The following is a 57,671-nucleotide window of genomic DNA, read 5'->3' as shown; positions in this document are numbered from 1 at the left end:
ATGTGTTCTTGCTCCATGCTATGGGCGTGCTCGACTATCTGAGCTGGAACGGCCCGAGCTGGAGCATCAGCGCTGAATTCTACACCTACATCGTATTCGCCGGCGTCGTCGTCCTGGCGCAACGCCTCGGCTACATCAGGCTCGTCTATGTTCTCAGTGCCGTGCTGGCCGTCCTGGGCGCGGCGCTCATCATCTTCGTGCTCAAGAATGAAACGCTTGATTTCCAGACCAACGGTTTCACCCGATGCTTTCTGGGCTTCTTCATCGGCGTGCTCACGCTTCGCTTCGTCACCGGGAGAGGCCGCGCGGTGAGTCCTCTCGTTCAGTCGGCTTGCCAGATTGGACTGGCCGTCGTTGCCGTCGTGCTGGTTTGTGTCGTCGGCTTCGATGAACGGCTCAGCTTCGTCGCGCCGATCGTGTTCGCCGCTCTGCTGGGCTCGCTGATGGCGTTTCCCGAGCGGCTGCTGCCGAAGCTGTTGTCGGTTAGCCCTCTGGTGTGGTTGGGCAAGCGCTCCTATTCGATCTACATGGTGCACGCCCTCGTCCTCGTTCTCATACAATACTTCGCGCGGGGCGTGGGGACGGCGCGTTGGCAGCTGGTCGACAATCTTCTTCCCGGACTGGCGGCGTCGCTGCTGCTGGCCGTCTTCGTCGTGGCCGTGCTTGCGCTTTCCAACTTCACCTATCTCCGGGTCGAGATGCCGGGGTCGCGGTTCGTGCTTCGGCTGTTCAGTCGCCGTGCCGTTCCCTCTGTTGCCGCGGCGGAGTGAGGCGCGATGTCTAGCAGCTCTTCGGCTCTCCCGAGTTCGGACTGGCGCATCGTCGATCCGGTGCGGATGCCTCTGCATCATCAACAGGAAGGCAGTGCATTCTTCAGTCTCGAGGCGATCGCACTCCTGCTTTATTTCTACCGCGACGCGCTCGCAGGCGCGCTGCGCTATTATCTGGCGGTCCTCAAGATCAGTCCGTTGTGGTTCCTGCCCGACATCTTTGCCCTGGTCTGCATTTTCGCCTTCGTGCAGCGCTACATCCTGATGGGACGGAACCTCGTCGCCATCCTCACGCTGTTCTACATCTGCTTTGCGCTCTACCTCGGATATGTGTTCCTGGGTTATTTCAGCGGTATGATGTCGTCGTTCAAGATGATCGCGCCGGTGTTCGTCGGCTTCTGCTTCTGCGGGCGTAATTTCGGCGATTACGAGCGACTACAGCGCTGGCTTCACCCGATCTTCTACCTGACGATCATCGGGATCGTATTGTCGTCCCGCTTCCAGTTGCCGTGGGTGGGCTATGCCTACGAGACTTTCGGCACGACGCGGCAGGCGACGCGGTTGTGGTGGTCGGCTTCCGAGACACGCCTGGCGGGACTGGCTGCCGACAGCACGATGGCTGCGTTCTTCGTGTTCATTTCCTTCGTGATCATCTCGGTGCGCCGAAGCCTGCCGTGGTGCCTGTTCTGGACGCCCATCAGTCTCTACGCCATCAAATTGACCACAAACAAGACGTCGCTCGGCGTGATGGTGATCTACGTTCTTTGCCTGATCATCGTTCGTCTCGTTCCCGAGCGCGAGAAGTTTCCCATGCTGCGGCGGATGGCGCTTCTTTCGTTCCTGTCGATCCTGGTGCCGGCGGTGCTGATCGCCTTGTTCTCCGGCAACGGCCTCGTCAGCATGTCGCGCGGCCTGTTCAGCCTGCAGGACCGCGTCAACAACAGCTGGCAGCTGCCGTTCGTCTACATGGCCGATCTCATGCCGGTCGGCTTCTTCGTCGGCTGCGGCCTCGGTTGCTTCAACTATCCGCAGCTGCTGTTCTCGAACAAGCTCAGCTATTACGTACCGGTGGATAATTTCTACCTCGGCACCTACCTGATGTTCGGGCCGATCTTCGTGGTGTTCATGATCCTGGTCATCCTCGCGGTCGCAAGGACCAGGGACATCTACAAGCTGTCTTTCGCGGTCGCCATGAATCTCTTCACCATCACTGTCTTGGCCTATGGCCCGGCAAGCGGTCTGATCATGCTGGGCGTGGCCTTCAGCGAAGTCTTTGCGCGAGAGAAGGGTGACAAGACCGCCTCGAGTGCGGTACCGCTCGCGCCTGACGTCGACGATCTGGTTTCGCGGCCGGCATGATTGCCATGTTGCTGCATGCAATGAGCTGCGGCGCGCAGCGCGGGCTCCGGTCCGTCACTTTCTTTCATCTTGATATCGGATCGTGGTGGTGAGCGGAGACAGCAAGAATTTCGTAGAGGCGATACAGGGGCTGCGCGGTGTCGCCGCGCTCAGCGTGCTGATCGTGCACCTCCAGGACATGCCGCTTCTGGCGGGCTTCCTGCCTCCGATCTGGCCGTGGCTCGAAGCGACGGTCAACATGGGAGGGCACGGGGTCGAGCTGTTCTTCATGATCAGCGGCTTCCTGATTCCGGCGAGCCTCATGCGTCACCGCAGCGTCGGGAAGTTCTTTCTCGATCGCGCCCTGCGTATCCTTCCCGTGTTCGTGATCCTGCACCTGATCCTGTTCACGGCAGGGCCCCTGGTTGGCTACAAGTTCTTCAAGGGGATCGATCTGCCGACATATCTCAAGCTGTTCTTCGTCAACCTCGCGTTCCTGCCGGACGCGCTGGGATTGCCTATCGGCCAGCAGAACGCCTGGACCCTGAGCTACGAATGGGCGTTCTACATCCTGTTTGCGGTGGTCTTCGTGACGGTGGTGCGGCGGAGGAACTGGCTTCTGGCGGCGCCCTTTATCCTGCTCGGTCTCGCAGGCATCGCTTTTCGGCCGATCGCCGCGTTCTTCCTTGTCGGATTGCTGTTCAGTCTCATCGACCTGCGGATCCGCGTCGTCGGCTGGCCGGGGTTGCTGGCCGGCATCCTTTGCGGGGCCGCGATGTACGTGTCGATCGAATATGTGCATCCACTGGTCGGGTTGCTCCCGGGGGCGCTGCTGTTTGGAATGGTCCTTGCTCCAGACTCCGGTGTTGCCGTTGCTCTGAGCGGCAAATTCCTCCAGTTCCTTGGAAAGATCAGCTATAGCCTCTATTTGGTCCATCCTTTTGCGCTATTCCCGCTGCAGGTGATCGGAGTGAAGCTGGCCGCGCACGGCGTCAATCTCTGGCTCCTCTGGGCCGGGTTTGCAGGTCTTGGCTTAATTGCCGCACTGATAGCGGGTACGGTCAGTTACGAGCTGATCGAAGTGCGACTGCGCCGTTTGCTGGATCCGGCGCTGCGGGGCCTGTTTTTCGGAGTGCGTCGTGAAGCCCGTTATGTCGCTTGAGCGCGTGCGCTCGCCCTTGTTTCAGCCGGATCACATACGGGTGACGTCATGATCATCAAGAATCTGCTCTCGATGTCGAGCGTGAACGTCGTGAAGTCGGCGGTTCAGTTCCTCATCACGCTGCTGATCACCTATTTCGTGACGCCGACGGAATTCGGGCTCGTGGCGTTTTCGCTGCCGTTCATCGCCTTCATCTCCATGCTGACCGACCTCGGACTGTCGAGCGCGATGATCCAGAGGACGTCGCTCACGAAGGAGGAGGCCGGCGCGGCGACGACGCTGATGGTCGCGATCGGGATCGGCTGTGCATTGGTGCTGGCCGCCGCATCGAAGCCTCTCGGAGCCGCCGTCGACATGCAGGGACTGCCGGCCGTGCTGGCCGCTCTCTCCGGTTCGGTCGTCTTGTCCATTTCCGCGATGGGACCGCGTGCGGTTCTGGAGCGCTCGCTGCAATATCAAACGATCGCCCTGATCGAAGCTGGGGCAGCCATGGCTTCCGCGACGGTGGGCGTGGTCGGAGCCCTGCTCGGATGGGGGATCTGGGCGCTGATCGCGTACTATGTCCTGATGCAGGCGGTGCGCGCCGTTGCGTTCTATGTGAACACCAGGCGCCACATCCATCTGTGCTTCAAATGGCGCGGCGTCGCCCTGATGCTGTCGTTCGGCGGCTGGGTGCTGGCCTCGAACGTCCTCAACTTCACTGCGAGAAACGTCGGCAATCTCCTGATCGGCGCCAAGTTGGGCGCGGCGGCGGTCGGCCTGTTCGGTCTCGCTTTCCAGTTCATGACGCTTCCGCTGATGATTCTCTCCTGGCCGGGCGGGGGCGTTCTCATGGCCACCTTGAGCCGGATGAACGGCGAGCAGGAGCAGGAGCGGCGCAAGGCGGCGATTTGCGCGGTGCTCGGCATGACCGCGATGATCACGTTCCCGGCGATGATCTATCTGACATTCGGGCTGAAATATCCCGTTGCGACATTCCTTTCGTCGCATTGGCAGGAGGTGCTGCCGCTGATCGCCATTCTCGCACCCGCGGGTGCCGCGCAATCGATTGCGGCCTATGCCGGCCCGGTCCTGCTGGCACACAATCAGGCGCGGCTCCAGTTCTGGGTGAGCAGCGCCAATAGCGCCAGCATGATTCTTGCTTTTGTCGTCGCACTCCCGTTCGGACTCACGGCCGTCGCCGTGGTGTACCTCGTCGTGTCGATCCTGGTTTGCGCTTTCATGCTGATGATCGGAGCCCGCAACTGCGGGGTTCCCTATGCGTCGTTGTTCGGTTCCCTGATGCCCGCCACCGTGGCGACGTCCCTGGGGACGCTGAGCGCCCTCGTGGCGACGAAGGGCGAGGTCGCAAGTCTGTCGCATTGGCTGATTGCGACGACCGTTTATGCGGTCGTCGTGCTTTGCAGCTACGTGATATTCAGGCGTCGTATCTGGAACAGCATGCAGTCGCTGCTCGGCGGGTCGGTTCCGCCCATGCAGGCAAATCTTCCCTCGGCAGGTTAGTTAGTAGAGATCGGTTGATGTCTTCAGGAGAGGGAATGGGCGACACGTCCCAGCCGGGAATTCCGTGGCGCGAGGACCTGATGGCAAACACCGGCAGGTCCGGCGTTGCAGCCGCTATCGTCGCCTTGCTGACGAGCCCGGGCTTCGCCGTGATCACGACGTGGCGGATCGCCAAGATGCTGCGCTTCCGGACGCGCTGGGGTCATCAGATCACCTGGCTGCTCGTGAGGGCGCTGATGCGGCGAGGCTGCTACATCTCGGTTCTCGCAGAGATCGGTCCGGGACTGATCCTGCCGCATCCGACCGGAGTCGTGATCGGCGAGGGGGCGCGGATCGGCCGTTCCGTGATGCTGTATCACAACGTCACGCTTGGCCGGCGCGCCTGGGATGAGCCCGGTTGTCCGACCATCGGGGACGATGCCGTCATCTATACCGGTGCCGTCATCGTCGGCCCCATTTCGATTGGCGCAGGAGCAAACGTCGCCGCCAACGCGGTTGTGACGCGTGACGTTCCGCCCCATTCCGTTGCTGCGGGAGCACCCGCGCGTGTCGTACGCTCGGGAGCACCCGATCGGATGCGCGCTTAGAGCAGCAAGGCCGGCGCAGGCGCCCTGTCGATCATCGGGTCATTGCGCTCGAAGAGGCTCTTTCACAACGCCTATTTTTTCGGGCGGCTCGATGTTGTTCGGAACCAACACCGGTTCCGCGCTGCTCGTTTGCTCGCGGACTTGGGGCGAACCGTCCTACGGACGAGGCTGAGCAGGTTCCATTCGTTCGACCGATGTCGTGCCGGCCATGACGCGACGAGCGGCAATTGCATAGATTTCGGCCGTCACCGTGACGTCTTTCTAATCGGTTCTTGGCAGCAAAGCGGTCACAATTCTGATTGCTGGCTATGTATAGTTGTGTCGGGAAACGTCTAATCATGTAACCGAGGGCCAGCCGATGTCGTCGATCATTACCGATTTTTCGCAAGTCTATCCCTATCTCGACGGCTCGAAGTTCAAAGACACCATCGTCGTGCAGTACCGGGGCGAGGGCGACGTCAGATACAGATGTGACGTCCTGGTGGACATTTGTCGGGGCAAGCGGGTCTTGCATGTCGGGTGTTGTGACCATCTGCCGCTCATCAAGCGTAAGATCGACAATCGGGATTGGCTGCACGGCTTGATAACGGAATGTTCCGAATACACGGTCGGCGTCGATATCGATGCGGGCGCGGTGCAGGAAGCGTCACGAGTTTCCGGCCTCGACAACATGGTCGCAGGAGACGTGACGTCGGGTCAAAAGATCGAAGCAATATCCGGCCGGAAGTTCGACATCGCCGTGTTCGGCGAAGTCGTCGAGCACATTTCGAACCCGGTCTCGTTCCTGTCGCGCTTCAGGGAGAACTACGGCGACGTCGTCGACCAGATCGTGATCACCGTTCCGAACGCCTTCAGGGGCGGCAACATCAAGGGCATCTTGAAGAACGTCGAGACGATCAACAGCGATCACCGGTTCTTCTTCACGCCCTATACGATCGCCAAGGTCGCAATCGACGCCGGTTATGCGCCGGTCGAGGTGAAGATGGCGACCTTCATGCGCGCGGGAATGCTGAAATCGATGCTGCTGCGGCAGCTTCCGCTGCTCGCCGAGGACATCATCTTCATCGGCGCGGCCATGCGGCCGCACTGACGCCGTTTGTGTCCCGTCATCCGGGCCGGCAGGCGCGCCTGCCGGCCCGGTGTTCGTCAGACGAACAGGAAGTTGCCGTGATCGAGCGTCGCCGAGTTCACATTCTTCAGCAGGATCGAATCGGACGAGGTGAGCTGGACCAGCGTGTCCGAGCCCGATTGCGAAATCTGGAGGTGGCTGTAGTCCGCCACCAGTGATTTCAGGATCTCGACCGTGTCGTGGTTGGACGCGGTTCCGGCGTGGAAGCTCTTGATCTGGTCGTTGCCGCCGTCGAACATGACGGTGGTCGTGCCAGGAGCCGTGGAGAAGACGTCGTTGCCGCTGCCGCCGGTCAGCGTCAGTCCCGCGGTCACGGCCGTGACCGCGTGGGTGCCGTCGGTGTTGAGGACGTCGATCGAGAGCAGCGAGCCGCTGCTGTTGTAGCTGTCGTGTTCGACGGCGCCTGGCAGGCCGGAAACCGCGAACTTGAAGACATCCGTCGTTCCGTCGGTATTGTTGAGGGTCTCGGTCGTCTTGACTCCGGTAGAGTCGTAGACATCGGTGACCTTGCTGCCGTCCGACTTGATGACTTGCGTGTAGTCGAGCGTGCCATCCGCGTGCGAACGGATGAGCGACGTCATCTTGCCCGCAGCGTCGATGTGCTGCTGCTCCGTGACGTAGCTCTTGCCGGTGATGTTGTAGATCGTGTTGTCGTGCGAGCCGTCGGTGTTGTTGGCGTAGACCGCGGTTTTGACGCCCGACGAATACACGGTCGTCGAGTTCGAGCCGTCCTTGTTCAGCACGTAGTCGCTGGTCAGGCTGCCGCTGCTGTCGAACAGTTTCGTCTCCTTGGTGCCGTCGGCATTGACGACATAGATCGACGAGTTCAAGCCGTTCACGTAGTTCGTCGTCGTCACGTCGCCGCCGGCGGTCTTGAGGACATGCTGGGTGACGTCACCGGACGAATTGTAGATGTCCGTCGTGGTCGACCCGTCGGTGCCGTTGAGCACCTCGCTCGTCTTGTGGCCGGTGCTGTCATAGAGGTCGGTGACCTTGCTGCCGTCGCTGTTGATCACCTGCTTGTAGGCAAGCGTATCATCGGCATGAAGGCGGGTCAGGGTCGTAAGCGTGCCGGCCGCGGTGAGGTGCTGGATCTCGGTCGTGTAGCTCTGGCCCGTGATGTTGTAGAAGGAGTTGTCGTGGCTGCCGTCGGCATTGGTGACGTAGAGCTTCGTCTTGACGCCGGCCGAATAGACCGTGTTCGAGGACGAGCCATCCGTGTTCTGGACCAGGTCGCTGGCGATCTTTCCGCTGGAATCGTACAGCTTGGTGTCCTTCGATCCATCGGTGTTGACCACGTAGATCGACGCCAGCAGCGTGCCATTGTAATTCGTCGTGGTGGTGCCGGAGCTCGTCTGGACGATCTCCTGCTTCAGCGCGCCGGATGACGGGTCGTAAGTGTCGGTCGTCGTGCTTGACGACGTGACGGTGACGACCGAGGTCTTGTGGCCGGTGGAGTCGTACTGGGTCGTGACCTTGCTGCCGTCGCTGTTCAGCACCTGGCTATAGGCCATCGTGCCGTCGGCATGGGTGCGGCTGACCAGCAGCAGCTTTCCGCTGGGATCGATATGGTCGTGCTCGGTCGTGTAGGACTGGCCGGTGATGTTGTAATAGTAGTTGTCGTGGCTGCCGTCGGCGTTGGTGACATAGACCTTGGTCTTGACGCCGGCCGTGTACAGCGTGTTCGAGGACGAGCCGTCCTTGTTCTGAGCGAGGTCGCTCGCGATGACGCCGTTGGAGTCGTAGAGCTTCGAGTCCTTTGAGCCGTCGGCGTTCACCACGTAGACCGACACAAGCAGCGCGCCGTTGTAGTTGGTCGTCGTCACGTCGCCGGAGGTCGTCTGCACGACCGTCTGCTTGAGTACGCCGGCGGTGGTGTAGAAATCGGTCGTGGTGGCCGTCGACGTCGTGGTGACGACCGAGGTCTTGTGACCCGTGGAGTCGTATTGGGTCGTGACCTTGCTGCCGTCGCTGTTGAACACCTGGCTGTAGGCCATGGTGCCGTCGGCATGAGTCCGGCTGACCGACAGCAGCTTGCCGCTCGCGTCGAGATGATCGTGCTCGCTGGTGTAGGACTGGCCGGTGATGTTGAAATAATAGTTGTCGAGGCTGCCGTCGGCGTTGGTGACGTAGGTCTTGGTCTTGACACCGGCCGTGTACAGTGTGTTCGAGGACGAGCCGTCGGCATTCTGGATCAGGTCGCTCGCGATGATGCCTTTGGCATCGTACAATTTCGACTCTTTTGACCCGTCGGCGTTGACGACGTAGACCGACACCAGCAACGAGCCGTTGTAGTTCGTCGTGGTGACGTTGCCGGAGGTCGTCTGCTCGACCGTCTGCTTGAGCACGCCGGCCGTGGTGTAGAAATTGGTCGTGGTCGCCGACGCCGTGACGGTGATCATCGTGGTCTTGTGGCCCGTGGAGTCGTACAGGGTCGTGACCTTGCTGCCGTCGCTGTTGTAGACTTGGCTGTAGGCCATGGAGCCGTCGGCATGCGTGCGGACGACGGACAACAGCCTTCCGCTCGCGTCGAGCTGGTCGTGCTCGCTGGTGTAGGACTGGCCGGTGATGTTGTAATAGTAGTTGTCGTGCGTGCGGTCGGCATTGGTGACATAGACCTTGGTCTTGACGCCGGCCGTGTAGAGCGTGTTCGAGGACGATCCGTCCTTGTTCTGGACGAGGTCCGCGATCAGATTGCCGCTCGTATCGTAGGTCTTGGTGTCCTTGTCGCCGATTGGCGACACGGTGACGTCACGCACCATCTTGCCGTCGGTGTAAGCGATGTTCTCCGACGAGCCGTCGGTATTGAGCGTGACCTTGCTCGTGATGACGCCGTTCGTGAAGTTGGACGTGCTGGTCGATACAAGCCTTGCGGAAGAGTCGTAGACCCTGGTCACGCTCCAGGTATCGGTCGAATTGGTGACGGAGAACTGGTAGCCGCCCTGGATCGCAGCCAGCGCGTTGGTGTAGTGCGAGATCATGTACTCCATGGTCGCGATCGAGGCGACCGGAAGCACGTGCGTGTCGGTGAGCGTGATGGTCTGAAGCGAAGCCGAGGCGTTCAGCTCGGACATCTGCGACACGATGTCCTCAGCGGTTCCGCTGACATCGGTCACGGCGGGCGGTGTCGTGCCGCCGCCTGCCGGAGCGTCGATCTCGATGATCAGGGGGTGATCCGTGATCGGAACCACGATCTGGCTGACGTCGGTGTAGGTGGCAATCGGCGAGCTGCCCTTCAGCGGGTCGTAAACGCTGATCAGGTGGTGGACGCTGCCGAGGTTCACCGTGACGGAACTGGTCGGGTTCGAGATCTCGGTGTCGGTCGCGTCGTTCCAGACCTTGGGTTCCGCCCAGACCACCAGCTCATAGGCGCCGTTGCTCTTGCCGAGAACCATGCTGTTCCCGCTCGCAGGCAGACCGTCGAGCGTGTAGTTCAGCGAAGCGGTCGGCGTATGGCCGCCCGTGCCGTCGTCGGCAAGGATCGTCGTCAGGTTGTGGACCGCGGTCGCTGCGAGCTTCGGGGTTCCGTCGCTGTTGAACAGGCCCCAGTGCGATTCGGAATCCGTGGGGTCGTTGCTCCCCGAGGCGTCGAGCAGCTGATAGAGATAGGTGGTGCTGACGCCGTCCTTGTAAGCGTCGACCAGCGTGTTCAGGATCGATTTCGCCTGCACGTTCTCGCTGGCGCCGACATAGGGCGTGTCGCTCTTCGTCGTGTAGCCGGTCTCCGTGATCACGACCGGTTTGCCGGCGGTGACCGACGTGGCGTTGCCGAGCAATTGCTCGAGGGCGGCTTCGGGCGTCAGGCTGGTGCTGATATAGGCGTGGGAGTTGGCAAAGTCGGTCGATCCCGACATGTCGCCAAGATTGGCGTAGTCGGCCAGGTCGTTGTAGCCGATCGACAGATTGTAGACGGGAATGTCCTTGAGCGCGGCATCGGCCTTGATGGCCGCGTAATAGACACCCTGGAACTGGGCTGCGGCTGCAATGCTGGAACTCCCGTTATAGGAGAACTCCTGGATGTTGACCTCGTTCAGGCCTTCCAGTGCGATGACGCTGCCCGGGTGGTCGGCCGCGAACTCCTTTACCGCGTCGAGATAGTCCTGAAGCGCGGCTGCGCCACCGGCCGGAACGCCTGATGGAACAACGAGATCGAACTTGTATCCATCGTGAGCGAGACCCTCGACGATCGGCTGCGCCTCGGGACTCGTTGCGAGTCCGCCGCGCAGTTTGGTCACCCCGAGATATTTGAGGTCGTCCTCTACGAGGGCGAGGTTGTCGTAGGCGCCCCACGAATAACCAACATGAACATTGACGCCGATGGAACTGATGAAGGTGCTCGCCGAGAGGATCGTTTGATCCGGTGATGCTGTGGTCATCGGTATTTCAGAGCCTTTTCTGGAACGCGAGAGTTCATTGCCGCCTGTGTCCGTCGTATCGGCCAATCTCTGTTTTTCGAGTTGGTGAGATCGGTAAAAATGGAAGCACCCCGGAGATTCTCTCGCCGAGACTTTCCTGCGCGACGCTCACAGCGCACGAATCTGCTTAGACTGAGCTTCATCTGTGAAGACCACGCTAATGTGCTTGCAGCATGACGTCGCGATGGCGATGCAACGACGATGTTCGAGCGATGTTGTGCCGCTGCCTAATCGCAACGCATTTGCTTCTCGCACAGGCAAATTAGTTTCCAATGTATTGCGTTAGGCGCCGTTAGGATTTTGCCAGCGTTGATCGAATCGCCTCAAGAACAAAGATCGTAGAAACACGGACCGAGCGTCGAATGCGACACTTGTTTTCGTGCCGGAGGTCGACGGGAGTCTTCCGGATCTCCCCGCTAGCAATTGAAAGTCGGCACATGCCGCGGAACTTTTTCCGCGAGCATTGTTCTTCTCTCCTGGGCGGTCGCGTCGACGTCGATGAGAAACGTCCGTCTGTCTTCCCAACGATGAGGAGACGAAACGTCGCGGCGTTGTTGGTCGAACGAACGACGCCAGCTCAAGAGCGTCTCGTGAGGAATGGACGAACGCCGGCGATATGCAATCGGGAGTTGCGTGCACAATCTGATGGCAGGCTCACGCGACCGAAGCGGCCGGGCCCTGGGAAGCGCAGTTTCTGGAGGTGCCTGCCGTGCCGGACGGAGCGTCGCAGATCCGCAACGTCAATATGTTAGGGGCGCAACGCTATAGCGGGCAAACTGCTGGCACGGCACGGAATTTGCCGCTAAGCACTGGTTAAAGTCTCGTTGATTGAACGGAGTAAGGCCATTCCCATGAAGGATCCCGCGTCGGGCGCCCCGAATGTCATGTTTCTGGTTGAGGTCGTGAATTGCAATGACGGGATTGCATCCTATTGCGAGACCTTGGCCACGGGGCTGCACGCCCGCGGCGTGCAGATCCACCTTGTCTCCGGCATCGTGCGGTCGGACGAGAAGTCCGAATACAAGCGCCAGAAGCTGGCGGCGGCGGTCAAGCAGTGGCACGTCGTTCCCGGACTTCGCAAGCTGCCCTCGCTGTCGATCTTCATGCAGCTCTTGAAGGTGATCCGGGAGAACGACATCACCGTGATCAACGTCCATGGGCTCGGCATGCTGATGTGGGGCAGGCTGCTCTCGCTGCTCACCGGCGCGCGCTGTGTCGCGACCTATCATCCCTCGGTGCTGGGGAACATCGAGAAGGTGCAGAATGCGCCGCAATCGACTTTCAGCCCGGTCCAGATCCTGTTCTTCAACCTGTTCTTTCCGCACACCCTCATCCTGATGTCGGAGGAATCGCTCCGGCATCTCAGACGCTACGTCTTGTTCGGCAAGAACCGGATCGCCAAGGTGTATGGCGGCGTCGATACGGTGCATTTTCGGCCGCCGTCGGATGCCGAGCGCCGCGATGCGCGCGCGAAATTCGGGGTTGCCGAGGGTGAGTTCATGTGCCTGCTGGCGGCCCGTCTCGCCTGGGTGAAGGGCCACGACTTGCTCATCAAGGCGGCGCGCAAGATCCGCGACAGCGCCAGTCCTTCGCCCATCGACATCAAATGCTACTTCGTCGGCAGCGGCGGCGCCGAGCGCGAGAAGGAAATCAAGTCGTTTGCCTTCGCCGACGAGAAGGACAAGGACACGTTCAAGTTCCTCGGGTTCATGGGCGACGTGCGCGAAATTCTCTGGGCCGCCGATGTGTTCGCGCTGCCGAGCCGATTCGAAGGATTCCCGCTCGGCGTCGCCGAGGCCATGGCGACCGGGCTGGTCCCGGTGCGGACCCCGGCAGGAGGCGCTACTGACCAGATCATCGACGGCCAGACCGGCTTCATCGTGCCGTTCGAGGACGTCGACGCGCTCGTGGGTGCGCTCGAAAAGTTGGCCGATCCGGCGGCGCGCGCCGCGCTGTCGCGCAATGCCCTTGCCCGCGCCCAGCAATATTTCGGTGTCGGGCCGATGGTTGACCAGACCCTCAGGATCTACGGTTTGACCGGCGACGCCAGCGGGAATCCGCTGGCCCAGCCGATGCAGGCCTAGTTCGAACTGCGTGCCGAGGCCAGCAGATCGCCTCGCCACGTCACCAGGACGACGGCGAGCCCGGCGAAGGCGATCTTTCCCGCAAGCCAGAGCAGAGAGGCCGACGGAGCTGCCGCGAGCATGGCGATCGCGGCGGCCGCGACGGTCGCTTCCACGATTAACAGCGCCCGCGGCGCAGCGCGGAACCGGATCAGCGGGCCGCTGGCGAAGAGGATGATGAGTGCGGTGGCCAATGCCGCACTCGCGATTTGTCCGGCGACCGATATGTGCAGCAAGGCGCCGATCGACGCCGCCGCCGACACCAGCACCAGCTGGCACGCCGCGACGACCACCAGTCTGGTGGCCGATTTGGTCAGATGCGGCACCACTGCGAGCGTGGCCTGAAGGTGGATGTGGAGGAAGTAGAACACCGCCGCGACCGGCGCTGCGTTGAGAAAATCGACCAGCAGATCGGCCGGGACGAACAGATGCGCCGCATCGGGCAGGAGGCCGATCAGCCCTCCCAGCATCACGATCGTCGCGCAGAGGATGAAGTCGAGCATGCGGGCGGTTGTTCTGCGCGCCTCTTCGTCGACGCCGCGCTCGAACTGGACGACGACATTGGGGTAGCTGACGGTGTGAATGGCGGTCACCAGCACGGAGAACGGGCGCTGCAGAAGGTCGATCGCCATCGAAAAACCGGCGGCTCCCGTCGACGTCCGCCCGAGCGTGGCGATCACGATCAGGCGCAACGTGACGGGGACAGAGAGGTGGATGACGGAGGCGGCCGCGGCCATGATGCCGTATCGGCAGAAATTGCCCCAATCCGTCAGCAGGGCGCGTCGCGACGCCCGCTGTAGCGAGGTGCGATGTACGATCAGGCTCAGCAGAAACACCGCGCCGTAACCCGCGGCGATGCCGCACAGCGTCGCCGCCGCGGTGCCGTAGAGCAGCGCAGCCGCGACGGCGCCGGCCAGCAGCACGCTGGCGCGCAGGATCAGGAGGGCGGATGCGGTCGCCAGCCGGTCGGACACGCGCACGATCATGAAGTACAGGTCGGTGGCGCCCTGTAGCACGGCCATCGCGAGCGCGAGGGCGACGACCCTTGTCTCGAGCGTGCCCACCAGCCCCGCCACGCTGCCGACGAGCAGCAGAACCAGCGCGCTGAGCAGTCCCGCGGCGAACAGCGAGAATCGCAGACGCGCCGCCTCTTCGCCGGAAGCGGCGGCAAGGAAGCGAACGCCGGCCAGTTGCAGCCATTCGAACACGAAGACGCAGAACAACTGGCTCGCCGCCAGCGCCAGCGAAAACGAGGTGTATTGGGCCGGCGAGAGGATATGGCTGACGGCGAAGATCAGAATGATCGCGGACGCACTCTGGTAGATGTAGCTGCCGAATGCGAGCAGGCTGATCATTTCTGGCTACGCGTGAAAGAAAACATGGCGGGATGATTGAAGGCCGTCGGCGGCATCTGCGTCCGGCCCCATTACGCGCGAGGCATGCTGCGGCTGCGCATGAGCTGGTCGTAGACGTTGCGATAGCCGGTGACCACGTCGTCAAAGGCCCATTTGTTGATGCCGGATTTCAATCGTCCGCTCATCTCCACGATTTGCTGGGGAGCCTCGACGATCGCCGAAATGCTCTTGGCGATCGAGTTCGGATCGGGAGACGTCAGCCAGCCGGTCATGCCCGGCTTGATCGCCTCCTGGATGCCGCCGAAGGGCGTGCCGAGCAGGGGCTTGCAGGCGGCCTGGGCATCGGCGACGACGAGCGGGCTTGGATCTTCCCAGACCGAGGGGACGACCACGACGTTCACCTGCTCGTAAAACTGCTTCGGCTGCACGAAGCCGAGAAACTCGATCCGCGCATTCGGGGCGAGCCCCTTGATCTGCTTGCGCTGGCTCTCGGAGGCATGACCCGCGATGACGAGCCGGATCCGCTCAGGCGGGATCGTCGCGATGGCGCGAACGAGATTGTAGATGCCTTTCTCTTCGGTCAGCCGCCCGATGAATCCGAATGTGACGGTGCCGTCGACCATCGCCGTCTCTTCGCTGCCGACGTCGGCCGTCGAGGCGTTTCGAATGACGATCTTCAGCGGTGTCTGCGTGAAGAGACCGAGCCCGGTATGGATGTCGAGAATGCGCTGGCTGACACCGACGACGGCGTCCAGATGTCGCGTCGCCCCGCGGCGGCGAAAGGTCAGGAGCTGGCAGCTCATGCAGCTCGCCTCGCAGGCATGTCCGTCCGAAAAGCGCGAGCAGCGGGGGCAGGTGAGATAGTAGTCGTGAAGCGTGTGCAGGACCGGAATGCCCAGTTCCGCCGCGGTTCGCCACACCGCCGTCGTCAGGCCGGAGAGATTGTTGGAATGCAGGATGTCCGGTTTGAATGCCTTGATCCTGGCCGCGACGAGCTCCGACATCTGCTGCCAGTCCTCGATCGCGTGCCAGATGCCGCGCACGGGCGCGCTGTGCTGCTTGGCGAAGGGGAAGTAGATGTTGTGCACGGGCGCCGAGTATACGTCGATGCCGTTGCAGGTCTCCATCTGCTGGTTCGATACGGACGCGGCACGTATCACTTCCACGCTGTCGTTCTGCCCGACCAGGGTCTCGGCGAGGCGACGGACGAAAGTTTCCGCGCCACCGACCACCTTCGGAGCCAACGGCGTCGGATAGAGTGATGACGTGATAAGGATCTTCATCGAAAAGGTCTGTCCAGCTATCCTGCCAAATGGCTTCTTGAAATCTCCGTTCGGCCTATTGCCGGTTGGTTCGACTGTTATCCAAATAGACGTCCAAATATTGACCTGTCACTGAATCGGCCGAGAACCTCTCGGCAAATCCGGGCTGCGGAGGCCGGGCGAGCTTCCAGCGTGATCTCTCGTTGACGGCCGTCAGCATCAATTCTCCCAGTCGCTTATGATCGTTGGGCTCGTAGGACCCAACCATGTTGGAAAACCCCGCGATCTCGGGAATCCCACCCGCTGTGGAGCAAATAGTTGCCCGGCCCGCGTTGATGCTTTCGATCAACGTCCGGGGCAGCGGCTCCGGCCAGACCGAACTCACCAGGCACACGTCGATGCTGGCATAGAATTCGGCTGCCTTTGCAAAGCCAAGCCATTCGACGTTCCTCCCGCTACGGCTTTTTAGCCCCCGCACGTAATCCTCAAGGCCCTTTCCGGCAATTTTCAGTTGCCATCCCTCGCCGGGGAGCTGCTCGGCGGCTTTTAGTACCACTTCGATACCTTTTTCCGCCTCGATCCGGCCGATGAACCCGAATATCAGGTCATCCGAGCTCGAGGGAGGTGAGGGCACCACGGAGCTTGGATCGGCGATGTTGAAGATGACCCGGCCATCGGTGCCCGGGAAGTATTTCAGCTTGGTGTGCTGGTCGAGCACGAACTGACTGTTCGAGACCACCGCATCGACCATGCGCGAGGCCAGCAGATAGGGAGACGTCATGGCCGCGCAGAGGGTGCAGCGCTGCGCACAGGTCGTGTCCCCGCGAAACAACGTCGAGCGTTTGCAGAGCAGGGAATAATCGCGCAAGGTGTGCACGATCCGGATGTTGCGCCGCCTGGCTTCCGACCACAACGAGACGGAAAATCCGGTGAGGTTGTTGGTGTGGACGACCTCGGGCTTCTCGAGATCGAGAATTTCGGCGAAACGCGCCGCGGACCTGCGATTCCAGGTGTCCTGGAGATGCCACTTCAGGCGCTGGACCGAGGAGGGCTTCCTGTCGTTGCCGAACGGCCAGTAGTCGTTGTCCAGCGGCACCCGGTAGACGCGGACGCCCCTGAGCTCGTCGATGGTGCGATCCTGCTTGTTCTGAAGGCAGACCACGGCAACCTGGTGGCCGCGCTGAACCAGCGCCTCCGCGAGCAGCGACACAGAGACTTCGGCGCCGCCGATGATTTCGGGCGGATAGAGCGTGTTAACGATCAGTATCTTCAAGGATAGCCCCGGATTGCGCAGTACGCCGCAGCGTCATTTCGATGGCCGAATCTCGAAATCCGGCACGGCCGTGCCCTTGACGCTGACAAGCAGGGGCGTCGTCGATAACGCCGTCCAGGCACCAGCGGCAGGGCCCGGTGCTTGCTGACATACATAGCTGATCTCGGCATTCGGTTCCGCATTTTTTAATCGAACCTCGAAGCGCTTCGACGGATTCTCCGACCAAAGCGCCACTTTCGTTTCGGATCCGCTGTCGCTGCGGATCTGCACGACGCCCGGCATCGGCGTGGTTCGCGCCGCCTTCAGGCTCGTGCGGATGAAGGCCCAGCTCTCGCGAATGGAACACACCGCGGGCTTCGGCGAATTGTCGAAATGATAGATGCCGAAATTGTCCTCGAGTTCGCCGGGCTTCGTCCCGCTGTCCTTGAGCTCGTAGAGCCATAACCCCTTGAGCCAGGGACCCGCGGTCGATGCCCAGAGGATGATCTGCGCCATGTTGTCGGCCGAAAGCTGCTCGTTCACACCGCATTTCGCGCTCGGCGTCGGCCAGCCCGTTTCGGTCAGATAGATCGGATAGTCGGGATTGCCGGTCGCCTGTGCGACGCGCTGATGAAAATTTTCCAACCGCTCGATTGCTTCAGTCGCGGTGCGACCGACCGGCGGCAGGCAATGGTTGTAGATGTGGATCGACATGCCGTCCGCGATGCGGGCCACGTCAGTCTTCAAGAGGGCGTCGGTCCATTTCCAGCCCGGATCGTCGCCGAGCGCACCAATCACGAAGGGCGCGGAAGGGGCTGCCTGCTTGACCGCGGGCTGCACCAAATGGGCAAGCGTCACGTAATTTTCGACCGTGAATTGCGGCTCTGCGCGCGCTCTGAGATTGTACTCGTTCCACAATTCGAAGATCGGCTGCCGCGCTGCGACCGCTTGCGCGGCCGCAGCAGCATAGGTGACGAATCTCTGGCGCGCTTCGTCGGTCGTCGGCGGATCGGAGTTCGGGACGAGGTGATGGCCGGCTCCGAGAATGAGCAGCGGGACGCCGCCGCTGGTCCTGATCTGGGTCTCGAGGCGGCCGTTCAGGGCATTGAAGCCGAGCCGCTTGCCGGGCAGCTCGAAATCCGACCAGGGGAAATCGTCCCGGAACGAGGTGACCCCGAGTTCCTTCATCTGCTTGATGGCGGTCGCGGGCACGTAGCCGCGGGCGCTGGTGACGCCACCGAGGCCTTGGTGCGTGCCGACGCCCAGCAGGAAGCGTTGGTCGAGCGGTTGCGCGTTCTGCGCGTTCGCAGGATATGAGAGGCTGGCCGCGGCGCAGAGACCGCACATCAGCATCCGGAAACGACGCAAGGCTCGTTTCCTCTTTTGCTCCGTCACGCTCGTATCCACTCCTGCTCGCGTCAACTCGACAAGGCTAATCCTCTTCTGTGGCCCCAATTGGGTGAGGCGACCTTGTCCGCGCGCCCTCACGGAGCGCGCCGAGTTGGGCTATTTGGAGTTCACGATCACCGTGCTGATGTTGTCCGCATTCGTGGTCGCCGCGTTCAGCGGGTTCATCAGCTTGACGAATTCGGTCGACGGCGATTCCGCCACCGAAATCACGTCATGATCGCGCATCCTGAACGTATCCGCCTGGAACCAGCCGTCGGGCTTGCTCATGTCGAACTTGTAGACGGCGGGGACCGTCTTGGTCGGAAACTGGGATACGTCGACCCCGATACGCTCCAGGAGCGGCTTCGGCTCGAAACGGTAGACGTAGATGGACTTGGAATCCGCACGATTGCCGTCGAGGCCGCCCGCCTTCGCGATAGCTTCAGCCAGCGACATGTTGTCGTTCTCGAACGAGAAGCGGCGATTGTTGGTGCCGCCGATCGAGCCCGGCGACGGCGTCGAGCCGAAAGCCATGTAGACGCGCGGAATGCGGGTCAGGAAGACGACGTCGCCCGGCGCGAGCAGGATGTCCTCGCCGGGGTGGTGCACCACGGTCGACATCGACTCGTTGTAGGTGCGGCCCTCGCGCTTGATCGTGATCGTGCTCTCGTAGGAGGGATATTTCGGGCCGCCGGCGCGCGCGATCGCGCCCATCAGGCGAATGCCGCCGGGGTCGACCGGAAAGCGGAGCGGCGAGTTGACCTCGCCGAGCACGCTGATCTGGTTGCCGCGCTGCTCGGCGACGCTCACGACGGCTTGCGGGTCGATGGCGCGGTCCTTGAGCCGTTCACGGATGATGTTCGAAACGGCGCGCGGTGTCAGCCCGGCCACCTTGATCGATCCGGCGTAGGGAATGTTGATGTTGCCGGACTGGTCGACCTGCTGCCGCGGAATGTCGACGAAGTTGCCCGGCCTCACGCCAGCTTCGCGCGGAATGAACAGGCCGCCCGCCTGCGCCTCGTAGACGGTCACGGTGACGATGTCGCCGATGCCGATCGTGACGTCGCGATAATTGCCGCCGGGAAGACGCGAGAACACCATTCCGGAGGAGTCGGTGAACGCGTTGGTCGCCTGAAGGATCGCCGGATTGACCGGCATCAGGGCATAGGCCAGCGGCGCGCTCTGCTCGGTGACGAGCGCAGCGTTCGTCTGCGTGGCGACGGCATCCGGAGCATCCAAGGGGATGAAGCCCGCGCAACCCGCCAGCGAGATGCCGACTGCAGCCAGCGCCAGGATTCGACTAATCCCGAAATCAAAAGAAAAACGTTCGGTCTTAGCCACCGCTATTCCCTCGCACTCATTAAAATCGGAATCACCGTACCAACCATCGTGCGGGTGAGTCACTGCTGCGTCTTCGCCTTTATGGTAAAGCACTTATGGCTGTGACCTTATTGCAACTTGTGAACCGGGATACACGTCAGAATCGCTGTGCAAAATTTGTGCGCATGGTCCTCTTTTATATGCAGCTCGCAAAATAGACTCGCACATGTCAGATCGATGTCATGATTGAGGCTATGGGCGTTCATTGGAACAGCGTACGGCAGGGATCGCACGCGCGACAATATCGTCGCGAGGCGACGGCACGGTTGAACTTCAAGTGTTGGCGTCAAAGCTGCGATTACCCTGCGTTGTGCTCGTTCTGAATATCGCGGAGGCGCAGAGCGCCGGAGCAGACGTCCCGCGCGGTCCTCTCGCACCGTCCTGGATCGATATTTCTGCGGCAGGATTCCGCCTCCGTTAACGCTCCCACCCGGAAGCCGGCTGCGCGCCGGGATCCGTAAGGTCTTCCTAATCCTGATCCGCCTAGTTGTCGGTCAAACAAGAAGGGAAGGCGAAGACAATGTTGCAAACCGGATCACTGCTGTTCGCAGCCGGGTTTCTCACCTGCGCGATGATGGTTGCCTCCGCAATTGCGTGGTCGTTCTCCGACAACCGTGTGAATGACGGCGAGTTCGCGCAGGGCGATGCCCGCCGGATGGCTTGATCGCGCGGTCGCTAAGACCGCAGATTGTTCGGGAAGTCGGATTGCAGCTTCGCCTGCTGCCCGGATTCGCTTATCCGCACGTGCAGGACGTCGGCATAGACCTGGCTCAGGGTGCGGTGCGTCTGCTCGATGTCGTAGAGGCGGCTGAAGCGCTCATATCCGGCCCGGCCGACCGCAGGCAGGTCCAGCCGGGCTGCGCGTTGAAAACCTTCGACCAGCTTTTCCGCCGAGACCTCGTCGCACAGCACGCCCGTCGTATTGTCTTCGACGATTTCCGGCAGGGCGCCGATGCGGAAGGCGATGATCGGCTTGGCCGCCCGCATGGCCTCGATCGCCACCAGGCCAAACGCCTCCCAGCGTGACGGAATTGCGACCATGTCGGCCTGGTCGAGCTCGGCCTCGATCTGGTTGCGATTCATCCAGCCCAGGAAGGAAACGTTGTCCGGCAGGTCGCTTCGGTGGAATTTGCTGACGACTGAAGCGCCGATCAGGCGCACATCCAGCGTGTCTCCGAGCGCGCGGGCCGCCTCGATGAGGAGGTCATACCCCTTCTGGCGGTCGAGGCGCCCGATGAAGAGGACCTTGATCTTCTCCGACCGCCACGGCGCTGCGCGCGTGTCGAGCACGGGCCGCTGTTTGGAGATCCCGTTATGCACAAGAACGAGGCGGTTCGCCGCGATTCCGACCTGCATCGCATCGGTCCGCTCGCTTTCCGAGATGCACACGATGCGGTGGGTGAATTTCGACAGCACGAGCTCGGTGAACTTCGTGACTTCGCGGCTGAGGCGGCCGGTCTCGCGGCCGAAGGCCCATCCGTGCGGGCAATAGACGATGCGCGAACGCCGATAGGTCAGCCAGAGCACCGGGCGCACCACGAGGCCGGCGAAGGACGAGTGAAGATGAATGACGTCGGGCCGAAACTCCCGGACCGCACGCATCGTCGCAGACAGCATGCGAAACAGGCCGACCGCGTTACGGCCCTCGCGCGGAAACGTGGTGATGGCATCATCCTCGATGTTCACCAGATCGCCACGATGGTCGGACGGAACGACATAGTTGACGTTGCCGCGCCCGAAGCTCGCGCACTGATGCGGATGAAGCTCGTTGAGGTAGGTCGCGATGCCGCCCCTGACCGTTTCGGCGACATGCAGAACTTTCAGGCCGCTGGGCAACGGTCATTCCTTTCTTGGCTTGCAGGCGCCGGATATTGCAGGCGCACGTCTAACGTCTCGAAGCAGCAATATTTGGGCCGCGTCATTGTGCCGGACGGCCGGGTGCGGCGTGGGGGGCGGGTTTGGCGAGGAAATCGAGCATCGCTGCGGCAGACTTGGACCAGGAATATGTCGCCAGACGCTGGCGCTGCTTCTCCTGTTCCGCCGGCGAAATCCTGCCGAGCTCAATTCTTTCGTGCATCCGGGCCGATAGCTCGCCTGCGTTGAGTGGGTCGAAATATACGGCGGCGTCGTCGCAAGTCTCGCGCACGGCAGCGGCGGAACTCGCGATCACCGGACAGGCGAAGTACATAGCCTCCAGGGGAGGTATGCCGAAGCCCTCGTAGAGGCTTGGAAAGACGAACGCGGCAGCTCGAGCGAACAGCGCCGCGATCTCCTCGTCCTTGAGGCGCCCGGCGACGACGACGCCGGTTCTCGATTCCATGGCGCTGCCGCCAAAGACCTTGCTGTTGTCGCCTCCGACCACGACCAGCGGGAAATCGGCGCGGCCAAGCCGCTCGGCGGCGCGAATGGCGGTATCGACATTCTTGTTCTTCGTCATCGAGCCGACGAAGAGGAAGAACCGGTAGGGCGCAAGATGCAGCTTGTCGATGATCGAGAAATCGGGCGCGACGGCGGCGAAGTGCTCTGCGCTGTTGGGAATGACGGGGATCGACGCAGGATCAAGCGACAGCGCCTCGGCAAGTTCGTTGCGTGAAAACGCGGAAACTGTTGCGATCGTTGCTGCGCGTGCCAGCAAATGGCCGAGCGTCCGGTGCAGGGCGAGGTAGCGCCAGCTGAAGAAGTCCGGACGCTTGAAAACTTGCGCATCGTGAATCACGACCAGGTGGTCGCGATGAAGCACGGGACCGGAATTGGCGAGGCTGATGAGGCGCGTGCCGGCGGCCGCGCGGGCCAGATCGATCTGGTCCCACGCGTGCCCCTGCAACGATCCGACTTGCCTGACGTTGATGCGGCGAAGACCGGGAAGCGTCTGCGCGTTCGGCGGCGACAGGACTTGCCACTCTGCGTCCAGGAGTTGTCGCGGCGCCTCTCCGCTCGCCAGCAAACGGTCCATCGCCTTGACGATTTCGGCGGCATAGCGTTGCACGCCGGTTAGCGACTGTGACAGGAACCTGCCGTTGATGGAGAGTTTCAAAGCCGATCTTTTTCTTCGTGGGTGTCTTGTTTTTCGTGGGTGTCTTACGGTCGGTATCTTACGCGAACGTTGCCTCAAGACTGAGCATTCGCGCCGAATATACGATCTATGAGGTGTAACACATGTGGAGCTATCGTCCGAGCATCCTCGCAGGGCGGATAGCATGCGACGATGCATGGCGCCATCATGTTTCCTACACATTTCGATGCGCTTACATGGGGTGCCTGATTTGACGATTGTGGTGATTGTCCAAACCTTGCCTCTCATGTCCTGGTCTGGCATTGCATTCGCGGAATCAACGAGGTGACAAATTTGCGGTCAGTGATCGTTACCGGTGCTGCCGGCTTTATCGGAATGCACGTTTGTGAACGGCTGTTGGCGCGTGGCGAGCAGGTCGTTGGCATCGATGCGCTCACTCCGTATTATGATCCCGCGCTGAAACGTGCGCGCCTCGCAACGCTCGAGCACTGTCCGGGGTTCAGCTTCCACGAGATCGATCTTGCGGACTTCGCCGCGGTGACGCGCGTTTTCGACGAGGTCTCGCCCGATCGCGTCGTGCATCTGGCGGCGCAGCCCGGCGTGCGTGCGTCGATCGACGATCCCATCACCAGCATCCGCGCCAATTGTGACGGCTTTGTCACCGTGCTCGAAGCCGGCCGGCGCCATGGTGTGGCGCATCTCGTCTACGCATCGTCGAGCTCCGTCTACGGCGCCAACCGCACCTTGCCCTATTCGACCGAGCATTCGGTGAACCATCCGGTCAGCCTTTACGCCGCGAGCAAGAAGGCCAACGAACTGATGGCGCACACCTTCGCGCATGTTCACAAGCTGCCGGTGACCGGTCTGCGCTTCTTCACCGTCTACGGTCCGTGGGGCCGGCCCGACATGGCCGCCTGGCTGTTCACGCGCGCGATCTTCGCGAATGAGCCGATCAAGATTTTCAATAATGGCGACATGTGGCGCGACTTCACCTATGTCGACGACATCGTCGAGGGCGTGATCCGCACCCTCGACCGGCCGGCGACACCGAATCCCGCGTGGAACGCGGAAGCGCCGGAAAATTCGTCGAGCTATGCGCCGTATCGCGTCTACAACATCGGCAACAACAGGTCGGTCAAACTGATCGAGTTCGTCGAGACGCTGGAGAAGATCATCGGCAAGCCGGCGATCCGCAAGCTGCTGCCGATGCAGGCGGGCGATGTCCTGGAGACGCGCGCCGACATTTCCGCCCTCCAGCGCGATGTCGGTTTCTCGCCCTCGACATCGATCGCGGACGGCCTTGGCCGCTTCGTCGAATGGTATCGAAAGTACCACGGCGTGTGATCCCGCGATCGTGCCAACGCCGTGTTCCGCACCGGGAGGCCGATGGTTGCGTGCAGCGCACCTGTCGCATATGTCGACTGCATTGCGTGCATGCGGCGCGTTCTAGGAAATGTCCGCCGTTGCCTCGCGCAAAGCGGTGAAGGTTTGTTCGGCAGGTGATGCAGGCTGCCCTAATGTTGGGCGTGCGGTCGGATAGAGAATTGGTCTAGGGTGTTCAGTGGAACATCCGTCGTCAACGGAAAGAGTTTTTCATGCGAATCGCGATGATCGGAACGGGCTATGTGGGACTGGTGTCCGGAGCCTGCTTTGCGGATTTCGGTCACGACGTCACCTGCGTCGACAAGGACGAGAAGAAGATCGCGGCGCTCCATCGCGGCGAGATCCCGATCTACGAGCCCGGGCTCGACGAACTGGTCGCGAGCAACGTCAAGGCCAAGCGGCTCGACTTCACCACCGACCTGTCCAAGCCGGTGGCCGATGCCGATGCCGTCTTCATCGCGGTCGGCACGCCGTCGCGCCGCGGCGACGGGCACGCCGATCTGTCCTATGTCTACGCTGCTGCGCGCGAGATTGCGCAGTCGCTGTCCGGTTTCACCGTCGTGGTGACCAAATCGACCGTTCCGGTCGGCACCGGCGACGAGGTCGAGCGCATCATTCGCGAGACCAATCCGTTAGCCGACGTCGTCGTCGCCTCGAACCCCGAATTCCTGCGCGAGGGCGCGGCGATCCGCGACTTCAAGTTTCCCGATCGCGTCGTGGTCGGCACCTCCGACGAGCGCGGCCGCAAGGTGATGGGCGACATCTATCGCCCGCTGTCGCTGAACCAGGCGCCGCTGATGTTCACGGCGCGCCGCACCGCCGAGATGATCAAATACGCCGCGAACGCGTTCCTCGCGACCAAGATCACCTTCATCAACGAGATCGCGGATCTTTCCGAAAAGGTCGGTGCCAACGTGCAGGAGGTCGCGCGCGGCATTGGCCTGGACAACCGCATCGGCACCAAGTTCCTGCACGCAGGTCCCGGCTTCGGCGGCTCGTGCTTTCCGAAGGACACCAAGGCGTTGATCAAGATCGCGCAGGACTACGACGTGTCCCTGCGCATCGTCGAATCCGTGCTGGCCGTCAACGAGAACCGCAAGCGCGCGATGGCGCGCAAGGTGAGCCAGGTGCTCGGCGGCTCGCTGCGCGGCAAGACCATCGCCGTGCTCGGCCTCACCTTCAAGCCTGACACCGACGACATGCGCGATGCGCCGTCGATCCCGCTGGTGACCGGCCTGATCGACATGGGCGCGAAGGTGAAGGCCTTCGATCCCGTCGGCATGGAGCAGGCCAAGGGCGAGCTGCCCAGCATCACCTATTGCGAGGATGCCTATTCCTGCGCGCAAGGCGCCGATGCGCTCGTCATCGTCACCGAATGGGTCCAGTTCCGCGCGCTGGATCTCGACCGGCTGAAGGCGACCATGGCGCAGCCCATCATCGTCGATCTCCGCAACATCTACCGCCCCGAAGAGATGGAAGCGGCCGGCTTCGTCTATGAGAGCGTCGGGCGGTCGTCTCAGGCCTAGCACGCCGCGGAGAGCTGAGCTTTCGCGACCTTTCGCCCGCCTCGTTCCGAGGCGGGCGAAATAGTCTCCGATGCGATATGATCGGTCACAGAGGCAACGGCGCCCGCCCGTCTGCCTCGCTGCCGCTATGGAGATTGTCATGACCGACGACACGCACACGATCCGCAGCGGTGGGCTGACCGCGACCATCAAGGCGCACGGCGCCGAAATGTGCTCGCTGATGAGCGATGCCGGCATCGAATTCGTCTGGCAGGCCGCACCGGCCTGGCCGCGCCACGCGCCGCTGTTGTTTCCAATCGTCGGGCGTCTTGCCAACGACGAATTACGGCATCGGGGCAAGACATACCGGATGACCCAGCACGGCTTTGCGCGGGATAGCCGCTTCGCGTGGGCGGAGCGCGGCGAGAGCCGCTGTGTGCTGGTGCTCGAAGACAGCGAGACGACGCGTGCGCTCTATCCGTTCGCATTCCGCCTGACGGCCACCTATGCGATCGACGCCGCCGGTCTCGATCTCTCGCTCACGATCGCCAACACCGGCCAGGAGACATTGCCGGCTTCGCTCGGTGGCCATCCCGCGTTCAACTGGCCGCTCCAGCCCGGCGTGCCCAAGGAAGACTATGCGCTGACCTTCGCGGGTGTGGAGCCATTTCCCGTCCGCCGTCTCGACGGCGGCTTGTTGCGCGCGGCAACGGAGCCAAGCCCCGTCAGCGGCACGGTGCTTCCCCTGTCCGAATTCCTGTTCGCCGATGACGCCATCATCTTCGACCGCATCGACAGCCATTCGGTGCGTTATGCGGCCGGGCCGGGCGCATCCAGCGGGCCCTGGCTGAAAATGTCCTGGCGCGGCTTTCGTGAGCTCGGCGTCTGGTCGAAACCATCAGGCGCGCCATTCCTCTGCATCGAGCCATGGCGCGGCTATGCCAGCCCGGCCGGCTTCGACGGCGAGTTCAGCGACAAGCCCGGCCTGATGCATATCGCAGCCGGCGCGGAGGAGCGCTTGTCGTTCCGGATCGAGGTCGCATCGTCCTGAGATCGGTGGCCTTCAGACCTCGATCCGTGTGAGATCCTCGCCGAGCACGACGGGACCCGAATAGTCCTGTCGGACATCCGCGAGCAGCGCGTTCAGCATGGAATCGTCGGTGCGCGGCCGGTGATGGGTCAGCGCGAGTTTCTTCACGCCGGCCTTTGCCGCGACCTTGCCGACCGTGTCGCCGCAGGCGATCGTGAATTTCGCAAGCCGGCGGAGGTGCTCGTTGTTGATCTCCGGCGTCGCGAGAAAGCAGCACTGCACCAGCAGGTCGGCTCCCTCAGCCAGTCGCTCCAGACCGGGGCAGGGGACCGTGTCGCCGGAAATCGCAACGACCTTGCCCTCCGCCTCGAAGCGGTAGCCGAGACACATCCAGCGCGCGAGGAAGGCCGGCGGCATGTCGAGGCCATCGCCATGCGATACGAGCTCGGCGCTGATCTTCCAGCGCCCGGTGTCGAGAACGGGACCCGGCACGATGTCCGTTGCGACGACCGGTTTCCACCCGCCGAAGCTCGGCTCGCCCCGGTCGCGCCAGGTGATGTCCTTGTCGTAGACCTGTGTGACCAGCGTGTTGACCAGCCGTTCGGTATCCGGCGGCCCGTAGATGCGCAGCTCGTCCTTGCGGCCGTGCATCCATGAGTTCAGCATCACATCGTAGAGGTCGCCGATGTGGTCGAAGTGGTGATGGGTGAGAAAGACCGTGTTGATGGCGCCGAGCGGCACGCCGGCCTTGCCGAGCTGCACCACGACGCCGCGGCCTGCGTCGAACAGGATGTTCTCCTCGCCGAGCCTGATCAGCGTGGTCGTCGCCATGCGGCGCGGGTCCGGGCGCGGGCCGCCGGTGCCGAGCAGTATGACTTCCATGGCGCCCACTCCAGCGTCCAGATCCCTTGGTACTTACTTTAGATTTGAAGCCCGCGGCCGGGCAAGCCGCATCGGGTTCCGATGCGCGATCGGCGGTCTTGGGCCGGCTCCCGGGCTCGCGCGAGCCATGGCTGCGCGATGATGCGCGGGATAAGAATTGTGGGCCAATTCATACTTAATGCGTCGAGACTGTGACCAATATTGTTTGGGCAGCACAACACGCCTAGTATTCCAGCAGGCAATTCGGGGGCTCGAACCAGTTGTGAATGTACGTTCACAAGACAGCGCGTTGCGCAACGACTTGAATTTTCAGTCCGGGCCGCAAGCACACAGGATATCCACCATCGTGGCTGATTCCGCACGTCAGGAAGCGCGTCCCGCAGGCCGCGAGCGGCTGATCGTCGTCGAAGACGATCCGGTGACGCGGACGATGCTGGTCGGCTACTTCAGCGAGAACAATTTCGATGTGGTCGGCGCCGGCTCCTGCGCGGAGTGCCGCCAGGCGCTGCGCGGGCGCGCCGACCTCGTCTTCCTCGACGTGCAGTTGCCCGACGGTGACGGCTTCGAGCTCGCCAAGGAAATCCAGGCGACCAGCAACGCGGGCATCATCTTCGTGACCCGCCGCGATACCGACGTCGATCGCATCCTCGGCCTCGAGATCGCCGGCGATCACTACGTCACCAAGCCGATCAATCTGCGCGACCTGCTCGCGCGCGCCCGCAGCGTGCTGCGCCGGCGCTCGATCGACCGCAAGGCGGCGCGCAACCACAATTCGATCGCCTTCGGCGACTGGATCATCGACCTGACGCGGCGCGAGCTGCTCGGCAGCGACGGCAAGCCGGTGTCACTGACGCGCGCCGAGTTCGACCTGCTGGCGGCGCTCGTCGGCGCCGACGGGAGGCCGCTCAGCCGCGACTATCTGATCGAGGTCGTCAGCAACCGCCAGGCCGAGGTCGACATCCGCACGGTTGATGCGCTGGTGGCGCGGCTGCGCCGCAAGCTCGTCGGCAGCGGCACGCCCGTGATCGCGACCGTCACCGGCGTCGGCTACAAGCTCGCGCTCAGCGAACGGCTCTAGCCTCATCCGTCGAATGACTGATCGCCCTCGCGCCTATCGCGCGCGGGCGCTCTGGTCCGTTATTGGTCTTTGCGCAGCTCCAGCCAGCCGGTCATCGACCGCATAGAGCGTGCAGGTGGGGGACCATTTCATGCAAGCCGCGAGCGAATCGCGCTGGGCGTCGTCGGCCGTCGCGCGCCCCGAACGCCAGCCGTAACCGCCCTTGGGCGACACCGCAAAAGCCTTGTGCGGCACGGTGCTGGCGAGATAGCGCGCGAACTCGGCGCGCGCGGCCTCGTTGAGCTGGCCCGGCGGCGGCAGCGGATCGGGCGGGCTCAGGACGTCGTGGCCGAGCCCGCGCTCGCGCAGGAAGGCGTCCACATAGGGCGTCCATTGCGGACGGCCGACCACGGAATAGAGATAATGGCCATCGTTGCCGTAAGGCGCCGCCGCGACGAATTTCACGTTGCCGCCATTGCCGCGAAACCCGTCATAGAGCCGGCGGGCGAGATCGGGCCCGAAGAACAGATCGTTGGTCGCGTAAACCCACAGCATCGGCACGCGGGATGTCTTGCCGAAGCTGGCGAAGGCCTGCACCAAGCCGCCCTCGTTGCAGACATCGTCGTCGTCGCGCGAGCCGCGGCCGCCGGCAAAGCTGATCGCGGCGACGAGACCGGGCGGTGCCTGCGCCGTCAGCGCGATGGTGGCGAGCCCGCCGGCGGAATGGCCGGCCGCGATCATGCCCGATGTGGTGACGTCGGTCCTGCGCCCCATCGCATCGATCGCTGCGCGCAAGTCCGCGACCGCAACCGCCGCCGCCGGCAGGTACGCGGCATTGGCGCAGCCGCCGACGCTGTCGACGCGTCCGCCCGGCGAGGTGCCGTAGCCGCGCCGCATCACGATCAGCGCGGCAAAGCCGCGCCGGGCATATTCGAGCGCGACGCCGTAATATTTGTGCGCGGACATCGTGGCGCGGTCGTCGAAACTACGCGGCGAGCCGTGGCTGAGCAGCGCGAGCGGATAGCGCTTCGTCCCCGCCGGGCGCACCAGGAATGCCTCCAGCCCCTGCGGCCCGGCTTCCGCCATCGGGATGCGCAGATCCTCGGTGTAGAACTCGGCGGCGGTCGCGCGAGCCGCAGCGCCCGCAAGGGCGAGCAAAATAAGCACGGGCAGATGCCAGCGCGCGAGGTCCATGCGTGGATGATTCTCCGTGGCCGCGCGGATCATAACAGAACCGCATGACCTGGCGAACGGGCGTTGTCCGGATCGATCTAGCGTCCGCCCCGATCGTTCATCTCAACGTCTGAAGATAGGCGATGACATTGGCCCGGTCTGCGGGGTTCGGCAGCCCCTTGAAGAACATCTTGACGCCGTGGACGTCGCCGCGGGGGTCGGCGAGATAGGCGTCCAGCGTTGTTGGCGTCCAGGCCTGCTTGTTGGCCTTCATTGCATCAGAATAGGCGAAGTCCGGGACGATTGCGGGCTTGCGGTCGATGACATTCCAGAGACTTGGGCCGACCTTGTTCACCCCGATCACCGCCGCGTGGCAGTTCTCACAGGTGCGCTGGAAGACGGCCTTGCCCCTCGCCGGATCGCCCTCCGCGGCGGAGGCGGACGACGTGGCCAAAGACGACGTGGCCAAGGCCAGCATGAGCACGAAGATCAGACGATCGGTCATCTTAGTCTACTCCCCCACGGAATCAGCCAAGGGATCAGGCGGCTAATCCTGCAAATCCCCGGCTTTCGTTCATCAAACGGAAAGCAGCGTGCCCCACGCGGCGCGGCGGCGTCTTTGTCCTGCATCAACCGATATCCGGGACCAAAGTACGAGGGCGCCATGCGTAATCGCCATGGATCATCCTGTGCGGATTGGCGTTGTTGGTTGATCGTTGACCGGAGCGCGGCATCGGGCCGGCTTGGCGACGGGCTGGCCGATGGTATGGTGTTCTAGTGCGTCGTTCGAAGGGTACAGGGGAGTTGCAGTGGCAGAAGTCGATCCCGCGGCGGGTAAGCCGGTTGCGCCGAGCGCGCTCGCCAATATTCCGCGGCTGGTGACGGCCTATTTCGCCGGCAAGCCGGACGTGGCTGATCCGGCGCAACGGGTGGCGTTCGGCACCTCCGGTCATCGCGGCACCTCGTTCAAGACCACCTTCAACGAGGGCCATATCCTTGCGACCACGCAGGCAATTTGTGACTACAGAAAGGAAAAGGGGCTGACCGGCCCGCTCTTCATCGGCATCGACACCCACGCGCTGGCCGAACCTGCTCTCGTCAGCGCCGTTGAGGTGTTCGCGGCCAACGGCGTCGACGTCATGATCGACAAGGACGGCGGCTACACGCCGACGCCTGTGATCTCGCACGCCATCCTCACCTACAACAAGGGCCGCACGTCGGGTCTGGCGGATGGCGTCGTCGTCACGCCCTCGCACAATCCGCCGGAAGACGGCGGCTACAAATACAATCCGCCGCATGGCGGCCCGGCCGACACCGACGTCACCGGCGTCGTCGAGAAGCGCGCCAACGCCTATCTCGCCGACGGGCTCAAGGGCGTCGCGCGCATGGACTACGCCAAGGCGCGCAAAGCTGCGAGCGTGCATGCTTACGACTTCATCACGCCCTACGTCGCCGATCTCGGCAACGTCGTCGATCTCGATCTCGTCAAATCCGCCGGCATCAATATCGGCATCGATCCGCTCGGCGGCGCCGCCGTGCACTACTGGCATCCGATCATCGAGCGCTACGGCCTGAAGGCCACGGTGGTGAACGAGGCGATCGATCCGACCTTCCGCTTCATGACGGTCGACTGGGACGGCAAGATCCGCATGGATTGCTCCTCGCCTTACGCGATGGCGAGCCTGATCGGGATGCGCGACCGCTTCGACGTCGCCTTTGCCAACGACACCGATGCCGACCGCCATGGCATCGTGACGCGCACCGGCGGCCTGATGAATCCGAACCATTATCTCGCGACGGCGATCTCCTATCTGTTCGCGCACCGCCCGAACTGGGGCAGGGATGCAGCGATCGGCAAGACCGTGGTGTCGAGCTCGATCATCGACCGCGTCGCGAAAAAACTCGGCCGCAAGCTGGTCGAGACTCCGGTCGGCTTCAAATGGTTCGTCGACGGCCTCCTCACGGGCGGCTTCGGCTTCGGCGGCGAGGAGAGTGCAGGGGCCTCGTTCCTGCGCCGCGACGGCACGGTGTGGACCACCGACAAGGACGGCATCATCCTCGGCCTGCTTGCCGCGGAGATCATGGCGAAGACCGGCCGCGATCCCAGCCAGCTCTTTGGCGACCTCACCGCCGAGTTCGGCGTGCCCCATTACGCGCGCATCGACGTCGCGGCGACCACACCGCAGAAGAACATTTTGAAGTCCGTCACGCCCGAGCAACTCGGCCTGAAGGATCTCGCCGGCGATCCCGTTCGCGCCACGCTCAGCAAGGCGCCCGGCAACGGCCAGCCGTTCGGCGGCATCAAGGTCGAGACCGATTTCGGCTGGTTCGCAGCGAGGCCGTCGGGGACGGAGGACGTCTACAAGATCTACGCGGAAAGTTTCCGCAGCACCGAGCACCTGAAGCGGATTCAGGAAGAGGCCCAGGCCGGGCTGGCGAAGGTGTTCGGAGCGTAACTGCCCTGCAGGGCGGGACAATCGCATTTGAGCATGCAAGAGAGGTCGTCATGCCCGGGCTTGTCCCGGGCATCGACGTTCTTAGCGCCGGGTGGTGAGGCGTGGATGGCCGGGGCAAGCCCGGCCATGACGCTGTCGAGGCGCTAGCGCCAAGCTCCCAAGCCGCGTGGTCTTTTCTTGTATACATGATATTGGAATGCGGTATTTACATAAGGTAATTTTAGCCTTGAAGGATCTTTTCCCTCTGGTATTGTATACATAACGTATTCATAAGCCTTGGGAGTGAGACCGGTGACAAAGCCCTTCCCCATGAACGCCTGGTACGCCGCCGCCTGGGACGCCGAGGTGAAGCCGGCGCTGCTGCCGCGGACGATCTGCGGCAAGCACGTTGTGATGTACCGGAAGGCCGACGGCTCGGTGGCTGCGCTGGAGGATGCCTGCTGGCATCGCCTGGTGCCGCTGTCGAAGGGACGGCTCGAGGGCGACACCGTCGTCTGCGGCTATCACGGCCTGAAGTACAACGCGCAGGGGCGCTGCACCTTCATGCCCTCGCAGGAGACCATCAACCCCTCGGCCTGCGTGCGCGCCTATCCCGTGGTCGAGCGCCACCGCTACATCTGGCTCTGGATGGGCGATCCCGCGCTGGCCGATCCCGCGCTCGTGCCCGACATGCACTGGAATCACGATCCGGACTGGGCCGGCGACGGCAAGACCATCCGCGTCAATTGCGACTACCGTCTTGTGCTCGACAACCTCATGGACCTCACGCACGAGACCTTCGTGCACGGCTCCTCGATCGGCAACGACGCGGTCGCCGAAGCGCCGTTCGACGTTACCCATGGCGAGAAGACTGTCACCGTGACGCGCTGGATGCGCGGCATCGAGGCGCCGCCGTTCTGGGCCAAGCAACTCGGCAAGCCCGGCCTCGTCGATCGCTGGCAGATCATCCGTTTCGAGGCGCCATGCACAATCGCCATCGACGTCGGCGTGGCGCCGACAGGCACCGGTGCGCCGGAAGGCGACCGCTCGCAGGGCGTCAACGGCTTCGTGCTCAATACCATCACGCCGGAGACCGAGAAGACCTGTCATTATTTCTGGGCCTTCGTCCGCAACTATCAGATCGGCGAGCAGCGCATCACCACCGAGATCCGCGAAGGCGTCTCCGGTATCTTCCACGAGGACGAGCTGATCCTCGAAGCGCAGCAGCGCGCGATGGACGAGAATCCCGATCGCGTCTTCTACAACCTCAACATCGATGCCGGCGCGATGTGGACGCGCAAGCTGATCGACAAGATGGTGGCGAGGGAAAACGCGCCGCAACACCTCCAGGCCGCGGAGTAGCGATATGGCCGAGCGCGAGGTCGACCGCTCCGTCTCGCAGACCGTGAAGGCGCAGCTCGCGCTGCGCGACCAGATCCTGTCGGGCTCCTTGCGTCCCGGCGAGCGCATCTCCGAGCTTCAGGCGGTGGAGACGACCGGCGTCTCGCGCACGCCGGTGCGCATGGCGCTGGTGCGGCTGGAGGAGGAGGGCCTGCTGGAGGCGATCCCCTCCGGCGGCTTCATGGTGAAGGCGTTCTCCGAGCGCGACATCTCCGACTCCATCGAGCTGCGCGGCACGCTGGAAGGGCTCGCCGCGCGCTTTGCCGCCGAGCGCGGCGTCTCTGCGCGCGAGCTCGAGCCGCTGAAGGAATGTCTCGCCGCGATCGACGAATTGCTGCGCCAGGTGCCGATCTCGGTCGATGCCTTCTCGTCCTATGTCACGCTGAACGCGCGCTTCCACGCGCTGCTCACGGAACTGTCGCGCAGCCCGCCGCTGATCCGGCAGATCGACCGTGCCTCCGCGCTGCCGTTCGCCTCCCCAAGCGGCTTCGTGATGGCGCAGTCGGCGCTGCCCGAGGCCCAGCAGATCCTGATCATCGGCCAGGAGCACCACCGCGTCGTGATCGACGCCATCGAAAACCGCGAGGGCGCGCGCGCCGAGGCCGTGATGCGCGAGCACGCGCGGCTCGCGGTGCGCAACCTGCGGCTCGCGCTGCGCAACCGGACCCATCTCGACCTCTTGCCGGCGCTCGCGCTGATCAAGACCGCAACCGACTAGGGGGAGTGCCATGCGCTTCATCGAAACCTGGACCCCGGCGACGCTCGTCTCGACGCGCGACCTTGCGCCCGGCATCCGCGAATTCCTGATCCTGCCGGACCAGTTTGACGGCGCCGCGTATCCGGTCGGCAGCCACATCAATGTCAGCGTGACCATCGACGGTCTGCCCGAGACGCGATCCTATTCGCTGGTCGGCGAGGCCACCTCGCGTGGCCTGCGGATCGCGGTGCGCCGTGCCGAGGATTCCCGCGGCGGTTCGCGCTATATGTGGCAATTGGCACCGGGCGCGCGGCTCGACATCACGCAGCCGGCCTCGCTGCTCGCGGTCGACTGGGCCCGCGAAAACTATTGCCTGATCGCCGGCGGCATCGGCATCACCCCGATCCTCGGTGCGGCGCAGGCGCTGGCGCGACGTGGCGCCGACGTCACGCTGCATTATGCCGTGCGCTCGCGCGGCGAGGCCGCCTATCTCGACGATCTGGCCGGGATGCTCGGCGACCGCCTGGTCGTCCATGCGAGCGACGAAAGCCGGCGGCTCGATCTCGACGCGCTGTTCGCGTCATTGCCGCAAGGCGCGCTGGCGCTGTTCTGCGGCCCGATGCGGATGCTGGATGCCGCGCGCCACGCCTGGATCGGCGCCGGCCATCCGCTCGCCGATCTTCGCTACGAGACGTTTGGCTCCAGCGGCACGCTGCCGACCGAGACCTTTCGCGTGCGCCTGAAAAACTCCGGTGTCGAACTCGAAATACCCCGCGAGCGCTCGATGCTGGACGTGCTCAATGCCAGCGGGCACGAGGTGATGTACGATTGCAAGCGCGGCGAATGCGGGCTTTGTGCCATCGACGTGGTCGCAGTCGACGGCGAGATCGACCATCGCGACGTCTTCTTCAGCGACCATCAGAAACAGGGCAACCAGAAGATCTGCGCCTGCGTCTCCCGTGCCCGCGGCACCATCACCGTGGACACGTTGCTGCGGGCGGACGCGATCTGACCGGGGCTGGAAGGCGTACTCGGAAAAGCGATTAGCCTGAAGGCATGCGCATCCGCTCCACGCTCGGGAGCAGACGGGTGCGGTTCGTCCTGGCGAGGCAGCGCAGGGCCATTTGCAGGCGGACCAATTCCGTGACGAAGCGGGCTTCGTTTTACCGCGCCAACGAGCCGGTAAGAGCGCTTCGTGCGGTCCACCAATCATGATAGGTTTGCTCTCGGCAGTAAACGTGTTCAGCCGGTCTTGGACAACAAGGGTGGAGGTTCTGCCATGAAATCCAATTCGGTCTCGCTGGCAGTCGACGGGTTCGCCACAGGGAGTGCCGACTCGCTGATTTTGATCGGCCGCGTTCTACTTGCGTGGGTATTCGTCGGAAGCGCGTACGGCGCAATATCCGACTTCAGCGGCTCCGTGGGTTATTTCAGGTCCCTGCACCTTCCAGCACCTGAGCTGTTCACCATGACGAACATCGCACTGGAAGTATTGATATCCGTCGGCTTGATATTGGGCGTCGGCACGCGCTACTGCGCAATTCTGACGTTTGTGTTCGTCGTGGCGGCAACGGCTGTTGCGCACCGCTACTGGGAGTATCCCGCGGGCGCGCAGCAGATTGGCCAATACAACCATTTCCTGAAGAACATCTCGATAATGGGAGGCGCAATGCTGATCTTCGTCACCGGGGCAGGCCGGTTCAGTTTCGATCGGGCATCGTAGCCGACATCACTTCAGGTTGGGCTTGAAAGCTTCCCCGATCACGCGGCGGACGCTGTCTGAGAGCGGTTTCAGGGCCTTGCTCACGAAGGCGAACAGAAGCATCAGCCATGTCGCAAGCGCGGCACACCACAGCAGGACGTCCAATATCTCAGGCATGATGATGCCCCTCAAAAATAACTACTCTGAAATGAGGCAAGTGTTGCTTAACGGAGCCGGCACGGCAAGTCATCTTTAGAGGTAGCGCGCCGAAACCCTCGGAAAGCTCTCTCAGGACAGCGGGCAGCCTTGGGTCAGGGAAGCCTTGGGTCAGGGAAGCAGACCAATCCCATGACTGCGGAGACTTTGCGGGTAAATGCCCTACGCCGCGTAAGTCGCCCGAAGCTTTTTCGTGTCGAGCAGCGCCAGAACCTGCTCAGCCGACACCGGCCGGCTGATCAGATAGCCCTGGATTTCGTCGCAACTGATCTGCCTCAGATATTCGAGCTGGTCGGCAGTCTCGACGCCTTCGGCGACCACGCCGATGCGCAGGTCGCGCGCCAGCGAAATCACCGACTTCACGATCGCGGCACAGTCCGGCTGCACCAGCATGTCGCGGATGAAGGACTGGTCGATCTTGATGCGGCTGAACGGCAGCTTGCGCAAGTAAGTCAGCGACGAGAACCCGGTGCCGAAATCATCCAGCGCCACGGTGACGCCGAGTTGCAGCAGCGCGTTCAGGATCGACGCGGCCGATCCGTATTTCGACAGCAGCATTGATTCCGTGATCTCGATCTCGAGCCGGCTGGGAGAGACCTTCGCGTCGGCCAGCGCCTGCACGATGCTCTGGAGGATGCCGGTGTTGTGAAACTGCGCCGCGGAGAAATTCACGGCGACCCTGATGTCCTCGGGCCAGTCCGCCAGCGTCGCGCAGGCACGCCTGATCACCCATTCGCCGATCGCGTGGATCAACCCGGTTTCCTCGGCGATGGGGATGAATTCGCTCGGCGGCACCAATCCTCGCGAGGGATGCTGCCAGCGCAGCAGCGCCTCGAAGCCGGTGATCCGGTTCTCGCCGAGGTCGAGGAACGGCTGGAAGACGAGAAACAGCTCGTTGCGCGCGATGGCGCCCTCGAGGTCCGATTGCAGCGCCTTGCGATCGCGGGACAGCCTGTCGTCGCTGACCTCGAAGAAGCAGACCGTGCCGGGTCCCGCCTTCTTGGCGCGGTAGAGTGCCGCGTCGGCGTTCTTCATGATGTCGAGCGCCGTGTTGCCGTCGCGCGGCGCCAGCACGATGCCGACGCTGGTCGCGCCCGCGAGCTGGCGGCCCTCGATCGGGAACGGCTCGGTGAAGGCCGCGACGAAGCGCTCGGCGATCTCGAGCGCATCCTCGGGCCGCGCCAGATTGGCCATCACCAGCGCGAACTCGTCGCCGCCGATGCGTGCGACGTGCTCGGCCGCGCGGGTGCAGCGTTGCAGGCGGCTTGCGACCTGGACCAGGAATTCGTCGCCGGCGGGGTGGCCGAACTTGTCGTTGACCTCCTTGAAGCGATCGAGATCGAGCAGCAGCACCGCGAACTCTTCGCCCGACAGGGCGAGGCGTTTGAGCGCAGCATCGAGCGTCTCGTTGAAGGCGAAGCGGTTGGGCAGGAGAGTCAGCGGATCCTGCCGCACCGTGCGCTCGGCGTCGACCTGCCGGATCACGCGCCGTGCGAACCCGATTGAATTCACGAACACCGCGCGCAGCAGCACTGACCCGTAGACCACCACCAGGATGGCCATCAGCACATAGGCCGGATCGCCGTCACGGCCGAGGCAGATGGCGATGCCGACGAAGATGGGGGTCGTGAAGGCGATGGCCGCAATCGGGATGGTGGCGAAAGCCAGCGCGCCGCCGGCCAGCATGCCCGAGCAAAGGCAGGTGATGACAAGCTGGCCGCCGGTTGCGGCGTTTGCGAAGAAGGCGACCGGCACGATGCCCCAGGCGGCCCCGAGGATGAAGGCATTGCGCACCAGCCGATGCATGGCGCGGCGCGAGACGAATTGCGGTTTTGTGATCCGGCGCGAGGCGTGGGACTGCACCCCGAACGCGATCGCGGCACCGGCGACGACGACCGCCCAGATCAGGGCGAAAATCCGGTCCGGCGAATGCCACAGCGCAATGGCGAGCACGGCGGCGTTGCAGGCATTGGCGAGCATGATGCCGACCGAATAGCCGAGCACCAGCGACATCTGTTCCGCGCGGATATGGCCGGCCATGGCTTCGTCGGTTGCGGGACCGCCGAACGCTGACAGATCGCCGGCGAACAGCCGCGCGAAATAGGTGGTCAGTTGAGTCCGCATTCTAGAGCCTAGCAGGATGGGCCGTTCGTCCGGCTCGATCAGGAGAATTCGCTGCAAACCTTTGACGAACTATGAATTATCCCCGCCTGTCACGGTCGCCGCGACCACTTCTGCGTGTTCCATCGACAGTATCGATAACAAATCGATACAAATGCGCGGTGTGGGCGTTATCAGCGCGGTGCTGAGGCACGTTGCTCTCAATGCAAACTCCGCTGTCATGCCCCGCGAAGGCGGGGCATCCAGTACGCCGCGGCCTGTCGATTCAACCACCACCGTCTCGGAGTACTGGATCGCCCGCCTTCGCGGGCGATGACAGCGGTGGAGGTGCGTGGTCACCGCCCCAGCTGCTTCGGATCGTAATAGAACCGTTCTTCGATCAGTTGGTCGCCTCGCCAGGTCTGCCACGCGATCTCATCCAGCGTTCGGATGACGCCTTCCGCATTGGTGAAGCTGAAAACCCAGCGCGTCGCGACAGTGTCGCCCTCGATCAGGCTCGGCCCGATGCGCACGGCCTTGACCTCCTTGGTCGCGGCCAGCACGCCGCGCTCTTTCGCTGCCAGTTTTTCCCGGCCGACGGTCGGCGCGGCGTTGTTTTCATAAGTAGCGGCGTCGGGCGCGTAGAAATGTTCGATCGCGCCGACGAAGTCCCCATCCTCCAGCCGCTTCGCAAAGGCTTCGACGATCTCACGACTCGGCATGGCACACCTCACGAGTAAAACCGACTGATAGTCGGTAAATACCGACCGGTGGTCGAAAAGTCAACTGGTCGTGTCAGCCGAATTGGATTAGACGACACTCATGGCAAAACAGGCGGAGCGGCGGGCGGCGACATCGGAGGCGATCCTGACGGCGGCGCGCCGCCTGTTCGGGACGCAAGGCTTTGCCGCCACCACCATGGACGAGATCGCGGAGGCCGCCGGCGTCGCCAAGGGTGCGGTCTATCATCACTTCAAGACCAAGGAGGCGGTGTTCGAAGCGGTGTTCGACCAGGTCTCGCGCGATCTCGTTGCGGAGATCGACAGCACCGCGCGGGCCGAGCAGGACGTGCTCGCCGCGATGGTCGCGGGCACCCAGCATTACTTTGCTGCGACCGCCAAGGGCCCGACCGGCCAGATCATCCTGCGCGACGGCCCGGCCGTGCTCGGCTGGGAGCGCTGGCGCGAGATCGATGCCGGGCATTTCGGCGGCAAGCTGCCGCGCGCGATCGCAGCCGCCATGGAGGCCGGCCTGATCGCGCGCCAGCCGGTCGAGCCGCTGGCGCGGCTGCTGCTCGGTGCGGTCACGGAGGCCGCGGTCGCCTGCGCCGGACGCGCTGATATCGCAAGGGCGGGCGCGGAATATGCCCGTGCGTTCAAGTCGCTGGTCGAGGCGCTGCGTCTGCGCGCATGATCATGCTAATGCAAGACGAGCCGTGTGCGCGATGCCGACGCCGAACTCGGATCACCTCTCCCGTAGGGAGAGGTCGGATTGCATCGAAGATGCAATCCGGGTGAGGGGTTATGGTCTCGCTTGCCGTTGCGGCCCCTCACCCGGATTGCTACGCAATCCGACCTCTCCCCGTCGGGGAGAGGTGGATGTCGCACTGCCGATCGAATTTGGCATGCTCTAAGTGACGCCACCGGAAACGCCCACACCAACAAGAACACTGGCAAGACATGACCGCAAACTCCTCCCTCGCACCAATCGATCCCGAATTCGACTACATCATCGTCGGCGCCGGCTCCGCCGGATGCGTGCTCGCCAACCGCCTGTCCGCGAACGGCAAGCACAGCGTGCTGCTGCTCGAGGCCGGCCCGAAGGATTCCAACATCTGGATCCACGTGCCGCTCGGCTACGGCAAGCTGTTCAAGGAAAAGACCGTCAACTGGATGTACCAGACCGAGCCGGAGCCCGAGCTGAAGGGGCGCCAGGTGTTCCAGCCGCGCGGCAAGACGCTGGGCGGCTCGAGCTCGATCAACGGCCTGCTCTATGTTCGCGGTCAGCACGAGGACTATGACCGCTGGCGTCAGCTCGGCAACACCGGCTGGGGCTATGACGACGTGCTGCCCTATTTCAAGAAGGCCGAGAACCAGTCGCGCGGCGCCGACCAGTATCACGGCGGTGGCGGCCCGTTGCCGGTCTCCAACATGATCGTGACCGATCCGCTGTCGAAGGCCTTCATCGACGCCGCGGTCGAGACCGGTCTGCCCTACAACCCTGATTTCAACGGCGCCAAACAGGAAGGCGTCGGCCTGTTCCAGACCACGACGCACAACGGCCGCCGCGCCTCGACGTCGGTCGCCTATCTCGGCCCGGCGAAGACGCGCGGCAATCTCAAGATCGAGACCGAGGCGCTCGGCCAGCGCGTGCTGTTCGAGGGGCGCCGCGCCGTCGGCGTCGAATACCGGCAAGGCGCGCAGCTGCGCCGTGCCCGCGCACGCGAGGAGATCGTGCTGTCGAGCGGCGCCTACAATTCGCCGCAGCTGCTCCAGCTTTCCGGCGTCGGTCCTGCCGATCTGCTGCGCAAGCACGGCATCGACGTGGTGCTGGACGCGCCGGGTGTCGGCCACGATCTCCAGGACCACATGCAGGTCCGCATCGTGATGCGCTGCTCGCAGAAGATCACGCTCAACGACACCGTCAATCATCCGCTCCGCCGCACGCTCGCCGGCGCACGCTATGCGCTGTTCCGGAAGGGCTGGCTGACGATCGCGGCGGGCACGGCGGGCGCGTTCTTCAAGACCAGCCCGCGGCTGGCCTCGCCCGACATCCAGGTCCACTTCCTGCCGTTCTCGACCGACAAGATGGGCGAGAAGCTGCACGACTTTTCCGGCTTCACCGCCTCGGTGTGCCAGCTGCGTCCCGAAAGCCGCGGGTCCTTGCGCATCCGGAGCGCCGATCCGACCGTGCCGCCGGAGATCCGCATCAACTACATGTCCACCGAGACCGATCGCTCCACGAACGTTGAAGGTCTGAAGATCCTGCGCAAGATATTGAATGCGCCGGCGCTGAAGCCGTTCGTGGTCAACGAGTACGATCCCGGGGCGAAGGTATCCACGGATGCCGAGCTGCTCGATTACTGCCGCGAGCGCGGCAGCACCATCTACCATCCGACTTCGACCTGTCGTATGGGCAATGACGCGCTCGCGGTGGTGGATCAGCGGCTGAAGGTGAGGGGGCTCGAAGGCCTTCGCGTCGTCGACGGCTCGATCATGCCGGACCTCGTGTCGGGGAACACCAACGCGCCGATCATCATGATCGCCGAAAAGGCCTCCGACATGATATTGGAGGATGCGCGGTAGAGCATGATCCGGACCCGTAGGGCCGCGTTAGCGCAAAGTGGGAACCGGTTTTCCGATAAGATCATGCTAAAAAAACCCGCGCAGTGAAAGGACCAGGACTTGGCTACTCGACTCAAGATCGGCACGCGCAAGAGCGCGATGGCGCTGGCACAGACGGAAGAGATCGCGCGCCGCCTGACCGCCGCCGTGCCCGATCTCGACGTCGAGATCGTCAAGTTCGACACCACCGGCGATCTCGACCAGACCAGCAAGCTGTTGCCGCATGGCGGCAAGGGCGGCGCCTTCGTGGCGCAGATCCGCGCCGCGGTGCTGTCGGGTGAACTCCAGGCGGCGATGCATTCGCTGAAGGACATGCCGGGCAACGAGGACACGCCCGGCCTCGTCATCGGCGCCACGCTGTCGCGCGATCCACCCAATGACGCGCTGGTGCTGCGCGACGGCGTGACGCTGGCGGCGCTGCGCCAGTCGCGCGGCAAGGGTTTCAAGATCGGCACCAACGCGGTACGCCGCGCGGCCTATGCGCGGCGGCTGTTTCCTGACGTCGAGGTCATCCACTTCCGCGGCGCCGCCGACACGCGCGTGCGCAAGCTCGACAACGGCGAAAAGCAGCGCCTGCCGGATGGCGGCGCGGTGGGACCGGCCGATGCGCTGATCATGGCGCGCTCGGGCCTCGATCGTGTCGGTCTGGCCAGCCGCATCGCCTACGAGTTTACTGCGGCGGAGATGCTGCCCGCGGCGGGGCAGGGCATCGTCGCGGTCGAATGCGCGGCGCAGGACTGGCAGACGCGGCAGATCCTGTCGTCGATCGACGATCCCGCCGCCCACGCCTCTGCCGACGCCGAGCGCGAGGTGCTGTGGGTGCTGAACGGCCACTGCAATTCGCCTGTCGCGGGCTTCTCGACCATCGCCGGCGGTCAGATGTCGCTCACCGCGTCCGTGCTCGACCTCTCCGGCAACACCATCATCGAAGCCTCGCGCACAGGCCCCGCCAACCGGCCGCGTGAGCTCGGCCGTGCCGTGGGTCTCGATCTGCTGACGAAGGGCGCTGCCGAGATCATCGAGCGTAGCCGGCCGCGCTGACGCGCTTTCCGCCATCTCCAGCGTCATTGCGAGCGCAGCGAAGCAATCCAGACTGTCACCGCGGAAAGATTCTGGATTGCTTCGCTGCGCTCGCAATGACGGGTGTGGTGAGGAGCCGTCGTCTAACCCGCTTCAGCAAAGCCGGTTGGCACGCTGGCCTTTCTCAAAACGGGTCAGCGGGCAATGATGCCATCCTGCTCCTGTTTTGCCCGACGAGTCAAACCTCGGCGCAGTCTAGTGCGATGACGGCTCATCTGATTTCAGCGCGCGCTAAGTCATTGATCGGGCGTGGTCTCTCTACTGTGCATGGGGTTGTTTTCGCACTTTTTTCTTTCCGCCCCTTGAAAGGCGGAAAAATCAGCCCCGCACGCGCTTGATCATCTGCTCGACATGGGCGATCGGCGTCTCCGGCTGGATGCCGTGGCCGAGATTGAAGATCAGCCGTCCGGCAGCGAAATTGGCCAGCACGTTGTCGACCGCGCGGTCGAGCGCGGCGCCACCGGTAATGAGCACCAGCGGATCGAGATTGCCCTGCACCGCGACGCGCGATTGCACGCGCTCGCGGATGAAGGACGGTTCCGCGGTCCAGTCGATGCTGACGGCGTTGACGCCGGTCGCCTCGACGTAGCCAGGCAATTGCGCGCCGGCGCCGCGGGGAAAGCCGATGATCTTCGCGTCCGGCACCTTCGCGCGTACGCCCTCGACGATGCGCCGCGTCGGCTCGACCGACCAGCGCGCGAACTCGGCGGGCGGCAGCACGCCGGCCCAGGTGTCGAAGATCTGCAAGGCATCGGCACCGGCTGCGAGTTGCGCCAGCAGATATTCGATCGAGTTGTCGACCAGCACGTCGATGATCTTCGCAAACGCGTCCGGATGCCGGTAGGCCATCATCCGCGCCGGGCCCTGGTCGGGCGTGCCGTGGCCCGCGACCATGTAGGTCGCCACCGTCCACGGCGCGCCGCAGAAGCCGATCAGCGCGGTCTTGCGATCGAGCGCGCCGCGGACGATCTTCAGTGCCTCGAACACCGGCGCGAGCTTGCCGAAGTCGGCGCGCGGGGCAAGCGTTCCGACCTTCGCGGGATCATCCAGCGGCTCGAGCCGCGGACCTTCGCCGACCTCGAAGCGCACGGAGCGGCCGAGCGCGTAGGGGATCACCAGGATGTCCGAGAAGATGATCGCCGCGTCGAAGCCGAATCTCCGGATCGGCTGCAGCGTGACCTCGGCGGCAAGTTCCGGGTTGAAGCAGAGATCGAGGAAGCCGCCGGCCTTGGCCCGCACCTCGCGATATTCCGGCAGGTAGCGGCCGGCCTGGCGCATCATCCACATCGGCGGGATGGCTTGGCGCTGGCCGGAGAGCACGTCGATGAAGGGCTTTGTCGCAGACTGGGGCACGAATGGTCCTGAGCAAGGTTACGGCTCCTGATACACCGCCGCGGCCTCCAGCGGAACAGGGGAACAAGCGCAATTGGGTCGCGTTGACCAACCAATGGAGGAGATCATGGCCGAGTCATTCAATCCCGCGCCGCACGACAAGCACGCCGACGATCTGCATGAGGCGCTCGCCGCCGATCGTCATGCCAAGCTCGACACCGGGCTCAAGGACAGCTTCCCGGCGTCCGATCCCGTGAGCGCCGCCCAGCCGACACCCTCGAAGGCCGATGCGGACGCCGACAGTCCCTCGCTCTGGGACAAGGTTAAGGCCATCTTCAGCTAGCGGAAGGGGAGCCGGATTCCGATAGGTTCGCTAATACCCTGTTAGCGATGCGCTGATGCTTGCGTCCGTAGGACTACGGGAAAGCGCAGGTATCGCGGTGTATTTCGGCAGTCATTTCAGAGTTCAATAACAGAAGCAGCAGAGTTTCCGAAACGATCGGAGAATTCTGCCGCATGAGCGCTGCTACCCAACGAACCGGATGGAGCCGCCTGCCGCTACGCGCGGCGGCGTTTGTCGTGCTGACCTGCGCGACCATCCTTGGCGTCAGCGCCTGGCGTGAATGGGCCGCGCGCGACGCGGTGCTCAAGGGCGCCGAGACCGAGATGGCGAACGTTGCGCGCTCGCTGACGCAGCATGCCGAGGACAGCCTCGATCTGCTCGATGCCGGCGTCGTCGGCGTCGTCAGCCGGCTGGAGATGGACGGCACCGATCCCGCCACGATCGCCAAGCTCAGAAACCTCATGGCGGTGCGCCAGAAGGCGACGGAGCGCGTGCACAGCTTCGCCATCATCGACGACCAGGGCAACTGGCTGACCTCGCCCGGCACGATCGGCTCGACGCTCAGCGACGACGCGTTCTTCCGCCATCACCAGCTCTCCCCGAAACGAGAGGCTCATCTCGGCCGTCCCGTGAAGAGCCTGCTCGATGGCGAATGGGTCGTCACCCTGTCGCGCCGCTTCAACAAGCCGGACGGCAGCTTTGGCGGCGTGGTGCTCGCGACCATCAGCTCCGGATATCTGTCGCATTTCTACGAGCAGTTCGAGATCGGCCGCAACAGCTCCGTGGCGCTGACACATGGCGACGGCCTGATCGTCGCGCGCTACCCGAGCAACGAGAAATTCGTCGGACGCAGCGTCGCCGACAAGCCGCTGTTCCGCAACCCGAGCCTGCAACGGCCGAGCGGCGCCTATCACTTCAAGTCGCCGCTGGACGGCGCCGAACGCGTCAGCTTCTTCAAGCGCTCTGGCCGCTATCCGTTCTTCCTGCTCGCCACCGTCGACAAGGACGAACTGCTGGCGCCCTGGCGCGCCGCCGCAGTTTCCCGCATGCTCTATGTCCTCGCGCTGGTCATGTTGATCGCGATCATCGGCGCGGTGCTGGTGCGGCAGTTGCAGCGGGGCCAGCGCATGGCTGCGGCCCTGGTCGAGAAGGAAGCCCATTTCCGCCTGCTCGCCGAAGGCTCCAGCGACATGGTGACCCGCATCGGGCTCGACGAGCGGCTGCGCTACGTCTCTCCCTCCTCGGTCCGCGTCGTCGGCTGGCGGGCCAACCAGTTGATCGGAACGCCCGCGCTCGCGGGCATTCATGCCGACGACCTGCCGCAGGTCCAGGCCCTCGTCGATGCCATGAAGCGCGGCGAGAAGGACGAGGTGCGCGTCACCTATCGCAACTCGCATAGGCAGAAGGGCGAAGTCTGGCTCGAATCGACCATGCGGGTGACACGCAAGGACAACGGCAACGTCGACGGCGTGGTCGCGATCTCGCGCGACATCACCGAGCAGAAGACGCTGGAAACCAGGCTCGAGACGCTCGCGACCGAGGACAGCCTCACCGGGCTTGCGAACCGCCGCTGCTTCGACGACCGGCTGAACGATGAATGGGCGCGTGCCTATCGCGACCGCTCCAGCCTCGCCCTGCTCATGATCGACGTCGATCATTTCAAGGCCTACAACGACGAATACGGCCATCCGGCGGGCGATGCCTGCCTGCGCGTGGTCGCAAAGATCCTCGCGGCCGAGATGCACCGCGCCGGCGATCTGGCGGCGCGCTACGGCGGCGAGGAATTCGCCATGCTGCTCCCCAATACCGATGCGGCCGGCTGCGCCCGGATCGGCGAGCGGATCCGCGAGGCCATTCACCAGGCGGGCCTCGTCCACGCCTCGAGCCCGATTTCGGCATCCGTGACCGTGTCGCTTGGCGGCGCGACCTGCCGGCCGGCGTTCGAGCGCACCGCAGGGTTCGCTTCGCTCGTCGAGGCCGCCGACCGTGCGCTCTACGCCGCCAAGGCTAAGGGCCGTGATCGCCTGATGATGTCGGGCGAGGTCATGAACCTGCTGCCCAAAGCGTCCGGTCAGTAAAGGCCATCCGGCAGTAATATCGCTCAATAATGCGGCGGGCGCTCGTTGGCGGGTCCCGGCGCATTCGTCTCGGCCTCCTGCAGCCGCTCATTGAGCTGCGCGATCTGCCGGGTCAGCGCGTCGATCTGCTTCCACTGCGCGGTGATGGTCTGGTTCAGCGTCTCGATCGTGTCGTCCTGATAGGCGAGGCGCGTCTCCAGCGTGTCGATGCGTTCGCTCAGCGTCTTGATCTCATTCGTCACGTGTCGCGTCCTTGTCCCGTTGCCGCAGGCCGAGTTCTTGCAGACCATGGCCGAGCGCGACGCGCTCGTCGAACACGAAGCATTCGCCGCGCCAGCGGCTCTGCGCCTCCGGCACTTCCTCCAGATATTTCAGGATGCCGCCCTTGAGGTGATAGACCTCGGCAAAGCCGCGCGCGAGCAGGTGCGCGCTCGCCTTCTCGCAGCGGATGCCTCCGGTGCAGAACATCGCGATCCTGCGGTGTTTTGCCGGATCGAGCTGTTCCGCGGCAAAATCCTTGAACTGGCCGAAGCTCTTGATTCCGGGATCGACCGCGCCCTCGAACGTGCCCATCGCCACCTCGAAGGCGTTGCGGGTGTCCAGCACCAGCGTGTCCGGCGCCGCGATCAGCGCGTTCCAGGCGGCGGCATCGACATAGGTGCCGACCTGGCGCGTCGGATCGGCAGCCGCGTCCCCGAGCGTGACGATCTCCTTCTTCAGCCGCACCTTGAGCCGGCCGAACGGCATCGCCTCGGCGGTCGAGAATTTCAGTTCGAGATTGTCCAGCCGGCCGCCGAACAGGGCGCCGCGCGCGAGCTCATGGGCAAGGGCGTCGATCGCCTCCGGCGCTCCCGCAACCGTGCCGTTGATGCCCTCCCGCGCCAGCAGCACGCTACCCTTCAGCGCCAGACCAGCGCAGAACGCGCGCAGCGGCTCGCGCAGCTCGCGGTAATCGGGCAGGGCGGCGAATTGGTAGAAGGCGGCGACCTTGGTGACCATGGTGGCTCGTTTAGCAGGCGGCCGCCGCCCAGAAAACCCGCATGGCCGGAGCTTGCAAAAGGTCCATACGCCCAGCGGATGGCAGCCATTTCCCTGGCATGCCAGCATTGCCCCGGCGGGCCGGAATGTGTCATGTAGGCCCGGTTTTTCCGAGAGGGTGCGCCGTGCGCGGACACGGCCCAAGACAGCTTAACGAGAGCAAGAATTCGCATGAGAAACTTCCATTTCCCCGGCCGGTCCACGGTTCACGCCACCAACGCGATGGTGGCGACCTCGCATCCGCAGGCCTCGCTGGCCGCGATCGAGGTGTTGCGCGAGGGCGGCACGGCGGTGGACGCGGCGGTGGCCGGCTCGGCCGTGCTCGGCGTGATCGAGCCGCAATCGACCGGCATCGGCGGCGACTGCTTCGCGCTGATCCAGCCGCGCGGAGAAGGCAAGATCATCGCCTATAACGGCTCCGGCCGGGCGCCGAAGGCGGCGAATGCCGACTGGTATCTCGAGCGCAAGATGACGTCCGTGCCGCTGACCTCGGCGCACGCGGTCTCGATCCCCGGCGTCATCGACGCCTTCGCGACCGTGCTGCGCGATCACGGCAAGTTCGGCTTCGACCGCCTGCTCCAGCCCGCGATCAAGGCGGCCGAAGAGGGCTACGTCGTCGCCCCGCGCATCGCGTTCGACTGGAAGAACCAGTTCGAGAAGCTGAAGGGTGGCACCAACACCGTGCGTTACCTGCTGCCGGGCGGCAAGCCGCCGGTGGCCGGCGACGTCATCCGCCAGGCCGAGCTCGGCAAGACGCTGCGCGCGATCGCCAAGGACGGCCGCGACGCCTTCTACAAGGGACCGGTCGCGGAAGACATGGTCGAGACCCTGCGCGGCATCGGCGGCCTGCACACGCTCGACGATTTCGCCGCGCACACCACCGAGGTGACGACGCCGATCGGCACGATGTACAAGGGCTACGACGTCTGGCAGTGCCCGCCGAACGGCCCGGGCGTCACCGCGCTGCTGATGCTCAACATCCTGTCGCGCTTCGACCTGACCAAGTACGCGCCGCTCAGCGTCGAGCGCTTCCATCTCGAAGCCGAAGCCGCCCGCATCGCCTACATGAACCGCGAGATGCATGTCGCCTCTCCCGAGCACATGAAGATCAACGTCGCAGAGATGCTCGAAAAGGGCTTTGCCGACGAGTACATCAGCAAGATCCGCATGGACGGCATGCTCGACCTGCCGAACGTCGCGCCGCCGATGAACCCCTCGACCATCTACATCACGGTCGTGGACAAGGACCGCAACGTCTGCTCGTTCATCAATTCGGTCGCGCATTCCTTCGGCTCGGCGATCGTCTCGAACAAGACCGGCGTCTTGTTCCAGAACCGTGCCGGTGGTTTCCGCATCCAGCCGGGCCATCCGAACTGCATCGAGGGCGGCAAGCGCCCGCTGCACACGATCATGCCGGGCCTGCTCACCAAGGGCGGCCGTTCCACGATGTCGTTTGCGGTGATGGGCGGCCAGTACCAGCCGACCGGCCAGACGCGTCTCCTGACCAACATCCTCGACTATGGCTGCGACGTGCAGGAGGCGATCGACATGCCGCGCGGCCTGCACTACGAGGGCCAGTACCAGCTCGAGGACAGCGTGCCGGCTGACATCGTCGAAGGCCTGAAGAAGCTCGGGCACAAGACCACCAGCGTGGTCGGACCGCTCGGCGGCGCCCAGGCGATCTGGATCGACTGGGACAAGGGCACGCTCACCGGCGGTTCCGATCCGCGCAAGGACGGCTGCGCGCTCGGCTACTGAGCGAGGCCCAGAGCTGCAAACGTTCCGGCTGGAAACCGTACCCGCGTTGCGCTAGACACCTCCCGCCTCAAACGGAAGGTGTCTCATGCAGCGTTTCCAGCGCGTGCTCCTCGCCATCATGTCGGCACTCGCGATCACCGTGATCGCCGGCGTGTCCGATTTCGTTTCCACCACGGCCTCGGCCCAGACCGCAGGAAAGACCATGACCACAGCTTCAGGCTTGCAAATCATCGACACCGCCGTCGGCACCGGCGCCTCGCCGCAGCCCGGCCAGATCTGCGTGATGCACTATACCGGCTGGCTCTATGAAAACGGCCAGAAGGGCAAGAAATTCGACTCCTCGGTCGATCGCAAGGAGCCGTTCGAGTTTCCGATCGGCAAGGGCCGTGTGATTGCCGGCTGGGACGAGGGCGTCGCCTCGATGAAGGTCGGCGGCAAGCGCACGCTGATCATTCCGCCGCAGCTCGGCTACGGCGCGCGCGGCGCCGGCGGCGTGATTCCGCCGAACGCGACGCTGATGTTCGATGTGGAATTGCTTGCGGTGAAATAATCTACACCGTCATTCCGGGATGGTCCGAAGGACCAGACCGCAGGTGCGCATTGCGCACCGGGGAATCTCGAGATTCCGGGTTCGCTTCGCGCCCCGGAATGACGGTGCAAATCGACAAAACAAAAAGACCGGCCCTGCGGCCGGTCTTTTTGCTTTCAGTCTGCTGCGCGTCACTCTGCCGCGCGCCTTGCCGCAGCTGCGGCGCGATCGATCGCTTCCTTCGCGGCGTCCTTGGCGTCGCCCATCGCCTGCTGGCCCTTGCCCTTCACCTCCTGGACTGCGCCTTCGCCCTTCAGGCGGTCGGAGCCGGTGGCTTCGCCGATGCCCTGCTTGGCCTTGCCGATCGCCTCGTTGGCGTTGCCCTTGATCTTGTCGGCCGTGCTACCCATGAAACTCTCCTTCCAGTTTGCTCGCGATGACAACGCCGGCTGACTATGAGGGTTCCGATTTTGGTATGGCTTGCCGGCGCGCCTTTGGGTTAGTTTGCCGCGCACGGAACCAACAGAAAGCAAGATCATGACGGGCCATGACCACACGCATTCCCACCATGCACACGATCATGACGATCGCTGGAAACATGACGGCGTGCGCGTCATTCCCGGCAACCAGCTCGATACGAACGTGCCGTCGACGGCTGGCATGGATCGCGCGGCCGCCATCAACTTCGCACGCGTCGGCGCGCAGAAATTGTGGGCGGGCACCGTCAGCATCAAGCCGGATGCCAAGACCGGCGCGCATCACCACGGCCATCTCGAAAGCGTCATCTATGTGGTGAAGGGCAAGGCGCGGATGCGCTGGGGCGAGAGCCTGCAATTCACCGCCGAGGCCGGCCCGGGCGATTTCATCTTCGTCCCGCCTTACGTGCCGCACCAGGAGATCAACGCCAGCCCCGACGAGGTGCTGGAATGCGTGCTGGTGCGCAGCGACGGCGAGGCGGTGGCGATCAATCTCGACATCGAGCCGGTCGAAAAGCCCGAGACGGTGCTGTGGATCGATCCGGTGCACCGGGACCCGAACGAGAAGAAGTAAGGCCGGCCCGGGCCTGCCGGTTCTGTGCGACAGAACCACGGCGGGCGGGCCTTTAAAAAAATATCCGGAAGCCGTGTCGGATGGCCGTCTGCCCGTCCGTCCTTGGGCAGAACCCCGCCCAAGGAGCTTCCGATGCCCAAGATGATCTTCGTCAACCTGCCGGTGACCGACCTCAAGCGCGCCACGGCCTTTTATGAGGCGGTCGGCGCGGTCAGGAACCCGCAGCTCTGCGACGATACGGCGAGCTGCATGGTCTTCTCCGAGAGCATTTTCGCCATGCTCCTGACCCACGACAAGTTCCGCCAGTTCACACCCAAGCCGATCGCGGATGCGAAGACCTCGAACCAGGTGCTGCTCTGCCTGTCCGCCGACAGCCGCGACGAAGTCGACGCCATCGTCGGCAGGGCCGAGGTCGCGGGCGGGGTGGCCGATCCCAGCCCGAAGGAAGAATTCAGCTTCATGTACGGCCGCAGCTTCGAGGATCCGGACGGCCATATGTGGGGTGTGAACTGGCTGGACATGGCAGCCTTCGCCGCGCAGCCCGCCATGGCGAGCGCCTGATCGAAACCCGACGAGATCGAAAAGCTGAAGAGGAGCCTTCACGATGTCCAAGCTCGTGCCCTGCATGTGGTTCAACGGCGATGCCGAGGAAGCCGCGAAGTTCTACGTCTCGCTCGTGCCGAATTCGAAGATCACGCACGTCCAGCGCAACGCTTCGGACAATCCCTCCGGCAAGGAAGGCTCCGTGCTTGTCGCCGAGTTCACGGTGGCCGGACAGCCTCTGGTCGCGCTCAACGGCGGTATGAAGATGGAGTACACCCACGCGCTCTCGCTGATGATCCATTGCGACGATCAGGCCCAGGTCGACAGCGTCTGGAATGCTTTCCTGGCCCATGGCGGCAAGGAAGAGCAGTGCGGCTGGCTCAGGGATCGCTGGGGCGTGGCCTGGCAGGTGGTGCCGAAAGTGATGTTCGAATTCCTGTCGAGCCCGGACCGGGCTGCGGCCGCGCGCGCGATGCAGGCCATGATGAAGATGGTGAAGCTGGACGTGGATGTCCTGCGACGCGCGTTCGAGGGCAAGTCGGCGGCGTAGTGCGGGACGCTCTCGCCACACGATCGGTGTCATCGCCCGCGAAGGCGGGCGATCCAGTATTCCGTGACGGCTGTGATTGAAGCGATGGGGCGCGGCGTACTGGATGCCCCGCCCCAAGTGCGCAATTGCGCACTAGGCGGGGCATGACACCGAGTGTGGAACTGCTGACGCACGCGTCCGCTAGTAATTGATCCGCAGCCCCACGCCGCCATGGATGGTGTTGCCGACCGGCTGCGGGCCGAGCGTGCCGTTCGCGAACAAATCCACGATCCAGCCCTTCTGCACGCGGAAGCCGAGGCGGCCGCCATATTCGAACCAGCCCTGGTTGCCCATGGTCGGCACCACCAAGCCGTCGCCGGTCACGGTGGCGACGATGCCGCTATGGCTTGCGAACGACTGCACCCAGCCGCCGTTGATGTTGGCCTCGATGTTGCTGCCGTAGAGATGCGTCCACTGGGCGCCGATCTTGACCAGGCTGGTGCGGTCGGTGCCGGTCGCAATGGTGGCGTCGAACGGATTGAAGGCCACCGCGCTGTCCGAATAGCCGTACACGCGCTGCCAGAGTTGCCAGACCTCGATCGAGGCGGCGACCTCGTCGCGCGGCGAGACGCGGCTCATCCAGCCGGCGCGGCCGTAGACGGCGTAGTTGGAGGCGTTGGTCGAGCCTGTGACGCTCACCGGGCCGAGACTGGTGTTGTAGCTGCGCGTGTAGCGCGCCTTCTCCCACGGCGTCAGGATCGTGCCGATGTCGAAGAACGGGCGCGACGAGCCCCAATCGGTGAAATCGTAGCGCAGCGCGAAGGCGCCGATCGGCGCGCTGGTGATGTTGTAGCCGCCCTCACTGTATTGCGTGTAGGCGATGCCGACGAGCAGCGACAGATTGTTGGTCAGCTCCTTGCGGCCGTGGATGCCGGCCGAGAACGAGCCGGCCGAGCCGAACGCGCTGACGCAGTCGCTGCAATTGACCTGCTCGTTGACGCCGAGCAGCACCGTGCCGAGCACCCGGTTGGTGATCATCTGGTTGAAGCGCTGGTCCGCGAGGCCGCCGATTGAATTGCCGCTGGAATCCGCGCCGGTCGGGCTCGGGCTCGGTGACGGATACGGCGATGGCGACGGATATGGCGAGGGGGATGGGGACGGCGACGGGCTCGACGCCGGCGAGCAATTTGTCTCGCAATTGGTCAGGGTTACCGTTGCGGCCGAGGCCGGCTGCACACCCCATGTCAGTGTCGCGATGCCCACCGCCATCAGCGCGGCGGCAAGAAGCAGGTCGCGGATGCGGAGCGTTGCCATCGTCAGCGCCCGCACAGCATGCCGTCGTCATTGACGGCGGGTGTGACGGTCGGCGAGGCGTCGGCATATTGGTTGACCGCGCACAGTCCGGCATTCGCGGCGCAGGTCGCGGCAAACGTCCAGGGCGGCGTGTTGGTCTTGCTGATGCTGACCTTGCCGCCGGTCGAGGTGATGATTGCGGTGTCGCCGGGCTGGGTCAGCTGCACGCACTGGAAGCTCAGCGTGCAGACGCTGGCCGCGCCGTCCTGGAGCACGACGACGGAGCGGCCGCGCTGCGAGAGGATGTCGAGCGTGGTGCCGCGCACGCCGATGGTCGCGAGCGGTGTCGTGATCTTGTAGGCGGCCTTCTCGGAATGTCCGGTGACGAAGCGGAATGCGCCGGTGGTCATGCGGATCGCGACGTCGCGATAGCTGTGCTCGTCGTTGAAGACGGTGCGGTCGAGCTTCAGCGTGGCGCTGGGACCGAGCGACAGATTGGTGCTGTCGGCCATGACGAAGCGCGCCGCGCCGTCGGCGCCGGTGCGCACGGTCTCGTCGCGCAGCATGCTGTCGCCGACGTTGATCGGCGTGGTGGTCGCGGCGACGCGCACCACCTCGTTCTGGATCACGACGGCTTCACCGACGCGGGTCTGCGCCTGCGCGCAAGGTGCCGCGCACACGACGGCCGACAACAGAACGGGGAAAAGCCAGAAACGCAAATTCATTTCGCAACCGATCGATGTGTCCCTGATCGTACCGGATCGCGCGCGCTTGCGATGTGGCGGAATTATCACAAGCGGCGCGGGTCGTGCGTTATGCTTAGTGACAGTTGCGGCGGAATGCGTTCAATGGAAAGCGCAATCGATATTTTCTCCGCGGTGAAGCAGATTTGCCACGCAAAACATCCCCACAACGGCCGCTCGAATTGCCTGCGGTTCCGAAGATGTCGCGGAGCGCAGTGATTGCTGTCGCAATTTTCCTGATGGCGCATCTGGCGCTGCTGATCGGTCTCACCACGCCGGAGAAATTCGTCTTCGACGAGGTGCACTATGTGCCGGCTGCGCGACAGATGCTGGCGCCCGCGATGTCGCAACCGATGCTCAACCCGATGCATCCGCCGCTGGCCAAGGAGCTGATCGCCGCATCGATTGCGGCGTTCGGCGACAACGCGCTCGGCTGGCGCTATCCGGCGACCTTGTTCGGCGCGCTCGCGATCGTCGCGATCTATCTGTGCGGCCTCGCGCTGTTCGCTGCGCAAGGGCCCGCAATCGCCGCGGCGCTGATCGCGGCCTTCAACCAGATGCTCTACGTGCAGGCGCGCGTCGCGATGCTCGACATCTTTGCGCTCGGCTTCGGACTGCTCGCGACCGCCGCCTTCATGCATGGCTTTCGCAGGGAGCGGCCGCATGCGCTGTTCGCGGTGGCAGGCAGCCTGTTCGGCTGTGCTGCGGCCTGCAAATGGAGCGGCCTGTTTCCGCTCGGCATCTGCATCGTCATCGTCGCGGTGATCCGCCTGATGCAGGGCTGGCGCACGCTGTTCGCCGACGCGATGCCGGACGATTGGTATCGGCCCGACCTCTGGCCCGACTTCAGGGCACTTCATGTCGCGCTCTGCTTCGCCGTGCTGCCGGCGATGACATATCTTGCCGCTTTCGTCCCGCTCTATGGATTGTCGCTGCCCGACCTGATCGAGGCGCAGCGCCGGATCTTCGCCGACAACACCACCACTGCGATCGCCGGCCACACTTACATGAGCTCGTGGCCATCCTGGCCGCTGCTCGCCCGCCCGGTGTGGTTCCTGTTCGACAAGACGGCGGAGGACAATGTCTCCGCGATCGTCTTCCTCGGCAACCCGCTGGTGCTGTGGCCGGCGCTGGCCGCGCTCGCGGTCGTGCTGCGCGACGTTATCGTCGCGCGCCGCTGGGATGCGTTCCTGATCGCGGCGTTCTATTTCGGCCCCTGGCTCGCCTGGGCGCTGCTGCCGCGCACGCTGGGTTTCATCTACTACTATCTGCCGGCCGCGACCGTGGCGTCGCTTGCGCTGGTCTACGTGCTGCGCCGCAACGGCCTGCCGCGCTGGCTGCTGTGGGCCTATGTCGGCCTCGCCGCGATCGGCTTTGCGATCATGCTGCCGATCTCCGCGGCCTTCATCGGAACGTCGATGCAGGGCTTCAACCGGCTGATGCTGTTCCAGAGCTGGATCTAGTGCCCGCTTGCGTGCATAAGCCCGGTAGAATCCTCTTGCCTGAATCAATCAGCGCGTGTGGACTGGCCGCCATCTTTGGAATTGGAGAGGCAGGTGGGAACGGAGGAGCGTATCGCCAGACCGGATCAATCCAACGCCGACTGGCTGCGCGCCGTCGTCGACACCGCGGTCGACGGCGTGATTCTGATCGACGCCGGCGGCTCTATCCTGATGTTCAACCCGGCCTGCGAATGCCTGTTCGGCTATCCCGCGGACGAGGTGATAGGCCGGAACGTCAAGGTCTTGATGCCGTCGTCCTACCGCGACGCTCATGACGGATACCTGCACAATTATCACACGACCGGCGATCGCAAGATCATCGGTATCGGCCGCGAGGTGGTGGGGCAGCGCAAGGACGGCTCGACCTTCCTGATGCACCTCTCGGTCGGCGAGACCAAGCGGACCGGGGAAGAGTCGATCTTCGTCGGCATCGTTCACGACCTCACCGGGCGCGAGCGGGTCGAGCGGGAGCTGCGCGAGAGCGCGGCGCGGCTGCGCGCGGTCGTCGACACCGCCGTCGATGGCGTGATCCTGATCGATTCCGACGGCATCATCCTGAAGTTCAATCCGGCCTGCGAGAGCCTTTTCAAATATCACGCCGACGAGGTCCTCGGAGAGAACGTTCGGATGTTGATGCCGGAGCCCTACCGCTCCGGGCATGACGGCTATATTCGCAATTTCCTCGTCACCGGCGAGAAGAAGATCATCGGCATCGGCCGCGAGGTGTTGGGCCGGCGCAAGGACGGCTCGACCTTCCCGATGGATCTTTCGGTCGGCGAGGCCAAGCAGGACGGCTCGTCCATCTTCGTCGGCATGATCCATGATCTGACTGATCGCAAGCGCACCGAGGCCCAGCTGATGCAGGCGCAGAAGATGGAGGCGGTCGGGCAGCTTTCCGGCGGCATCGCTCACGATTTCAACAATCTCCTCACCGTGATCGTCGGCAACGCCGAACATCTGGCCGAGCAGTTGGCGGCGCGCGGGGATTTGAAGCGGCTCGCCGACGACATCTGCAGCGCCGGCGAGCGCGGAGCGGAGCTGACGCAGCGCCTGCTCGCCTTCAGCCGCAAGCAGCTGCTGCGGCCGGTGGAGACCGAATGCAGCAGGCTCGTCGAGTCCATGCACAAGCTGCTGCGACGGACCCTTCGCGAGGATATCGAGATCTCCACGCATTCCGATCCCGCGCTCCGGCAGGCCTTCGCCGATCCGGTACAGCTCGAATCGGCGATCCTCAACCTCGCGCTCAACGCTCAGGACGCGATGGCATCAGGCGGGCGCCTGACCATCTCGACGGCGAACGCGTCGCTCGATGCGGGCGATCACAACGCGCATCCCGACGTCGGGCCGGGCGAGTATATCGTGATCGCCGTGACCGACACCGGTTGCGGCATGCCGAAGCGGGTGCTGGAACGGGCGTTCGAGCCGTTCTTCACCACCAAGGAGGTCGGCAAGGGCAGTGGGCTCGGGCTCAGCATGGTCTACGGCTTCGTCAAGCAATCCAACGGCCATGTCACGATCTACAGCGAGCCGGGCCTGGGGACGACCGTGCGGATCTATCTTCCGGCGGTGCTGGCGAAGACGCAGAGCGCGCCGCTGGCGGTCGAGAAGGAGGTGGTGCAGAGCGGCTCCGAAACCGTGCTGGTGGTCGAGGACGATCCGTTCGTCCGGTCCTATGCGGTCATGAGCCTGGAGAGCCTGGGCTACAAGGTGATCTCCGCGGTCGACGGCAAGGAGGCGTTGCAGACGCTCGGCGTGGCGCCGCATATCGACCTGCTGTTCACCGATGTCGTGATGCCCGGGGGCGTGAATGGCTGGGAGCTCGCGGGGCTCGCGCGCAACGCAAGGCCCGAGCTGCGCGTGCTGCTGACGTCGGGTTACGCCCTCGAGACGCTCGCGGCGAACGGCCACCTGCGGCAGGGCGCGCTGATCCTTGAAAAGCCTTACCGCAAGGCGGAGCTTGCGCGGCTGGTGCGGGAGGCACTCGCCGCAGCGGTGCCGGTCTGAGCCGCGGTCCGCCCGACGTACGGGCGGCAGGCGGCGGGTCGTCGCTAAAGCGCGATGGGATTGGGATGAATCGTCATCGCGCTTTGGATCATTGCTTGAGCATGATCTTTTCGGAAAACCGCTGCGCACTTTGCGCTAGCGCGGCCCTCCGGGTCCGGATCATGCTCCAGATCATTTCGACGCGGTCTTGGTGTCCATATTGACGACCTGGACGCGGCGGTTGATCGGGTCGGCGCCGTTGGCGGT

50 protein-coding genes (2 of these 50 cut by a window edge) are annotated in these 57,671 nt (G+C 63.8%); 29 read left to right on the top strand and 21 right to left on the bottom strand.

Features of this window, described 5'->3' with window-relative positions:
• From BM118_RS23335 to BM118_RS23310, 6 genes are all read left to right on the top strand, one after another.
• Window positions 1-770, top strand: partial view of an acyltransferase family protein gene (locus BM118_RS23335; RefSeq protein WP_092187828.1) — the 3' portion only. 421 nt of this gene lie to the left of the window's left edge; only the last 770 of its 1,191 coding nucleotides appear in the window; its start codon lies beyond the left edge, outside the window; it ends in the stop codon at window positions 768-770.
• A gap of 6 nt (window positions 771-776) precedes the next feature.
• Window positions 777-2,129 carry a hypothetical protein gene (locus tag BM118_RS23330; RefSeq protein WP_092187827.1) on the top strand — a complete coding sequence of 451 codons (1,353 nt, stop codon included), beginning with the start codon at window positions 777-779 and terminating at the stop codon, window positions 2,127-2,129.
• Window positions 2,130-2,217: 88 nt separating this feature from the next.
• On the top strand, window positions 2,218-3,270 hold the full coding sequence (locus BM118_RS23325) for an acyltransferase family protein (RefSeq protein WP_177234605.1): 1,053 nt from the start codon (window positions 2,218-2,220) through the stop codon (window positions 3,268-3,270).
• Between the two features lie 48 nt (window positions 3,271-3,318).
• Window positions 3,319-4,773, top strand: coding sequence for a lipopolysaccharide biosynthesis protein (locus tag BM118_RS23320; RefSeq protein ID WP_092187825.1), 1,455 nt, complete (start codon window positions 3,319-3,321; stop codon window positions 4,771-4,773).
• 35 nt (window positions 4,774-4,808) lie between these two features.
• Window positions 4,809-5,360 carry a serine O-acetyltransferase gene (locus BM118_RS23315; protein ID WP_092187824.1) on the top strand — a complete coding sequence of 184 codons (552 nt, stop codon included), beginning with the start codon at window positions 4,809-4,811 and terminating at the stop codon, window positions 5,358-5,360.
• A gap of 358 nt (window positions 5,361-5,718) precedes the next feature.
• A complete protein-coding gene (locus BM118_RS23310; protein WP_092187823.1) occupies window positions 5,719-6,450 on the top strand; it encodes a methyltransferase domain-containing protein in 732 nt (243 codons plus the stop codon).
• Between the two features lie 56 nt (window positions 6,451-6,506).
• On the opposite strand, the gene BM118_RS23305 is transcribed toward BM118_RS23310, so the two are convergent.
• The gene (locus BM118_RS23305) at window positions 6,507-10,865 is read right to left on the bottom strand and encodes a hypothetical protein (protein ID WP_092187822.1); all 4,359 of its coding nucleotides are present in this window, start codon (window positions 10,863-10,865) and stop codon (window positions 6,507-6,509) included.
• An 890-nt stretch (window positions 10,866-11,755) separates the two neighbouring features.
• Between BM118_RS23305 and BM118_RS23300 the strand changes: the two genes are divergently transcribed.
• Window positions 11,756-12,988 (top strand): glycosyltransferase family 4 protein, encoded by a 1,233-nt coding sequence (locus BM118_RS23300; RefSeq protein WP_092187821.1) that lies wholly within the window; start codon window positions 11,756-11,758, stop codon window positions 12,986-12,988.
• Here the strand turns inward: BM118_RS23300 and BM118_RS23295 are convergent.
• The 5 genes from BM118_RS23295 to BM118_RS23275 form a co-directional block, all read right to left on the bottom strand.
• Window positions 12,985-14,382 carry a hypothetical protein gene (locus BM118_RS23295; protein WP_092187820.1) on the bottom strand — a complete coding sequence of 466 codons (1,398 nt, stop codon included), beginning with the start codon at window positions 14,380-14,382 and terminating at the stop codon, window positions 12,985-12,987. The genes BM118_RS23300 and BM118_RS23295 overlap by 4 nt on opposite strands.
• 71 nt (window positions 14,383-14,453) lie before the next feature.
• Window positions 14,454-15,665 carry a glycosyltransferase family 4 protein gene (locus BM118_RS23290; RefSeq protein ID WP_092187819.1) on the bottom strand — a complete coding sequence of 404 codons (1,212 nt, stop codon included), beginning with the start codon at window positions 15,663-15,665 and terminating at the stop codon, window positions 14,454-14,456.
• Between the two features lie 55 nt (window positions 15,666-15,720).
• Window positions 15,721-16,917: a glycosyltransferase family 4 protein gene (locus tag BM118_RS23285; protein ID WP_177234604.1), complete on the bottom strand. Its 1,197-nt coding sequence runs from the start codon at window positions 16,915-16,917 to the stop codon at window positions 15,721-15,723.
• 33 nt (window positions 16,918-16,950) lie between these two features.
• Window positions 16,951-18,243 (bottom strand): glycoside hydrolase 5 family protein, encoded by a 1,293-nt coding sequence (locus BM118_RS23280; RefSeq protein WP_177234636.1) that lies wholly within the window; start codon window positions 18,241-18,243, stop codon window positions 16,951-16,953.
• A 159-nt stretch (window positions 18,244-18,402) separates the two neighbouring features.
• A complete protein-coding gene (locus tag BM118_RS23275) occupies window positions 18,403-19,626 on the bottom strand; it encodes a polysaccharide biosynthesis/export family protein (RefSeq protein WP_244550203.1) in 1,224 nt (407 codons plus the stop codon).
• A 526-nt stretch (window positions 19,627-20,152) separates the two neighbouring features.
• Between BM118_RS23275 and BM118_RS41595 the strand changes: the two genes are divergently transcribed.
• Window positions 20,153-20,329: a hypothetical protein gene (locus BM118_RS41595; protein ID WP_177234560.1), complete on the top strand. Its 177-nt coding sequence runs from the start codon at window positions 20,153-20,155 to the stop codon at window positions 20,327-20,329.
• Window positions 20,330-20,340: 11 nt separating this feature from the next.
• Here the strand turns inward: BM118_RS41595 and BM118_RS23270 are convergent, their stop codons facing one another.
• The gene (locus tag BM118_RS23270; protein ID WP_092187817.1) at window positions 20,341-21,501 is read right to left on the bottom strand and encodes a glycosyltransferase family 4 protein; all 1,161 of its coding nucleotides are present in this window, start codon (window positions 21,499-21,501) and stop codon (window positions 20,341-20,343) included.
• Between the two features lie 82 nt (window positions 21,502-21,583).
• On the bottom strand, window positions 21,584-22,699 hold the full coding sequence (locus BM118_RS23265) for a glycosyltransferase family 4 protein (RefSeq protein ID WP_244550220.1): 1,116 nt from the start codon (window positions 22,697-22,699) through the stop codon (window positions 21,584-21,586).
• Between the two features lie 312 nt (window positions 22,700-23,011).
• On the opposite strand from BM118_RS23265, the gene BM118_RS23260 reads away from it, so the two are divergent.
• The 3 genes from BM118_RS23260 to BM118_RS23250 all read left to right on the top strand — a co-directional run bounded on the left by BM118_RS23260 (window position 23,012) and on the right by BM118_RS23250 (window position 26,617).
• A complete protein-coding gene (locus BM118_RS23260; RefSeq protein WP_177234603.1) occupies window positions 23,012-24,022 on the top strand; it encodes an NAD-dependent epimerase in 1,011 nt (336 codons plus the stop codon).
• A gap of 251 nt (window positions 24,023-24,273) precedes the next feature.
• Entirely contained in the window at window positions 24,274-25,587 is a 1,314-nt protein-coding gene (locus BM118_RS23255) for a UDP-glucose dehydrogenase family protein (protein ID WP_092187815.1), read from the top strand.
• A gap of 139 nt (window positions 25,588-25,726) precedes the next feature.
• Window positions 25,727-26,617 (top strand): aldose 1-epimerase family protein, encoded by an 891-nt coding sequence (locus BM118_RS23250; protein WP_177234602.1) that lies wholly within the window; start codon window positions 25,727-25,729, stop codon window positions 26,615-26,617.
• A gap of 12 nt (window positions 26,618-26,629) precedes the next feature.
• On the opposite strand, the gene BM118_RS23245 is transcribed toward BM118_RS23250, so the two are convergent.
• A complete protein-coding gene (locus BM118_RS23245) occupies window positions 26,630-27,478 on the bottom strand; it encodes an MBL fold metallo-hydrolase (RefSeq protein WP_092187813.1) in 849 nt (282 codons plus the stop codon).
• Window positions 27,479-27,740: 262 nt separating this feature from the next.
• Here BM118_RS23245 and BM118_RS23240 point away from each other — a divergent pair, with 262 nt between their 5' ends.
• Window positions 27,741-28,556, top strand: a complete 816-nt coding sequence (locus tag BM118_RS23240) for a response regulator transcription factor (protein ID WP_092187812.1) — start codon at window positions 27,741-27,743, stop codon at window positions 28,554-28,556.
• A gap of 33 nt (window positions 28,557-28,589) precedes the next feature.
• Here BM118_RS23240 and BM118_RS23235 read toward each other — a convergent pair whose 3' ends face one another.
• Entirely contained in the window at window positions 28,590-29,729 is a 1,140-nt protein-coding gene (locus BM118_RS23235; protein ID WP_177234601.1) for an alpha/beta hydrolase family protein, read from the bottom strand.
• A 97-nt stretch (window positions 29,730-29,826) separates the two neighbouring features.
• Window positions 29,827-30,213, bottom strand: a complete 387-nt coding sequence (locus tag BM118_RS23230) for a c-type cytochrome (RefSeq protein ID WP_092187810.1) — start codon at window positions 30,211-30,213, stop codon at window positions 29,827-29,829.
• Between the two features lie 304 nt (window positions 30,214-30,517).
• Here BM118_RS23230 and pgm point away from each other — a divergent pair, with 304 nt between their 5' ends.
• From pgm to BM118_RS23205, 5 genes are all read left to right on the top strand, one after another.
• Complete coding sequence (pgm, locus tag BM118_RS23225) at window positions 30,518-32,164, top strand: phosphoglucomutase (alpha-D-glucose-1,6-bisphosphate-dependent) (protein WP_177234600.1); 1,647 nt, start codon at window positions 30,518-30,520, stop codon at window positions 32,162-32,164.
• A gap of 291 nt (window positions 32,165-32,455) precedes the next feature.
• Entirely contained in the window at window positions 32,456-33,505 is a 1,050-nt protein-coding gene (locus tag BM118_RS23220) for an aromatic ring-hydroxylating dioxygenase subunit alpha (RefSeq protein WP_177234599.1), read from the top strand.
• 4 nt (window positions 33,506-33,509) lie between these two features.
• The gene (locus BM118_RS23215; protein ID WP_092187807.1) at window positions 33,510-34,262 is read left to right on the top strand and encodes a GntR family transcriptional regulator; all 753 of its coding nucleotides are present in this window, start codon (window positions 33,510-33,512) and stop codon (window positions 34,260-34,262) included.
• A gap of 10 nt (window positions 34,263-34,272) precedes the next feature.
• Window positions 34,273-35,253 carry a PDR/VanB family oxidoreductase gene (locus BM118_RS23210; RefSeq protein WP_092187806.1) on the top strand — a complete coding sequence of 327 codons (981 nt, stop codon included), beginning with the start codon at window positions 34,273-34,275 and terminating at the stop codon, window positions 35,251-35,253.
• Window positions 35,254-35,520: 267 nt separating this feature from the next.
• Window positions 35,521-35,964 (top strand): DoxX family protein, encoded by a 444-nt coding sequence (locus BM118_RS23205; RefSeq protein WP_177234598.1) that lies wholly within the window; start codon window positions 35,521-35,523, stop codon window positions 35,962-35,964.
• A gap of 6 nt (window positions 35,965-35,970) precedes the next feature.
• Here the strand turns inward: BM118_RS23205 and BM118_RS41590 are convergent, their stop codons facing one another.
• From BM118_RS41590 to BM118_RS23195, 3 genes are all read right to left on the bottom strand, one after another.
• Window positions 35,971-36,120, bottom strand: coding sequence for a hypothetical protein (locus BM118_RS41590; RefSeq protein WP_177234597.1), 150 nt, complete (start codon window positions 36,118-36,120; stop codon window positions 35,971-35,973).
• Window positions 36,121-36,321: 201 nt separating this feature from the next.
• Window positions 36,322-38,283 carry a putative bifunctional diguanylate cyclase/phosphodiesterase gene (locus tag BM118_RS23200; RefSeq protein ID WP_092187805.1) on the bottom strand — a complete coding sequence of 654 codons (1,962 nt, stop codon included), beginning with the start codon at window positions 38,281-38,283 and terminating at the stop codon, window positions 36,322-36,324.
• Window positions 38,284-38,615: 332 nt separating this feature from the next.
• Complete coding sequence (locus tag BM118_RS23195; RefSeq protein ID WP_092187804.1) at window positions 38,616-38,981, bottom strand: nuclear transport factor 2 family protein; 366 nt, start codon at window positions 38,979-38,981, stop codon at window positions 38,616-38,618.
• Between the two features lie 100 nt (window positions 38,982-39,081).
• Between BM118_RS23195 and BM118_RS23190 the strand changes: the two genes are divergently transcribed.
• From BM118_RS23190 to hemC, 3 genes are all read left to right on the top strand, one after another.
• On the top strand, window positions 39,082-39,672 hold the full coding sequence (locus BM118_RS23190) for a TetR/AcrR family transcriptional regulator (protein WP_092187803.1): 591 nt from the start codon (window positions 39,082-39,084) through the stop codon (window positions 39,670-39,672).
• A gap of 266 nt (window positions 39,673-39,938) precedes the next feature.
• On the top strand, window positions 39,939-41,564 hold the full coding sequence (locus BM118_RS23185; protein WP_092187802.1) for a GMC family oxidoreductase: 1,626 nt from the start codon (window positions 39,939-39,941) through the stop codon (window positions 41,562-41,564).
• 99 nt (window positions 41,565-41,663) lie between these two features.
• Window positions 41,664-42,644: a hydroxymethylbilane synthase gene (gene hemC, locus BM118_RS23180; protein WP_092187801.1), complete on the top strand. Its 981-nt coding sequence runs from the start codon at window positions 41,664-41,666 to the stop codon at window positions 42,642-42,644.
• Between the two features lie 357 nt (window positions 42,645-43,001).
• Here hemC and hemE read toward each other — a convergent pair whose 3' ends face one another.
• Window positions 43,002-44,036, bottom strand: a complete 1,035-nt coding sequence (hemE, locus tag BM118_RS23170) for a uroporphyrinogen decarboxylase (RefSeq protein ID WP_092187799.1) — start codon at window positions 44,034-44,036, stop codon at window positions 43,002-43,004.
• Between the two features lie 106 nt (window positions 44,037-44,142).
• Here hemE and BM118_RS23165 point away from each other — a divergent pair, with 106 nt between their 5' ends.
• Window positions 44,143-44,358 (top strand): hypothetical protein, encoded by a 216-nt coding sequence (locus BM118_RS23165; protein WP_177234596.1) that lies wholly within the window; start codon window positions 44,143-44,145, stop codon window positions 44,356-44,358.
• Between the two features lie 173 nt (window positions 44,359-44,531).
• A complete protein-coding gene (locus BM118_RS23160) occupies window positions 44,532-46,436 on the top strand; it encodes a sensor domain-containing diguanylate cyclase (RefSeq protein ID WP_092187797.1) in 1,905 nt (634 codons plus the stop codon).
• A gap of 23 nt (window positions 46,437-46,459) precedes the next feature.
• Here BM118_RS23160 and BM118_RS23155 read toward each other — a convergent pair whose 3' ends face one another.
• Together BM118_RS23155 and trhO are read right to left on the bottom strand one after the other, a co-directional pair.
• Complete coding sequence (locus tag BM118_RS23155; RefSeq protein WP_092187796.1) at window positions 46,460-46,678, bottom strand: SlyX family protein; 219 nt, start codon at window positions 46,676-46,678, stop codon at window positions 46,460-46,462.
• The gene (gene trhO, locus BM118_RS23150) at window positions 46,668-47,435 is read right to left on the bottom strand and encodes an oxygen-dependent tRNA uridine(34) hydroxylase TrhO (protein ID WP_092187795.1); all 768 of its coding nucleotides are present in this window, start codon (window positions 47,433-47,435) and stop codon (window positions 46,668-46,670) included. Before trhO ends, BM118_RS23155 begins: the two co-directional genes overlap by 11 nt.
• A 210-nt stretch (window positions 47,436-47,645) precedes the next feature.
• Between trhO and ggt the strand changes: the two genes are divergently transcribed.
• Together ggt and BM118_RS23140 are read left to right on the top strand one after the other, a co-directional pair.
• Window positions 47,646-49,232, top strand: coding sequence for a gamma-glutamyltransferase (gene ggt, locus BM118_RS23145; RefSeq protein WP_092187794.1), 1,587 nt, complete (start codon window positions 47,646-47,648; stop codon window positions 49,230-49,232).
• Window positions 49,233-49,317: 85 nt separating this feature from the next.
• Window positions 49,318-49,782, top strand: a complete 465-nt coding sequence (locus tag BM118_RS23140) for an FKBP-type peptidyl-prolyl cis-trans isomerase (protein ID WP_011085192.1) — start codon at window positions 49,318-49,320, stop codon at window positions 49,780-49,782.
• A 170-nt stretch (window positions 49,783-49,952) separates the two neighbouring features.
• Here the strand turns inward: BM118_RS23140 and BM118_RS23135 are convergent, their stop codons facing one another.
• Complete coding sequence (locus BM118_RS23135; RefSeq protein WP_092187793.1) at window positions 49,953-50,171, bottom strand: CsbD family protein; 219 nt, start codon at window positions 50,169-50,171, stop codon at window positions 49,953-49,955.
• Between the two features lie 127 nt (window positions 50,172-50,298).
• Here BM118_RS23135 and BM118_RS23130 point away from each other — a divergent pair, with 127 nt between their 5' ends.
• The 3 genes from BM118_RS23130 (at window position 50,299) to BM118_RS23120 (ending at window position 51,904) form a co-directional block, all read left to right on the top strand.
• On the top strand, window positions 50,299-50,811 hold the full coding sequence (locus BM118_RS23130) for a cupin domain-containing protein (RefSeq protein ID WP_011085194.1): 513 nt from the start codon (window positions 50,299-50,301) through the stop codon (window positions 50,809-50,811).
• 132 nt (window positions 50,812-50,943) lie between these two features.
• The gene (locus BM118_RS23125; protein ID WP_092187792.1) at window positions 50,944-51,372 is read left to right on the top strand and encodes a VOC family protein; all 429 of its coding nucleotides are present in this window, start codon (window positions 50,944-50,946) and stop codon (window positions 51,370-51,372) included.
• Window positions 51,373-51,415: 43 nt separating this feature from the next.
• Complete coding sequence (locus BM118_RS23120) at window positions 51,416-51,904, top strand: VOC family protein (protein WP_092187791.1); 489 nt, start codon at window positions 51,416-51,418, stop codon at window positions 51,902-51,904.
• Window positions 51,905-52,084: 180 nt separating this feature from the next.
• Here BM118_RS23120 and BM118_RS23115 read toward each other — a convergent pair whose 3' ends face one another.
• Complete coding sequence (locus BM118_RS23115; protein WP_177234594.1) at window positions 52,085-53,197, bottom strand: hypothetical protein; 1,113 nt, start codon at window positions 53,195-53,197, stop codon at window positions 52,085-52,087.
• Window positions 53,198-53,199: 2 nt separating this feature from the next.
• On the bottom strand, window positions 53,200-53,901 hold the full coding sequence (locus BM118_RS23110) for a FecR family protein (RefSeq protein WP_177234593.1): 702 nt from the start codon (window positions 53,899-53,901) through the stop codon (window positions 53,200-53,202).
• 218 nt (window positions 53,902-54,119) lie between these two features.
• On the opposite strand from BM118_RS23110, the gene BM118_RS23105 reads away from it, so the two are divergent.
• The gene (locus BM118_RS23105) at window positions 54,120-55,382 is read left to right on the top strand and encodes a phospholipid carrier-dependent glycosyltransferase (protein ID WP_177234592.1); all 1,263 of its coding nucleotides are present in this window, start codon (window positions 54,120-54,122) and stop codon (window positions 55,380-55,382) included.
• Between the two features lie 93 nt (window positions 55,383-55,475).
• Window positions 55,476-57,425 (top strand): hybrid sensor histidine kinase/response regulator, encoded by a 1,950-nt coding sequence (locus BM118_RS23100; RefSeq protein WP_177234591.1) that lies wholly within the window; start codon window positions 55,476-55,478, stop codon window positions 57,423-57,425.
• 171 nt (window positions 57,426-57,596) lie between these two features.
• On the opposite strand, the gene BM118_RS23095 is transcribed toward BM118_RS23100, so the two are convergent.
• Window positions 57,597-57,671, bottom strand: the 3' end of a protein-coding gene (locus BM118_RS23095; RefSeq protein ID WP_092187786.1) for an OmpA family protein. Its footprint extends 567 nt past the window's final position; only the last 75 of its 642 coding nucleotides appear in the window; its start codon lies beyond the right edge, outside the window; it ends in the stop codon at window positions 57,597-57,599.

It is taken from the genome of Bradyrhizobium sp. cf659 (assembly GCF_900113725.1).
GTDB lineage: Bacteria > Pseudomonadota > Alphaproteobacteria > Rhizobiales > Xanthobacteraceae > Bradyrhizobium.
This window is presented reverse-complemented; position numbering and strand designations above follow the sequence as displayed.

What these genes read in the sequence shown, in the direction of transcription:
- BM118_RS23115 (WP_177234594.1), bottom strand. Translation starts at nt 53,197, where the DNA reads ATGGCAACGCTCCGCATCCGCGACCTGCTTCTTGCCGCCGCGCTGATG.
- BM118_RS23310 (WP_092187823.1), top strand. Translation starts at nt 5,719, where the DNA reads ATGTCGTCGATCATTACCGATTTTTCGCAAGTCTATCCCTATCTCGAC.
- BM118_RS23300 (WP_092187821.1), top strand. Translation starts at nt 11,756, where the DNA reads ATGAAGGATCCCGCGTCGGGCGCCCCGAATGTCATGTTTCTGGTTGAG.
- BM118_RS23165 (WP_177234596.1), top strand. Translation starts at nt 44,143, where the DNA reads ATGGCCGAGTCATTCAATCCCGCGCCGCACGACAAGCACGCCGACGAT.
- BM118_RS41590 (WP_177234597.1), bottom strand. Translation starts at nt 36,120, where the DNA reads ATGCCTGAGATATTGGACGTCCTGCTGTGGTGTGCCGCGCTTGCGACA.
- BM118_RS23120 (WP_092187791.1), top strand. Translation starts at nt 51,416, where the DNA reads ATGTCCAAGCTCGTGCCCTGCATGTGGTTCAACGGCGATGCCGAGGAA.
- BM118_RS23305 (WP_092187822.1), bottom strand. Translation starts at nt 10,865, where the DNA reads ATGACCACAGCATCACCGGATCAAACGATCCTCTCGGCGAGCACCTTC.
- BM118_RS23160 (WP_092187797.1), top strand. Translation starts at nt 44,532, where the DNA reads ATGAGCGCTGCTACCCAACGAACCGGATGGAGCCGCCTGCCGCTACGC.
- BM118_RS23230 (WP_092187810.1), bottom strand. Translation starts at nt 30,213, where the DNA reads ATGACCGATCGTCTGATCTTCGTGCTCATGCTGGCCTTGGCCACGTCG.
- BM118_RS23135 (WP_092187793.1), bottom strand. Translation starts at nt 50,171, where the DNA reads ATGGGTAGCACGGCCGACAAGATCAAGGGCAACGCCAACGAGGCGATC.
- BM118_RS23215 (WP_092187807.1), top strand. Translation starts at nt 33,510, where the DNA reads ATGGCCGAGCGCGAGGTCGACCGCTCCGTCTCGCAGACCGTGAAGGCG.
- BM118_RS23140 (WP_011085192.1), top strand. Translation starts at nt 49,318, where the DNA reads ATGCAGCGTTTCCAGCGCGTGCTCCTCGCCATCATGTCGGCACTCGCG.
- BM118_RS23210 (WP_092187806.1), top strand. Translation starts at nt 34,273, where the DNA reads ATGCGCTTCATCGAAACCTGGACCCCGGCGACGCTCGTCTCGACGCGC.
- BM118_RS23295 (WP_092187820.1), bottom strand. Translation starts at nt 14,382, where the DNA reads ATGATCAGCCTGCTCGCATTCGGCAGCTACATCTACCAGAGTGCGTCC.
- BM118_RS23245 (WP_092187813.1), bottom strand. Translation starts at nt 27,478, where the DNA reads ATGGAAGTCATACTGCTCGGCACCGGCGGCCCGCGCCCGGACCCGCGC.
- BM118_RS23110 (WP_177234593.1), bottom strand. Translation starts at nt 53,901, where the DNA reads ATGAATTTGCGTTTCTGGCTTTTCCCCGTTCTGTTGTCGGCCGTCGTG.
- ggt (WP_092187794.1), top strand. Translation starts at nt 47,646, where the DNA reads ATGAGAAACTTCCATTTCCCCGGCCGGTCCACGGTTCACGCCACCAAC.
- BM118_RS23195 (WP_092187804.1), bottom strand. Translation starts at nt 38,981, where the DNA reads ATGCCGAGTCGTGAGATCGTCGAAGCCTTTGCGAAGCGGCTGGAGGAT.
- BM118_RS23290 (WP_092187819.1), bottom strand. Translation starts at nt 15,665, where the DNA reads ATGAAGATCCTTATCACGTCATCACTCTATCCGACGCCGTTGGCTCCG.
- trhO (WP_092187795.1), bottom strand. Translation starts at nt 47,435, where the DNA reads ATGGTCACCAAGGTCGCCGCCTTCTACCAATTCGCCGCCCTGCCCGAT.
- BM118_RS23280 (WP_177234636.1), bottom strand. Translation starts at nt 18,243, where the DNA reads ATGTGCGGTCTCTGCGCCGCGGCCAGCCTCTCATATCCTGCGAACGCG.
- BM118_RS23315 (WP_092187824.1), top strand. Translation starts at nt 4,809, where the DNA reads ATGGGCGACACGTCCCAGCCGGGAATTCCGTGGCGCGAGGACCTGATG.
- BM118_RS23205 (WP_177234598.1), top strand. Translation starts at nt 35,521, where the DNA reads ATGAAATCCAATTCGGTCTCGCTGGCAGTCGACGGGTTCGCCACAGGG.
- BM118_RS23320 (WP_092187825.1), top strand. Translation starts at nt 3,319, where the DNA reads ATGATCATCAAGAATCTGCTCTCGATGTCGAGCGTGAACGTCGTGAAG.
- BM118_RS23125 (WP_092187792.1), top strand. Translation starts at nt 50,944, where the DNA reads ATGCCCAAGATGATCTTCGTCAACCTGCCGGTGACCGACCTCAAGCGC.
- BM118_RS23330 (WP_092187827.1), top strand. Translation starts at nt 777, where the DNA reads ATGTCTAGCAGCTCTTCGGCTCTCCCGAGTTCGGACTGGCGCATCGTC.
- BM118_RS23190 (WP_092187803.1), top strand. Translation starts at nt 39,082, where the DNA reads ATGGCAAAACAGGCGGAGCGGCGGGCGGCGACATCGGAGGCGATCCTG.
- BM118_RS23200 (WP_092187805.1), bottom strand. Translation starts at nt 38,283, where the DNA reads ATGCGGACTCAACTGACCACCTATTTCGCGCGGCTGTTCGCCGGCGAT.
- BM118_RS23130 (WP_011085194.1), top strand. Translation starts at nt 50,299, where the DNA reads ATGACGGGCCATGACCACACGCATTCCCACCATGCACACGATCATGAC.
- BM118_RS23250 (WP_177234602.1), top strand. Translation starts at nt 25,727, where the DNA reads ATGACCGACGACACGCACACGATCCGCAGCGGTGGGCTGACCGCGACC.
- BM118_RS23185 (WP_092187802.1), top strand. Translation starts at nt 39,939, where the DNA reads ATGACCGCAAACTCCTCCCTCGCACCAATCGATCCCGAATTCGACTAC.
- BM118_RS23235 (WP_177234601.1), bottom strand. Translation starts at nt 29,729, where the DNA reads ATGGACCTCGCGCGCTGGCATCTGCCCGTGCTTATTTTGCTCGCCCTT.
- BM118_RS23105 (WP_177234592.1), top strand. Translation starts at nt 54,120, where the DNA reads ATGTCGCGGAGCGCAGTGATTGCTGTCGCAATTTTCCTGATGGCGCAT.
- BM118_RS23255 (WP_092187815.1), top strand. Translation starts at nt 24,274, where the DNA reads ATGCGAATCGCGATGATCGGAACGGGCTATGTGGGACTGGTGTCCGGA.